Raw genomic sequence first — 57671 nt, 5'->3', positions numbered from 1 at the left:
GCCGTCTTCGCGCGTGACTTCCACCGCCAGAAGATCACTGATCATGTCGTCTTGGGGCCTGGCCCGGCGCTCTTGGATGAGCTCGTAGTACATGGTCATCATGTCGGCCTGCGCCCGGATGCCTGCCTCGGACATATCGATTTGGCCCGGCTCACGATGCAGCGAGATATCGATCCACTCGCGTACCTGCTGCCGGTATTCGACCGGCACGCCGAGCATCGCGGTGATTACCTCGACGGGAAACAGTGCTGAGAAGTCTTGCACCACATCGAAATTAGTTGGGTCGACCGCGTCGAGGAAGTGACGGACTTGCTCGGTCACCAGTGGCTCCAGGCCGGTGATCGCGCGTGGGGTGAAGACACGGTTGACCAAGCTGCGCATCAACCGGTGTTCGGGGGGGTCGATCGAGATGATCAACTTCAACGGGTATTTCTCCCCGGTACGCACGGTGGCGAGTTCAACTCCGTATGCGGAGGAGTAAGTTTCGTAACTCTTGTACGCCGGGGCGACATCGGCGTGTCGGCTCAGCGCATAGAAATCGTGCTCGGCGTTGTAAAAGACCGGAGCTTCCTGCCGCAATGCCGGATAGAACGAGTGCGGGTCGGTGTAAAACTCTTCGGTGAAGGGATCGAATGCGATGGTCGACGTCATGTCTTCTCCTTGGATCAGGACTTGGTCGAGACGCTGGAGGTGGAGCGTCGGCGAGATTCTGTGCAATTGGCAGTACGTATCGCCGAGATGCCTCGTTCGTCCATGTCCACGGCTTCCTTTGTCTCCTAAACATTTTCACCTGATTGCGCACCAAGCGAAGCTCAAGAGTCCGCTCGCGGCAACGCACTCACGAGGAAGCGCCGGCACGAAAGCGGCTCCGCTGTTGGTGGCCCGGACGTCGAGTGCCGGCCTCGGCGACCACCGTCAGCGCAATGCCGCGTCACTCGACTATCGAGCCAGCATCGAAGTGAAGCACAAGACGCTTCAGTGGCAACACGCCCGAACGGGTGTATCGGCTTGCTTGGCGCTAGCTAAATGGGAAGAAGCTCTCTAGGCGTGCCTGCGTGGAACAGCTGAGAATGGTCGCCTGTTCGTCAGCGCTGAGGTTGCGCCGAGCGTGGGGTCGGCCGGCGTCGAAGAGGATGAAATCGCCCCGCTCGAGTTGGTGGACCTCATTCTCTATGCGGTACTCGACGAACCCTTGGACGAGGAACTCGAACTGCTGGCCGGGCTGCGTCGCAGCCAACTGTGGCGCAGCTTGATTCGCCGGAAGTGTGATCAATGCGCCCACGATGCGGCTACTCAGATTCGGCACAAGCAACTCGACAGTCGCGTCCGTTGCGTCTCTGCGCAGTGTGATGCGATGGCCGTTCGTAGGAACGACACTGTCTTTTGGGGGAATTTCAAAGAATGCCTGGACGTCTACGTCGAGCGCACGGGCGATCGCGCTCAGAGCCGTGAAGGACGGATTGCCCACCCCATTTTCGAGACGACTGAGCAACCCAATGCTCACCGAACTGGCCTCGGCAAGCTGCGTCAGCGTCATCCGATCTCGGCGTAGTTCGCGAATACGCTGACCGATCAGAGCGACCTGGATTGAGCGGGCTGCCTCGATCTCAGGCGGATCGGTGACCGGCCGATCTATGTTGGAGCTGTCGGTCATGTTCAGTCTCTTTCGGGCCGGAAGACGGCCAGATGTTCCGCGGGTGTGTCACCGGCAACGACGATCTGGTGCGGAAAGGAAACAAGCAATGCGTCGCCCGCATGTAGCGGGTAGCGACAGCCGTCCTTCTCGATCTCGATTTCCCCGGTGATCACGAAATAAAGCACATCGCCCGAGACTGGCTGCTGTGCTGCACGGACTTCGCCCGGCATCTCTGTGCAGTAAGTGACACTCAGGTCGTTTCGGATCGTCGGGGTCAGCAATTGCAGAGCGTGTGGGTTCGCCGGCGAGCGGAAGGTGCGTCGTTGCCCAGCCTTCACCACATATGTGCGGGCTGCGGGAGGGGGTTCAACGAGGTCGGTGAGACGCAGGCCTAGCGCATCAGCGATGCGAAGCAGAATCTCGATGGTCGGATTGCTGGAGCCGTTTTCGACTCGGCTCAGCTGACCTGCACTGATCCCGGCTCGTTTCGCCAAATCCTCAAGGCTCAAAACGCCGCGCCGGCTTGCCCGAATGATCTGACCGAGGTCGAGGAGCTGATTGGCGTCCTGCTCGGTCAGTGGTCTCTTGCGCATCGCCTTCCGATCGGTGACAACCCGTGACTCCGAATGCTCGCACACAGCGGTGCCATCCTGGCCAGACTAGCAATCGCAGTCGTTCTTCCGGGACAGGACACCCAGCCGATCCTTCACTGCAACGACAATAATTTCCTTCCGCGATTGACGAAAATTTTCATTCGTGCTCTACTGGCGGTAGCCCAATAGTTACCGGCGTCACATCAAGATGACCGACCGGACGTCCATCTCAGCGGTCGCGCGGGGAGCTCCCGCGCCGCTGAAGCGCGCCCGTTGACGCCAATTTCGGTGAGGAAAGGAGATTCGCAATGCCCCTTCCCGCTGCCGCGATTGTGGGTATCGGCTCAACCGAATTCTCGAAGAACTCGGGTCGCAGCGAAATGCGGCTCGCGGTTGAAGCCTGTCTATCGGCACTGACGGACGCGGGGCTCTCGGCAGGCGATGTTGATGGCCTCGTCACGTTCTCCATCGACAACAACGACGAAGCGATACTCGCGCGCAACCTCGGTGTCGATGCATTGTCTTTCTTCGCCCGAACCTCTTCGGGCGGTGGGGGAGCCCCTGGAACGCTGGCGCTGGCGTCCATGGCCATCGCCACCGGGAAGGCGAGCACCGTTATCTGTTATCGGGCGATGAACGAGCGGTCCGGCCAGCGATTCGGCCAACCGTCGGAATACGTCAGCGGTACCTTCGCCAAGAGCGGCGCCATCGAGCGATCCTTCGCCGGCCCCTTCGGAATGGTCACACCACTGTCGTGGATGGCGCACAGCGCCCAACGCTACATGTTCGAATACGGCGCGACATCAGAGGATTTCGGACGTCAGGCAGTCATTCAACGTGAATTCGCCGTCAACAATCCGGATGCCTTCTTCTACCAGCGCCCGATCACATTAGACGACCACCAGAACTCGCGGTTGGTGGCAGACCCGCTGCGGCTACTCGATTGCTGCCAGGAAAGCGATGGCGCGGTTGCGCTGGTGATCACTTCTGTTGACCGCGCAGCAGATCTGCCTCAGCTCCCCGTGACTCTGCTGGGATCGGCGATGGGATCCGGCTCCCGCCAGACCGGGATGGCCCCGCTGTACCGAGACGACATCACTTGCATGGAAGAGACGAAGATCGTCGGCGCCCAGTTGTGGGCCCAGAGTGGATTGGGGCGCAACGATATTGATTTGGCAATACTGTACGACCACTTCGGTCCGGCCGTACTGATGCAACTCGAGGCGCTGGGTTTCTGCGGTGCCGGTGAGGCTCCAGGATTCATCCGAGACGGGGGCACAAGGCTTGATGGCGCCCTGCCTACCAACACAAACGGTGGACAATTGTCTGAGGCCTATCTCCACGGGTTCAACGGATTGTTGGAAGCGGTTCGCCAACTACGCGGAACCGCCATCAATCAGGTTCCCGGCGCGGCTCACGCGGTTGTGACAGGTGGATCGCACGTGCCGACCAGTGGGGTACTGCTCGGGAGAGCAGCATGACGCAGACCTCTCCCTCGCCAGTCGTGGCAGACGTGTCGGCCAAAGGCAGGCTTCAACCTGCGATCAACCAGGAGACGAGCTTCTTCTGGGACGCCGCACAACGAGGGCGGTTGGCAGTTCAGAAGTGCGGTGAATGCGGTGCATTGCGCCATCCGCCCAGCTCAGCATGCCCGCACTGTCACTCGTTGGCGTGGCGGCCGATCGAATTGAGTGGACACGGAAAGCTACACAGCTACACGGTCGTTCGTAATCCGCCGGCACCTGGATTCGACGGCCCGGCGATCGTGGTGCTCGTCGACCTCGACGAGGGTGTCCGAATTGTTTCGAACATGGGCGGGATCGATCCGGCGACTTTGGCCATCGGAGAGCCTCTAGAGGCCTACTTCGTCGATCAGGCAGAGGGTTGGACCGCCCCGCAATTCAGACGACCTCAATCGAAACATCGTAATACCCAGTGAGACAAAGGAGTTCACGAAAATGACGACTATCGACCAGGATTACGACCCGCTGGTTCCGCTGGCTCGTGACCATCCCCTGCTAGAGCCGATCGCGGGCCTTCCCGTCATCGATGTCGACACCCACCTCACCGAGCCGGGTGACCTTTGGACCTCGCGGGCCCCGGAGAAGTACAAGCATCTCATGCCACGGGTGGAGTACGTGTCGAACGAGCGGATCCAGAAGGAACTTGGCTGGAAGCCAGACGGTTCCACCGAATCCACGCCGGTGTGGGTGGTCGGCGACAACACCCTGATGACCTTCGCAGGTGGTGCCAGCGTCATCAACAAGTCGAATCAGAAGGTCAAGGGTTCGGAGTTCATCCACTGGCCGCTGACCGACGTATCGCCGGCGGTCAGCCTGGTCGAGCCGCGGCTCGCCTTGATGGACGATTGCGGGATTCTTGGGCAGATCATGTATCCCAACGCCGTCGGCTTTGGTGGACAGGCGCTCGCCGCGGTCACCGATCCGGAAGTGCGGTTGGCGATCTTCAAGATCTGGAACGACGCGATGCACGAGATGCAAGTCGAATCCGGTGGCCGGATCATGGGTATGGGACTCATCCCCTGGTGGGACACCAAGGCTGCGGTCGCCGAGATCGAGCGGGTCGCCGGACTTGGTCTGCACGGTCTCAATACCAATGCCGATCCGCAGAACCAGGGCCTGCCAGACCTGTCGGACCCGGTCTACACCGAGATGTGGGAAGCGTGCGAGCATTTCGATCTACCGGTCAACTTCCACATCGGTGCAAGCGTGTCGCAGTCCAGCTACATGGGCACCGCGCCGTGGCCCTCACTGGACAATGACACCAAGCTGGCGCTCGGCTCGGCGATGCTCTATATCGGCAACTCGCGGGTGATTGCCAACTTCATCTACTCGGGCCTGCTCGATCGCCACCCGAAGCTCAAGCTGGTGTCGGTGGAAAGCGGTATCGGATGGATTCCGTTCATCCTCGAAGCGTTGGATTACCAGGCAGACGAGAACAACGTCCACCATCTGGAGCTCAAGGCATCCGAGTACTTCAGCCGGCAGATGTATGCCTGCTTCTGGTTCGAATCCGGCCAGGACTTTATGCATTACGCCGACCGGCTCGGGGTTGACAACGTGATGTTCGAGACCGACTTCCCGCACCCGACCTGCCTGTATCCGCAGCCGCTGCTCGGCATCTCGGAGGTGTTCGAGAAGCAGAGTGTCGCCCCCGACACCCGGGCGAAGATCATCGGCGGGAACGCGGCCAAGGTCTACAACATCGACATCGCAAAGCTTGAGGGCAAGAAGTGACGCTCGACGCTGACGCACAGGCGATCGCTGATCTAGCAGCGTCGATCCCGGCTTTCAATACGGTTGGTATCGAGGGCGCGCGGGAGATCGCTGCGATGGCTTCGGCGATACCGCCGACCACCGAGATCGCAGAGGTTGTCGACCGCACGATCGCAACGGACTCGGGGCCAGTGTCCGTCCGCATCTACCACCCCGATCCCCGCCATGTTCTGCCCGTCCTGATGTACATGCATGGCGGCGGATGGAGCACCGGTGACCTGGGGACCGCAGACGAGGCCTGTCGCGTGTTGGCGGCAAAAGCCCAGTGTGTGGTGGTTTCGGTCGACTATCGATTGGCTCCGGAGCACCCATTTCCGGCAGCGTTCGAAGATGTCTACGGCGTAGCTACCTGGCTCGCCGGCAATGGCGCCGAGATCGGGGCTGACGGTGGACGCATCGCCATAGGTGGTGACAGTGCGGGTGGCAACCTGGCCGCGGCCGCATGCCTTTATGCCCGCGATCATGGTGGCCCGGAGTTTGCCCTCCAATTGCTGGTTTATCCCTCAACTGAGTATGGCGTGGAGCGTCCTTCCATGGTGGAGCACGCCAACGCGCCGATGCTGTGTGCCGAGGACGTCCGGTGGTTCTGGAATCACTACGTGCCGACCGAAGTCGATCGAAGCGATTTCCGTGCAGTCCCGTCGAGAGCCGAGTCGCTGGCACAGCTCCCGCCGGCGTTCGTGATCACCGCCGAATACGACCCCATCCGCGATGACGGGGAAGCGTACGGGCGGGCTCTGGAAGAGGCCGGGGTTGACGTCAAGTCCACCCGCTACCCAGGGGTATTCCATGGCTTCTTCACCATGCCGATGCTCTCCCGGGCACAAGAGGCACTCGGTGACGCCGCCGAAGAGCTCACCTCCGTCTTCGCCCGCACCACCGTCAAACGCTAGTCCGCCACAGCATCAGGGCATCCAACGGCAGCAGGGAGAGTCGAATGCCATTCGCCATTGACATCATTGATGGCCCCCGGACTGCGCACCAGCCGGCGGTAGATCCATGCTGACCGCGACTCTGGACCGTGCCACGATGCGGTTGGTGGTCATCGATCATCAACCGCTGGTCCGGGACCGGGTCATTTCACGACTGCGCACCGAATCGGGCATCGCCGTCATCGCTGCCGGCGGAACCGCACACGATGCAATTGAGCTGTGCGAGAAGGAAAAGCCTGACGTCCTGCTGCTCGATCCGCTGCTGCCGGATGCCCTGCCTTCGGATCTGGTTGCGCTGATCCGGATAACCTCACCCGACACCCGGATCATTGTGCTGACCGATACCCCGGAGCACAGTGCGATCCCGGCTGCGCTCGCTGCGGGGGCGGCTGGCCTCTTGATGAAGCAACCGTCGGATCTCCAGGCTCCCGACACCGACTCCGATCCTTCCGGCCGAGGATATTGCACGACCGGTGTACTGGCGGCAGTCGTCGGCTCGGTCACACCCCGCGAAAGACAAGTCACCCGCTTGGTGGCTGCCGGCCATACCAATACCGAAATCGGCTCGCAATTAGGGCTTTCAAACAACACGGTGAAGTCCTACCTCCGCAATGTCATGCAGAAGCTGCAGGCACGCAACCGGGCGCAGCTGGTTACCAACGCCCGCCGACACGGATTGATCTGAGGGCCAGGATGATCCGCTTCTGCGGCAGGGAAGCGTCGTCACGCCCATTCGGGCGTGACGACCGACACACCGACCGTGATTCACTCCACTTCAATCCACAACTTTCAATCCATAGCGGTTACAAGGAGTTCCCATGATCAAGGTGAAGGATGCTCTCACTCCCGAGGTTCTGGGGTTCGACCCGGACGCGCTGCACCAGCGTTACCAGATGGAACGCGACAAGCGTCACCGTAAGGACGGAGAGCAACAGTTCTCCGCCGTCACCACGTCGAACGAGTTCTCCGAGTATCTGACCCATGACCCCTACGCGTCCGAACCGGAACCGCGTGAACCGCTGACCGACCACGTGCAGGTCGCGATCGTCGGTGGGGGCTGGGTGGGCTTGCTGCTGGCCGCGCGTTTGGCGCAGCAGGGGGTTGACGATGTCCGGATCATCGACTGTGCGGCCGACTTCGGTGGCACTTGGTACTGGAATCGGTACCCGGGTGCGCAATGCGATATCGAGTCTTACAGCTACCTGCCGCTGCTGGACGAGACCGGCTACGTCCCCAAGGAACGGTTCTCCTACGCGCCCGAGATTTTCGAACATGCCCAGCGGATCGGCAAGCACTTCGATCTGTATCGCAAGGCGGTGTTCCAGACGTGGGTCAACGAAGCGCGCTGGGATGAGGCGGCCAAGTTGTGGCACATCACGACCAACCGTGGCGACGATATGACTGCGCGTTACCTGACGCTGGCAACCGGCCCGGCCAGCCGCCCGCGGCTGCCCGGTATCCCCGGCATCGATGACTTTGCCGGTGCGTCCTTCCACACCTGCCGCTGGGACTACGAATACACCGGTGGCGGGCCGGATTCGAAGCTGGCCAATCTGGCCGACAAGAAGGTCGCAGTGATCGGCACCGGATCCACTGGTATCCAGTGCATTCCGCGGCTCGCGGAGTCTGCAGACCACCTTTACGTCATCCAGCGCACCCCGTCGTCGGTCGACCTGCGCAACAACGAGCCTACTGACCCGCAGTGGGCTTCGACCTTGAAGCCTGGATGGCAGAAGCGTCGCATGGGCGCCTTCAATGCAGCGGTATTGGGCCAGGGACCGATCATCAGTGACGACGGCGACTTCAGCGACGACGGATGGACTCGCCCTGTTCGTACTGCCACCGAGTTGGGCGCCAAGATCGACGTCGAGGCGCTGGCAGATCCGACCGAGTTGGAGCTGTTCATCGACTATTCGGACTACACGACTATGGAGCTCATCCGGGCCCGGGTGGATGAGGTGGTGACCGACCCGGCTAAGGCCGAGAAGCTCAAGGCCTGGTACAAGCAATTCTGCAAGCGTCCGACGTTCAGCGATCAGTACCTGCAGACGTTCAACCGTGACAACGTCACCCTGGTCGACGTCAGCGAGCGTAAGGGTGTCGACCGCATCACCGAGAAGGGCTTGGTTGCCAACGGCGTCGAGATCGAGGTCGACTGCATCGTCTATGCCAGCGGCTTCGAGATCACCAGTGACTTCGAACGCCGGATGGGCATTCCGGTGTTCGGCCGCGACGGCCGCTTGCTGTACGACCACTGGCGCACCGGGATGCGGGCGCTGCACTCGCATTCGTCGCACGGCTTCCCGAACATGTTCCTTGTCGGTGGCCTGTTTCCGTTCGGTTTCGGTGCGAACTACTGCTCGCCGGTGGATGACCTGGCACATCATGTCGCCTACATCATCGGCAAGCTCACCAAGGACGGCGTCGAGCGCGTCGAGGTGAGCCAGGAAGCCGAAGAAGCCTGGGTCAATGCCCAGATCAGTTCCGATGGCGGGATCGCGAAGAACCTTGGTGGGCAGGATCTTTCGTGCACTCCCGGGTACTACAACCAGGAAGGCGCCGAACACAAGTCGCGCAACTGGAAGCAGGAGCAGTACTGGGGTTCGGTGATGGAGTTCGGGGACCTGCTCAGGGCTTGGCGTGAGAAGGACGCCCTCGACGGTATGCAGGTCGGCTGAACCGGCCGCAGCCCAGACGACGACAACAAGAGGAAATCATGACAGGACGAGTTGAGGGCAAAGTCGCTCTCATCACCGGAGCCGCTCGTGGCCAGGGGCGTTCGCACGCGCTTCGCCTCGCCGAAGAGGGCGCCGATATCATCGCAGTCGATGTGTGTAAGGCCGTCGAGACGGTGTCGTACGAGGCGGCGACTCCGTCCGATCTGGCGCAGACAGTCGACCTAGTCGAGAAGGCAGGCGGACGTATCCTGCCGATCGAGGCTGACGTTCGAGATTTCGACGCGCTATCGAAGGCCGTGGACAGCGGTGTCGAGGCGTTCGGTCGCGTCGATATCGCGGTTGCCAACGCCGGAATTCTGACCATGGGCGCCTCGCACGAGCAGAGCGAAGAGCAGTGGCAGACCATCCTCGACGTCAACTTGACGGGATCGTGGCACACCGCCAAAGCGGTAATCCCACACCTTATCTCGCAGGGTGAGGGTGGGTCGATCATCTTCATCAGCTCGACGATGGGGCTGAAGGGTGGCCAGTACGCCTCCGGCTATTCCGCCACGAAGTACGGAGTGGTTGGATTGGCGAAGTCGTTGGCAGCTGAACTCTCGCCGCACCGTATCCGGGTCAACACCCTGCACCCCACGAATGTGCTGACCACAATGCTAGACAACGAGATGCTTCGGGGCATGTTCCGTCCCGATCTCGAGAACCCCACCCTCGAGGACGCCACACCGGTGCTTTCCTTCCTCAACATGTGGAACGAGCCGTGGGTTGAGCCGGCGGACGTTTCGAACGGAGTGTTGTACCTGGCCTCCGAGGAGGGGCGCTACGTCACCGGTGTAAGCCTGCCCATCGACCTCGGCGCCGCCGCCAAGTAGCGGGAGCAGCCATGACGATCTCCGAGGCGCGGGTCGACCTGCTGCCGAACCCAATGCCGCTGATCGGCAAGGGACAGCTGAAATCCGTTACTGGAAACAAGTTTCCGCACATCTACGCGGCAACCGGACGAAAAACCGTCACTGTTCCACTGGCTAGTGAGGTGGAAGTCGATCAGGCTGTGATCACGGCCAAAGCCGCGTGCCCCGAGTGGGCGCAGGTGGATCCACCGCAACGACGAAAGCTGTTGGCTGATCTTGCGGCGGCAATCGAGCGCAATGCCGAAGAGCTCACTGCGATGCAGGTGATCGAGAACGGCATGCCGTCGCTGATCGCAGGTCTACATCTGCAAGCTGTCTCGGAGATGCTGCGGTATAACGCCGGCTGGGCGGACAAGGTCACCGGCGACATTAACCCCGCCTGGCCCGGGCCCGCCCTCGACTACTCGGTCTATGAACCTTACGGCGTCGTAGGGATCATCGTCCCCTGGAACAGTCCGTTGTTCTGCCTGGGCTCGGTGCTAGGAGCGGCACTAGCTGCCGGCAACTGTGTGGTGATCAAGCCGCCTGAGCTGACTCCATTCAGCACCTTGCGTTTGGCCGAACTGGCCCTGGCGGTGGGCTTTCCGCCCGGTGTGATCAACGTGGTCCCCGGTGACGGGATCGTCGGGGCAGCCCTGGTCGCCCACCGTGGGGTGGACAAGATCCATTTCACCGGAAGCGGACCCACTGCCAGCCGCATACTGCAGTCAGCAGCAGTAAACCTCACCCCGGTGGCGACCGAACTCGGTGGAAAGTCGCCGAACATCATCTTCGCCGACGCAAACCTGGATGCGGCGGCGGCGCAAGCTGTGGCCTTCTGTATGCAGGTTTCCGGGCAGGGCTGCATCAACGGGACCCGGATCCTGGTTCAGGACACCGTGCACGATGACGTGATTGACCGGATCAAGGCCGCGGTGGGTTTGTTCGCACCCGGCGATCCGGCGCTCCCTACGACAATGTTCGGTCCGGTCATCAACGAGGCCGCGGTGCAACGAATCACCGGCTTCATCGAGCGAGCCAAGCAACAGGACGTCGGGACTCTCGTGACGGGCGGATCCAGGGTAGGCGGCGAGTTCGCCAACGGCTACTTCATCGAGCCGACCGTGTTCGCCGATGTCGATCCTGCGGCTGAGATCGCCCGCGCCGAGATCTTCGGGCCAGTGATGTCGGTAGTGAAGTTCAGCGACGAAGCCGACGTCGTTGCCAAGGCCAACGACACCGAGTTCGGGCTGGCTTCCTATATCCAGACAAATGATCTCGGCCGTGCACACCGAATGGCAGCTGCGTTGGACGCCGGCATGGTATGGATCAACGGCCTCGGATTCCCGCCATCGATCCCATTCGGCGGCGTTAAGCAGAGCGGAACAGGTCGAATCGGTGGATCGGCCGGTATCCAAGAGTTCAGCCGCACGAAAAACGTATGGATTTCGTTGTGACGGTTGAACGATGAGGAGCATCCAGGCTGCTGCGCGCCCCGACTGGCATCAAGCGCTAACCGCACCGGTTGATGGCCGCACCTTGTCCGACTCGTGCCGCCTTGTCGTGTTGGCGCCATCGGTCGCCGAACTGGTTGTCCAGATTGGTGGCTGGCTCGTCGATCGAGTGATGGAAGGTTGGGCTGTCACAGCGCTGCTACCGACCACCGAGCAGGACACCCCGCTGCGCATCCTCGGTGTAAGCAGCGAAGACATCGACCACGGACTGAACTCGCTCGCAGGCGCTCAGTCTGCGCTGGCGGTGGCTGCGACAAGCTATTGCGAGGACATCCGAATCCGCCGCCTGGTCGGTGATGCACTACGCGGCCGGAGTAGAAGTGTCACCCTTTGGGGCGACGCTGGACTCAGCGCCGCCGGCAGCTGCGTCCAATACCAGCCCAGCACTGCCGCGGAAGCATTCAAAGCCCATGCGATCGTCAGCACCGGGGGTGTCCGGAATGCGGTTGAAGCCGCGGAGACCATTGTTTGGGGAGTTTCCGAAATCATGCAAGAACTCGGGTAGGAGGAGACGTGAAGGCGCTAGTTGCTCGTGGCGGACTGCTCGGGGTTGAAGAAGTCGCATCTCCGACTCCGGGGCCTGGCCAAGTCTTGATCAAGCCCTTGGCGACCGGGGTGTGCGGCTCCGATGTGCATCTCCTGCACACTCAAGCGTCGATGGCCGATGTATTTCCGCCCATCGTGCTGGGGCACGAATTTGTTGGTGAGATCGTCGAGTACGGCGCGGAGACCGAACGACGACTCAAGCCCGGGACTCTGGTCACGACAGTTCCCTACCTTGATCATGCGTCCGGTCCCCAACACATTGGCGTGTCACCACTTGCCCCCGGGGCGCTGGCCGAGCGCATGCTGGCGCAGGAGTCCAGGCTCGTTGCGGTACCCGCCGGGTTGCCGGTCAACCATGCAGCACTAGCGGAACCGCTGGCGGTGGGCACCCACGCGGTACGCATCGCGCACATGCAGCCGGGCGACGTGCCACTCGTGGTCGGCTGCGGCCCGGTCGGTTTGGCGGTGATCGCGGCCCTCAGGGCTGCCGGTCATCGTCCGATCGTGGCCACCGACTTCTCTGAACCGCGCCGAAAGCTAGCCGAAGCGCTGGGAGCGGACAATGTGGTTAATCCCGCGGCGGCAAGTCCGTACGTCACCTGGGCCGCTCTGGCAGGCTCGGAACTACCGAACTCGTGCCTCCTTGTAGAGGACCCGGAACCAACCACCGTCGTTTTCGAATGTGTCGGTCTTCCAGGGGTGCTGGACACAATCGTCAACTCAGTGCCCGGCCACACCCGAGTCGTAGTCGTGGGGGCTTGCCAGCAGCCGGATGAATTCACCCCGGCGATTGCGATCATGAAAGAGCTGACCCTGACGTTCTCGTACGGCTATCGGCCGCATGAGTTTGAGCAGTCGCTGCAAGCAGTTGCAGACGGGTGCTTCGACGCCGAGCGGCTCATCACAGCGACGCGCTCGTTGGATCAGGCATCGAGCGCGTTCGAAGAGCTGAGCGGGCCCTCGCAGCACTGCAAGATCGTGATCAATCCCAACAGCTGAAAACCAATATCAATCAACAAATTTCGCTCAACACAACTGCGGTGACAGCGCAGTACATTGATTCGGTTTCTTGCGGACGGCACAACAGGAGGAGCGCGGCCGGTGGGTGACTCATGCACGGACCATCGGCGTCCGCAGTGACGGGGCCGGTGATCGTCGAACTCGCGCTCAATGGTTCGACCCCGAGATCCCGGAATCGGTATGTACCCCGTAGCCCTGCCGAGATCTCCGACGTGGCGCTGGAGTGCATTGAACTGGGTGCGTCGATCATCCACAACCACAACGACGATCCGATGTTTACCGAGACGGGCGTTCATCCCGTCGAACCCTATGTTGCTGCCTGGCGACCGATTCTTGCCCGTTATCCGAACGCATTGCTCTACCCCACGATGGCGGCCGGCGCACGCGGCATCCCTGTCGAGTCGAGGTGGGCCCACGTCGAGGAACTGGCCCGCCGGGGTATGGGTGGGATGACGCTCGTAGACCCAGGCTCGGTCAACATCGGCTTGACGCGTGGCGGTTCCGTGCCGCCAAGTGGAAATCAGGGTTGTTACCAGAACACTTTCGACGATGTCGCTCATATGTTTAGCCGCACCGCTGAGTTGCGGGCTGCACCGAGTATCTCGATATTTGAACCCGGGTTTCTGCGAGTCGTCGCTATGTGGAAGAACGCGGGACTGTTACCGCCGGGAGCCATCATCAAGTTGTACTTCGGAGGCGAAGTCCAGTTCGGGCTGCCACCCACGCCGACCGCGTTAGACGCCTATCTGGAGTTGGTTGACCCACTCGAGTTGCCTTGGTCAGTAGCGGTTCTCGGAGGTGATGTGGTCGAATGCGGACTGGCAGAGACCGCGATTCGCCGCGGCGGGCATGTTCGCGTCGGGCTGGAGGACTACGCGGGTAACTGCGAGCCGAGCAACTCTGCATTGGTGCGTTCGGTCGTACAGCTGATTGAAAAGCTTGGTCGCAGACCGGCGACGATCGCAGAAACGCGACGGATACTGGCGATGCCTGGAGTGATTGCGTAGCAGCAGTTGTCCGGCCGTCTACTGGTCGTTCTTCCAGTTGCCCAACACAACAAGGGTTTTTGTGCCTGTAACACGTCCATTTGTGCGCAGCACGTTGACCACGCGTTGCAGTTCATGGATGTTGTTGGCGCGCACCCGCACCAGTGCATCGGGATCGCCGGCCAGTGTAAGGACCTCTCGGACTTCAGGCAGGTGTGAGGAGAACGACAGTATCGTGTCGAGCTCCATGTCGCCGGCGACTCGTAGCTCAACGATCGCCTCAAGGCCGCTATGAACGCGAGAGGCGTTGACCCGCACGGTGTAACCGTCGATCACTCCGGTTGCCTCAAGCCGATCGATTCGGCGCTTCACCGGTGCGACCGTCAATCCGACCTGCTTGGCGATATCCCGCACAGTGCGCCGTGCGTCTTTCCTCAACAACTCGAGAATCTGCAAGTCGATGTCGTCTAGTGCCACCGGTGTTGCATCGACAGAACTGGAAGGGTCCATGCTGCAACAGCATAACGAGTCGGACATGCACTAGATTGCGTAGTAGTCATCATTATTGCGCCTTAGTTGCTGCGCTGGTTGGTGTGGAGCAAGATTCTTATAGAAGGTCGGAGCCCCGTTAAGGGTCGCGTCCCGCCCGTTCCGAGCAGTCCTGAAGCGCAACCCGGTTGCCAAATTTGCCAGCGATGAAGGAGGCACCTTATGTCGATCGCACCCCTGCCCACTGAGACGAAGTTCGTTGCGGTGCGTCATCCATCGGCAGATACGCTGATTCAGTTCGTCACACCGCAGGGCCAATTGACCCTGCACGGCGACTCTCACGGCCTCGACCTGCAGCTTGCGCAAGACCTGTACCGGGATATGTTGTTGGCGCGACGCTTCGATGCCGAAGCCCTCGCTTTACAACGGCAAGGCGAACTGAACCTCTGGTTGATGAGCTGGGGTCAAGAGGCCGCGCAGGTTGGATCGATTCGAGCCCTTCGTGACTCCGACATGGTCTTTCCGAGCTACCGTGAGCACGCCGCCGGACTGTGCCGAGGTCTTTCCCCCGCCGAACTGATGACGCAATGGCGCGGTTGCGCCCACGCGGGTTGGGACCCTGCACACCACCGTTTCCACATTTACTCCCTGGTGCTAGGGACCCAGACGCTGCACGCAACCGGATACGCGGCCGGTGCAGCCATGGAAGGGACCGACGAGGTTGTCGCGGTCTACTTCGGTGATGGCGCCAGCAGTCAGGGGGACGTCAACGAGGCGTTCAACTGGGCAGCCGCTAGCTCGTTGCCCGTGCTGTTCTTCTGCCAGAACAACCAATGGGCGATCTCGACTCCTACCGCGACCCAGATGGGAGCACCGCTACATCGCCGTGCTGCAGGGTTCGGGCTGAAGACCTACCACGTGGACGGCAACGACGTACTTGCCGTTCACGAGGTGACCAAGCAAGCGTGTGAGTACATCCGCTCGGGTGGTGGCCCGGTCCTGATCGAAGCTCAGACCTATCGGCGCGGCGGTCACAGTAGTTCCGATGACCCCGGTCGGTATCGCGACGCGGTGGAACTCAAGCTGTACGAGTCGCGAGACCCCCTGCTGCGGATGCGAGTGCTGTTGGAGGATCGCTTGACCGATCGACAATTCTTCGATGACGTCGAGAGGGAAGCCGAGGCGTTCGCCGAGCAGGTCAGGTCCGAATGCCGGGCGCTTGCAGAGCCCCGGTTGGAGGACACCTTCCGCAATGTCTACGCCGAAATGCATCCGGTTGTCGAGGTCGAACTTGCCGCATACGGCGCGTCGCACACCAGCGGACAGAGGTGAGCATGTCCACCATGAGCCTGGGCGCGGCGCTCAACGCAGGTCTGTGCGCCGCGATGGAGGCAGACGACAAGGTCGTGCTGATGGGCGAAGACATCGGCACGCTGGGTGGAGTCTTTCGGGTGACCGACGGCCTGCAGCGCAGGTTCGGCGCCCATCGTGTCGTGGACACTCCGCTCGCTGAATCTGGAATCGTCGGCACGGCAATCGGTTTGGCTATGCGGGGCTACCGACCGGTCTGCGAAATCCAATTCGACGGCTTCGTCTATCCCGGTTTCGATCAGATTGTCAGTCAGCTGGCAAAGATGCGGGCGCGATCGAATGGGCGGATCTCGCTGCCAGTGGTCATCCGCATTCCGTTCGGTGGCGGAATCGGTGCGGTTGAGCACCACAGCGAATCGAATGAGACCTACTTTGCCCACACAGCTGGCCTGCGGGTCGTTGCGTGCGCTGAGGCCAACGATGCATATCACATGATCCAGCAGGCGATCCGCAGCGACGACCCGGTCATCTTCTACGAACCTAAACGGCACTACTGGCGTAAGTCGGATGTGGACGAAAGTGATCAGCTTCCGTTGGACCGCGCCGTGGTCAGGCGCCAGGGCGTCGACTGCACGCTGGTCGCCTACGGACCTACCGTTGCCACGGCGATGGCAACCGCCCAGGCCGCCGAGGAGGACGGCTATTCGGTCGGAGTAGTGGATCTACGCTCGCTGTCGCCGCTGGACCTTCCGGTCCTGGTCGAGCAAGTCCGCCGCACCGGCCGCATGGTGGTAGTACACGAAGCGTCGACATTCCTGGGCATGGGAGCAGAGATTGCGGCTGCAATCTCTGAAGCCTGCTTCCGGGATCTGCATGCGCCGGTCCTCCGGGTTGGTGCCTACAACACGCCGTATCCGCCCGCGCGGGTGGAAGAGCACTTTCTCCCCGATATCGACCGAGTTCTCGAGGCGGTCGACCGCACCCTCTTTTTCCAGGAGTGACTTCTATGGCTACTGTTGCTCGCTTCAAACTTCCCGATGTCGGAGAGGGGCTCACCGAGGCAGAGATGCTGCACTGGGCGGTAGCGGTCGGTGACGCGGTCGAGGTCAATCAGATCCTGTGCGAGATCGAGACCGCGAAATCGGCGGTGGAGTTACCCTCTCCGGTTGCCGGTGTAGTCGAGACCCTGCACGTTGCTGAGGGCGACACCGTCGCTGTCGGCACGGTGATCATTTCGTTCCGGGTAGGTGGTCCGTCGTCCGCTGACGCAGAACCTGCGCCGCCGCAAACGGATAACCCGATCGCTGACGATTTGGCCCCGGCGGCGCCGCCGGTCTCCGCGGCGGCCGAGCCGGAATCGACGCCCGAGCCGCCCCCTGACATCGAGGCCGATATCAAGATCCTGGTGGGCACGGGGCCAAGCGAGTTGGCCCCGCGCCGACGACATCTGCGCCCGCGCAGCGAACTACCCGAAACACGCAACAGTCGCCCCGCATCAACCACCCGGGTGCCGATCAAAGGTGTGCGGAAGGCTGTCGCCACCGCCATGACAACGTCGGCCTTTACCGCCCCGCATGTCACCGAATGGCTCTCCGTCGACGTTACAGAAACGATGGCGCTGGTGCGTTCCCTTCGAACCGATCCACAATGGGCCGGGGTGAGGGTCAACCCGATGCTATTCGTGGCAAGGGCCTTGCTGATCGCTGTCGAGCGACATCCTGCCGTGAACGCCCACTGGGACGAAGACAATCAGGAGATCGTCTACCACGGCCAGACCAACTTGGGTATTGCCGCAGCCACACCTCGAGGCCTGATCGTCCCGAACATCAAGAACGCCGGCAGCCTTGGATTGCCCGACCTCGCAGCAGCGATCGAGGAGCTGGTTGAGACAGCACGTTCGGGCAGGGCAACACCTGCTGACATGTCGGGCGGCACCATCACCATCACCAACATCGGTGCGCTCGGAGTGGATGCAGGTACCCCGATCCTCAATCCAGGCGAAGCGGCGATCTTGGCATTTGGCGCAGTACGGCCGACTCCCTGGGTTGTCGATGGTCAGATCACGATCCGTGACATCACCCAACTCGCATTGTCATTCGACCACCGTCTCGTCGACGGAGAGCTGGGCTCACAGGTACTGACCACGGTTGCCGGTGTCCTGAACAAACCTGTCGAGGCACTGCTGTACACGGCGACCGGACCGGGGTGAGGCACATGTCCCGCACGTAGTACAGCCGTTTGGGTGTACCCGGGCGGTGCATTGGCTGCGTTTACTGCACGCACTACGAATCACCCGGTGACTGTCAGCCGCGGCGACTCGAATAGTGCGGACTGACAAGGAGGATCATGGCGACAATTGAAGAGCTGGACGCGCTCGGCGTACTGGCCGCCACACTGGGGGCCGATGCGCGGGTGTTCCATGTCGGCTTCGTTGTGCCAGATCTTGACAGCGCCATCAAGGATGTCGGCCAGACTTTGGGCTTGACCTTCACCGAACCGGTGGAAGTCGCGGGCCTGACTCTGCACACCTCGGCGGGTGAACGCGACGACGTGGTGCTCCGCTTCACTTATTCGACGCGGCCGACGCACGTTGAACTCATCGAACACACCGCAGCACCTGAAACCTTGTGGGATTTCGGCAGCCGCACCCGCGGTCATCACATCGGCGTTTTCTCCGAGGACGTCGCAATCGAAGCCGAACGTTTGGATGCCTGTGGCTGGAACCGATCCTGGTGGGCGACTGCACCGGACGGAACGATGGTGTTTTCGATGCATGACACGCCGTACGGCTTTGCGGTCGAGCTGGTGAGCAGTGCCGGAAAACAGTACTTCGCCGGTCAGTTCATCGAGGCAGACGAGAGTTTGAAGGAGAAGTAGGCGCACGACGGAGAACCAGTGAGGTAGTGGCAATGCGTGCAGTAGTGGCCCGTGGTGGAGCCGTCGGAGTCGAACAGGTCCCTGATCCGCAACCAGGCGAAGGGCAGGTTCTCGTTGAGCCTTTGGCCTGTGGGATATGTGGCTCGGATATCCACTTCGTCGAGAACCAGGCAACGATGCCCGACGTGATACCAGCTATATCACTTGGTCACGAATTCGTCGGAAGGGTCATTGATTACGGCCCCGGCACGTCCCGGCACCAACCGGTCGGCTCCGCAGTCACCTCGGTTCCCTACCTCGATACAGCAGACGGACCACTTTTGGTCGGGCTGTCCCCGGGAATCGGCGGTGGGCTGGCCGAGCAGATGATCCTGCAAGAGAAGCGCCTGATTCCGGTGCCCGAGGGTATGGACCCAGTTTTGGCGGCGTTGACCGAACCGCTGGCGGTGGGTGGTCACGCTGTCGCCGCCGCGAACATGGCGCCCGGTGATGTCGCGTTGGTTGTTGGATGCGGTCCAGTTGGGATGGCTGTCATCGCGACTCTGAAAGCGTCCGGGCACAGGCCTATCGTGGCGGCAGACTTTTCAGCAGGTCGGCGACGGTTGGCCGAAAAGATTGGCGCGGACGTTATCGTCGATCCCGCCCAGACCAGCCCCTACAACAGCTGGGCGGAACTCGCCGGCGCGCCGCCATTATCGTCGCCACTACAGGAGACTGCCCAGCATCCCAACACAGTTGTCTTCGAATGCGTGGGCGCCCCAGGTGTACTGCAAGCGGTCTTTGATGCTGTTCCGCTCTACACGCGCGTGGTGGTGGTGGGCGTCTGCAATGGGCAGGACACGATCACCCCGATGGTCGCGACCGTGAAAGAACTCTCAATCCGCTTCGTATTCGCCTACCGTCCTGAAGAATTCAGCCAGGCGTTGCGTTGGATCGGCGATGGCACTATCAACGCCCAGGACTTCGTGACAGCGACCCGCACACTCGACGATGTCGGAGAGGCGTTCAACGACCTCCGCAAACCTGACGAACACTGCAAGATCTTGCTGCTGCCAGGCAGCTAGTCAGAAGGCTTGCGCTGCAGAACCTTCTCGAATGGTCTCCGCGCTGCGTCGCACACCCTTTCGGGTGTGTTGTGCGACTGTGCCGGCGTGTTTCACTCTCGTTCCACCTGTGCGTCGTGGCGGCGATGGCCGTGCGGTCGTGCAAGCGCATTCGGATTGGAAGGTTTGCAGATGTCAGGACCAGGGATTCTCACCGGTGTGCGCGTCGTGGAACTCGCGTCGTGGACCTTTGTGCCGTCGGCCGGCGTCGCGCTCTCCGATTGGGGTGCCGACGTCGTCAAGGTCGAGTCGCTGGCTGGGGGTGATCCGGCGCGTGCACTAGTTGTCGGTGGACTTGCTCGCGCCAACGCCAAAGCCGATGCAGATTTCATGCTGGAGCTCGGTAACCGCGGCAAGCGCAGCATCGGCCTCGACATCAAGTCGCCGGCAGGACGTAAGGCATTCGATCAGCTCCTCGCCGAGGCCGACGTTTTCCTGACGAACTGGCGACCCGGCGCCCTGGAACGCGCGAGACTCACCGTGGAAGACGTCCGCAAGATCAACCCGACCATCATCATTGCCCGCGGGTCAGGTAGCGGTGTGCGCGGACCGGACGGCGAAAAGGGCGGATTCGATGCTGCCACCTACACCGCCCGCGGAGGCGTAGCGAGCACTTTTGCGATCCCCGGTTACGAGCACCTGCCCCAGCAGGGCCCGGCCTTCGGCGATCTCCAGTCGGGTATCACCCTCGCCGGAGGCGTCTGCGGCGCGCTGTTCCATCGTGAACGCACTGGTGAGCCCTCGATTGTGGATTGTTCACTGCTGGCGCAGGCGATGTGGGCGATCGCGCCTTCGATCGGCGCGGCAGAGATGTTCGGAGTTGAGCAACTGCCAGCATGGTCGACGCCAGACACCGTGATCAACCCGCTGTCCTACCGCTACAAGACCAGAGATCAGCGCTGGATTCAGCTTGTATTCCTACAGCCCGACCGATTCTGGCCCGGATTCTGCGACCGTATGGGGCTGAGCGAACTGGCTCACGATGAACGTTTCGATTCCACAATGAAACTCATTACCAATGCCAAAGAGGCGGCGGCGATCTTGGCGAAGGCGTTCGCCGAGCACGATCTGGCGCACTGGCAGAAGGCGCTCGAAGACGAACCAGGTGTGTGGGAGATTGTCGCCAACCCACTCGAAGTGCTCAATGACCGCCAGGTCGAACCCAACGGGCTCATGGTCACCAATACCGACGACCAAGGCCGAGAGTATCGAGTCGTCGCCGCGCCTGTGCAGTTCAACGAGACCACACCGGCGCCGTCCCGCGCACCTGAGCATGGGCAGCACACGGAGGAGATCTTGCTGGAACTCGGTTGGGAGTGGGACGACCTCGCAGACGCCAAAGACGCTGGCGCGGTTCTATAGTCACGCCGATCGAAGGACCGGGACGAAGGAGTATCGTTGAACAGTCCGCGGGGCATCTTGCCAGCGTCGGCGGCGCAGTTCGGGTCCAAGATTGCACTCATCACCGATACCGTCAGCCTCAGTTATGACCAGCTGGATGATCTGACGAATCGGGTCGCGATGGCGTTGGTCAGCCGCGGGCTGCGACCAGGACAAGTCGTCTCACTGTATTCGGAGAACCGGTGGGAATGGATCGTGGCTTACCACGGTGCGTTGAAGGCGGGCGCGATCGTCAACCCGATCAATGTGATGCTGACCGGCGCCGAACTGACCTATGTGTTGGAAAACTGTCGCGCAACAACCCTATTCATCTCCGGCGATAAGACGGCAACACTTGCCGCACTCGGCGAAATCGAATCACTGCAGACCACCGTATGTTTCGATGCGTACAGCGCACAGCCTTCCACCGATCTGCTGGACTTTGGCGAGCTCCTTGCCGTGGCACCAATGGAGTCCGCGTGCCCGGCTGTGAAGGGGGATGAACCCGCTGTCATCGGATACACCTCGGGAACGACTGGCCATCCGAAAGGAGCTGTTCAAAGCCATCAGTCGGTATTCCTCAACTGCGCTCATACGGCGACAATGCATGGTCGGACAGGCAGCGACGTCGTAGTGACGGCACTGCCCGCCGCCCACGTGTACGGCAACGTCTCCATCAACTCAACGTTCTTGGTCGGCGGGACCGTCGTACTGCTGGAGCGTTTTAGCGCCATGTCGGTGCTCACCCAAATTGAGCGGCATGGCGCGACGATGTTCGAAGGCGTACCGGCGATGTATGCGATGTTGCTTGCGGACCCCGCTCTGGCAGGCGCCAACCTTTCGACGCTGACCCGTTGCACCGTCGGTGGGCAAACCATGCCTCTGTCGACCATCGAACGATGGCAGGACCGGAGCGGCTGCCGCCTGATCGAGTTGTGGGGGATGACTGAGATCGCGGGTCTTGGAGCTACGCACTCCCTCCACACGCCGCCAATGCCGGGGACGATCGGCATCTCGCTGCCCGGAGTCGAACTTCGCGTAGCCGATGTCGACGACTCGGCTCGGACGTTACCCGCCAATCAACCTGGCGAGCTCATGATTCGAGGACCGCTGGTAATGCTGGGCTATCACGAGAACGAGGCTGCCACAGACCAAACCATCGAGCCGGACGGATGGCTACACACGGGTGACGTCGCGGTCATGGACAACGTCGGCTACGTCCGTATTGTCGACCGAATCAAGGACATGATCATCACTGGGGGATACAACATATATCCCGCAGAGATCGAGCGGGTGCTCTCCGAGCATCCCAAGGTGGCATTGGTGGCCGTCGGCCCGGTGCCAGATCCTGTCAAGGGCGAATTAGCTTGCGCCTATATCGTTCCCGTGGCCGGCGCGCAATTGGGTGCGGATGAGATCATCGCGTTCGCTGCGGATCGGCTGGCGGCCTACAAGCGTCCGCGACTGGTTCGATTGATCGAGGAGCTTCCGCTGACCTCGACAGGAAAAGTCATGCGCCGCCGCCTGATCGATCTGTTCACCGAGGCTCCCTCACCCTCGCTGTAGCGCTACACCCGAACAGATGTGCCGCCGCCACCTCAGGACGCGATCAAATAGGGCCCATCCGCATCTCGAAGGTGCTACTGAGCAGAGAGGGACCGGCGTGACAACAGGCAGCGCTTCGGTGCAAGAAACAGGGAAGGGTGTGCCCAGCCCCCAACCGTACCGGTTTGAATCCGACGAGCAACTGCTTGCCGCGCAACCCGATCGGATAATCTCGGAGCGGCTCGCCGCGCCATCGATGCGGCTGCGGCAGGCAGTCACGACGGTCCTGGACGGATATGCCGACCGTCCGGCGGTGGCTTACCGTTCGTACGAACTATCGGCCGATGACAGGCGGACCGTGCGACGGCCACTGCCCCAGTTCGAGTCCATCACCTACCGGGAGCTTGGTCGGCGAGTAGCTGCAGTCGCCCGAGTCTGGCATCGCGGAGTCAACGACAGTTCGGTAGCACCGGGAGACTTTGTCGGGATTCTCGGGTTCGTCAGCGTCGACTACACCGTAGTCGACCTGGCCTGCCTTCAGATGGGTGCAGTCGTTGTTCCGCTCCCGAACGTAGGCCAAGAGGTGATCGCCGACATTCTCGGCGAGGTGGCTCCAAAGGTGCTGTGCACCAGCGTTGACAATCTCGATCTGGCGGTCGACGCCGTGCTGTGTTCCGAATCGCGACCGGGACGAGTCGTGGTGCTCGACTACGTCACCGCGGATGACGATCACCGCCACGCGCTCGACGCGGCCCGTGCGCGGCTGGAAACACACTCTCGTGCGATCTCACTCCAGCCGTTGTCAGAGTTGATCAGTGAGGGTGAGACGCTCCCACCGGTCAACTTCGACGCGCACGACGACAATTACGAGGACGACGCGGACCCCTTGGTGTGCCTGCTGTACACCTCGGGCAGTACCGGCGCTCCCAAAGGCGCGATGTACACCGAGCACATGTTGATCGCTCCCTGGCAACAGGCGTTGCCGGGCCCAGTCATTTCGTTCAATTACCTTCCGATGAGCCATATGTATGGCCGTGCGTACCTCTATACCACCCTGGCCAACGGCGGTACGGCTTACTTCGCGGCGAAGCCCGATCTATCGACCTTCTTCGAAGACCTCGCGATGGTGCGACCGACGTCACTGAACCTGATCCCACGGGTCTGCGAGATGATCATTCACCGGTACCACGGTCAATTAAGCCGTTGCTCCGACGAGAATTCCAAACGAGCGGACGTCGAACAGACAGTCGCAGAGGATATTCGGCGCAACGTGCTCGGTGGGCGATATATGTGGGCAAACTGCAGCACTGCTCCGCTCTCGGCGCAGCACACCCAGATCCTGCGTCAGCTGTTGGATGTGCCGCTGCTGATTTCGTATGGCTCCACCGAAACCGGCGGCATAGTGATGGACGGCAAAGTGCTCCGTCCGCCTGTGCTCGATTACAAGCTCATCGATGTCCCCGAGCTCGGCTACTACGGCTCCGACAAACCGTTCCCGCGAGGAGAGTTACTGGTGAAGTCGCAGCACATGATGGCCGGCTACTTTCAGCGCCCCGAGATCACCGCGGGAATGTTCGACGGCGATGGCTTCTACCGCACCGGTGACATCATGGCCGAAACCGGAGAAGACCAGCTGGTTTACGTTGATCGGCGCAATAATGTACTGAAACTGTCTCAGGGCGAATTCGTCACCGTGTCTCATCTTGAGGCGGTGTATGCCTCCAGCTCCCTGATACGCCAGATCTACGTCTACGGCAGCAGCGAACAGTCCTACGTACTCGCGGTGATCGTGCCGGACCCGCAAGAAGTCTCCGGGGACCCATCAGCCGTTAGGGGCGCGTTATCCACTGAACTGCAGCAAGTTGCGCGTGATGCTGGTTTGCAGCCTTACGAGGTACCACGCGACTTCATTGTCGAAATCGAGCCGTTTACCGTCGAGAATGGGTTGATCACTACGGTGGGCAAGCTCGTCCGGCCAGCGCTGCGTGCGCGCTACGAGAGCGTTCTGCAAGACGTCTACCATCAAATCGCAGAAGCCCAGGAGCGCGATCTCGCCGAACTCCGGGCCGGAGCGGGACAACGTCCAATTCTGGAGACCGTGTATCTCGCTGTTGGAGCCACCTTGGGGCTGCCTGCAACCGCAATCACTCCGGAAGCCAGGTTCAGCGATCTCGGTGGAGATTCTCTGGCGGCCCTGTCGCTCGCGACGCTGCTGGAAGAATCGCTACACGTCGATGTACCGGTCGGAACGGTCATCAGCCCGACGGCCAGCCTGCAGGCGCTGGCCAAAGAAATAGAGCGCCAGCAGCATTCAAATACTCCGACGTTCGCCGCTGTCCACGGCTCAGGCTCTGCAGAGATACGAGCGACGGACCTCAAACTCGAGAAGTTCATCGACACCGACACGCTAGACGCGTCACGACTGCTTTCGCCGCCGACCGATACGCCCCGAACCGTCCTGATCACCGGCGCCAACGGCTATCTCGGTCGGTTCCTGTGCCTCGAATGGTTACAGCGAGTTGCTCCGGTGGGGGGCAAGGTCATCTGTATTGTCCGGGGCAATTCGACCGACCAAGCAATCGCGCGCATGACCAAGCCATTCAACAGCGACCCCGAACTCCTGAGTCGGTTCACTAAACTCGCACAGGACCACCTCGAAGTGGTCGTTGGCGACATTAGCGAGCCCAAACTAGGTGTGGGGGAGAAGATCTGGGAACGACTTATCCGTGAGGTCGACTGCATTGTTCATTCCGGTGCGCTCGTCAACCATGTCCTGCCGTACCGGCAACTGTTCGGGCCCAATGTCACAGGAACATCCGAACTGATCAGGTTGGCGATCACGGCCCGGCTCAAGTCCCTTGCATTTGTGTCATCAGTGGCGGCTGCATTCGCAGCAGACGGGAACCCGATCCCTGAGGACGCAGACATTCGGGTCGCCATCTCCGCGCGCACCGTCGGCGACGGATATGCCAACGGTTACGCGGCCAGCAAATGGGCCGGCGAAGTCCTCGCGAGGGAAGCCCATGACCTATGCGGGATCCCCGTGGCGGTTTTCCGTTCCGACATGATCCTTGCACACAGCCAATATCGAGGCCAGCTCAATGTGCCAGACCTGTTCACACGTCTCATCTTCAGCCTGATCGTCACCGGAATAGCCCCTCGCTCGTTCTACCAATCAAATGGCGAAATCCCGCGAGCCCACTATGACGGGCTCCCAGTGGATTTCGTCGCACAGGCAATTGTTGAATTGGGAGCGCGAGCAACCAGCGGGTTCCAGACGTACCACGTGGTGAACCCTCACGATGACAACGTCTCCATGGATACCTTTGTTGACTGGCTGGCAGCGGTCGGCTACCCGGTCCAACGTATCGACGATCATGGTGACTGGTTCGAACGGTTTCAATCTGCGTTGCGCTCGCTGCCGGAGAACCAGCGCCAGCATTCGGTGCTGCACCTCCTCGACGCATTTCGGTACGCAGGCCCCCCCACGGCCGGTTCGCGTACCGACGCGACGCGGTTCCGTGCGGGAGTGGCGGCGGTGAGTTCCATTGCTGGCGGCGAAATACCCCATCTTTCAGAGAAATTCATTGTCAAGTACGCGACCGACCTGACTGCCCTTGGCCTGTTGACGCCTCGATTCGTGAATGGAGATCACCAATGAAATCTCGCGCTGCAGTCCTCCACGGGGTGGGAATGGACTGGGAAGTTGCGGACATCGAACTCGACCCACCCCGCGCGGGCGAAGTGCTTGTCAAGATGGAGGTGGCGGGAATATGTCACTCAGATGACCATTTCGCCACTGGCGATTGTGTCCCGAGTGAGGCCTTGACACAGATGATGGCAGCGGCCGGATTGCCAGTTGCCGAATGGTTTCCGCTCCTTGGCGGCCATGAGGGAGCGGGGATCGTCGAGCAGGTCGGTCCCGAGGTGCGCAACCTCAAGGTGGGCGACCACGTCGCGATGTCTTTCATTCCGGCATGCGGCGATTGTCGCTGGTGCGTCTCTGGCTCCAGCTACCTTTGCGATGTCGGGTCGCAGCTCTACAGCACGGGTATGACGACCGATGGAACATCGCGCAGGCATCTAGGCGGTGAAGACCTGACCGCCATGATGCAGGTCGGCACCTTCTCCGAGTATGTGGTGGCCTCCGAACGGTCCCTGGTGAAGGTCCACGACTGGATCCCCTTTCACGCTGCTGCTTTAGTATCATGCGGTGTCACAACAGGATTCGGCTCCGCATCGGTGAGCGCTCAGACCAAACCGGGGGACACTGTTGTCGTCATCGGCGCCGGCGGGGTCGGGATGGGCGCCGTGCAGGGCGCGAGAGCGGCCGGAGCAAAGTACGTCGTAGCCGTCGATCCGATCACGTTCAAACACAACGCCGCGACATTACTGGGAGCAACTCACGCGGTCGGACAAGTGCACGAGGCCTTCGACATGGTCAAGGAGCTGACGTGGGGCGTCATGGCAGACAGGGTCATCATCACCGCCGGTGTCGTCCACACTGATCTCGTAGCGAGCGGGATGATGCTCATTCGCAAAGGCGGTGTCTGTGTATTGACCGGGATCACCCCACTCGAGGAGATGACCGTGCCGCTGGTCCTGGCCGACATGGTGAATTCGAGTAAGACCCTCAAAGGTGCCCTCTATGGAGAGATGAACCCGAGAGTGGCCATCCCATCATTGTTGTCAATGTACGAGGCGGGCGACCTCCAGCTGGACGAGCTGGTGAGCAGGCGTTACCGTCTCGATGAAATCAACCAGGCCATCAAGGACCTCCGCGACGGAGTCAATCTACGGGGCGTGATCGATTTCAGCCTCGGGTAGACGTTTGTCCAATTGCTGGTTGCTGAACCGGATCCGATCACCGCGAGCACGGCCGAATCTTCCTTGGCCGGGAAACGCGTTTGACCGGATCCGGTGCGCTGCATATCCAGTTGCGACTGTTGGCTAGGAGCCGTCGATGGGCGTGAGCTTGAACGGCATCACGATCGTGAGGCCCTTGTTGATACCGCAGCCGCCACTCGGTGCAGTTGTCTTGTCGAATCCGGCGAAGGTTGACGAGTGTATGTCCAAGGTGCCCTCGTCATTTACAGCGTAGAAGCGGATATGTTGAAGTCCGTCTACTGCAGCGCCGCTTTGGCATGACTCCCAGCCCGGGACAGTCCTTTTGACGTTCCACGTACCTGACGACTGATAGACCGGCGCCGACCAACCCTGATTGCTGTGCACCTCTCCAGAGCACGCGGTGGGGGCGCTACACGATGACGAGATCGTCCAAGTGGCTACGACCACCTGTTCGTCGTGGAACCGGTCGTTGGTCTTCGCCCACTGACCGTTCGACTCGGCACGAAAAGTACCGTTGAGCGCCCATCTGTCCGTGCCGTTGGCGATGCCCGGGGCGCCCGTTCCAGCTCCGACAATGATCATTGACAGTCCTGCCAGGACTCCGCGGCGAGCTCTCCTTCGTGCACTCATGGGTATCTTGGCGTGTCGCATCGTGCACCCATGACCACAGAACCTCCGTACGCGCGTGTTTGGTCAGGAAGTGCACCAGATGGAGCGGTCTTTCGTCACACCCAAAAGGATGTACCGCGCCGCACGGAAAGTGCGGTCAGATATGCCGTCGAGCTGCGTGCACCGCCCTGTGGTGAATCTCGGAGTCGGCGTCGAGGTGTGGAGGCGAAATAAGTTGAACGACTCGGGTCCTGCGCGGGCGCGCAGACCAGACGCGCGCATCCTTGCGGGTTCAGTCACGGTTGCGGTGATCGTGGCCGTCGTCGCCTCGGTCGTCGTGATGTTCCGCGGGGGCCTCGCGACGACAGTCCCATTGACGGTGATCTCGGCGCGGGCCGGACTGGTGATGAACCCCGACGCCAAGGTGAAACTCCTTGGGGTCGAGATCGGCCACGTCGAGTCGATCGAGAATCAGCCCGGCGGAAATGCATTGCTGCGGCTGGCAATTGATAGTCGGCAGTTCGCTCAGATACCGGCCAACGCCAAGGTCGAGATCTCTTCGGCAACCGTGTTCGGTGCCAAGTCGGTGGAACTGATTCCGCCCGCCGACCCGTCCCCGGAGAAAATGCAGGCCGGCCAGGTTCTCGACAGCGATCGCGTCACAGTGGAGTTCAACACGGTGTTCGAGAACCTCACCGCCGTGCTGAGAAAAGTCGATCCTGCCAAGATGAACGAGACACTGCGCGCCATCGCCGAGGCGATCAACGGCCGCGGTGCCCGCTTCGGCACTGCGATGCGCGACCTCGACGCGATGTTGGCCGGCATGGAACCCAGCCTGCCTACCCTGAGCCACGAGATGGAGACCGCGCCGACCGTCCTCAACGCCTACGCCGACGCGGCCCCAGACCTGCTGAATATCGCTGACAACGCCGCTTCGATGAGTCAAACGGTGGTCGATCAACAGCGCGACCTTGATGCATTCCTGGTCAGCACAATCGGATTGGCTGACGTCGGCCAGGACGTGGTGAGCACCAACCGGCAGTCGACGACCGATCTCGTGCACATTTTGGTCCCGACCACGTCGCTGACCGACAGATACAACCAAGCATTGACGTGCGGCCTGGCCGGGATGGTCCACATGTCCCAAGGACCGCCGTTCCCGGAGCCCGGGCTCGTACTTTCCATCGGATTCCTGCTGGGCAGGGAGCGATACCGTTTCCCCAGCAACCTGCCGAAAGTGGCCGCGACCGGCGGACCCCAATGCCACGATCTGCCGAATCTGCCCTTCGGTACGCGGGCGCCCTTCGTCGTGGCCGATGTGGGTGCCAATCCGTGGCAGTACGGCAATCAGGGCATCCTGCTCAATTCCGACGGCCTCAAGCAGGTGCTGTTCGGCCCCATCGATGGCCCACCCCGCAACACCGCACAGATAGGGCAGCCCGGATGAGCAGAACACTGGGAACGATGCTGAAATTCGGTGCCTTTGCCGGTGTCATGGTCGTGCTGACCGGGTTCCTGTTCATGATCTTCGGTCAGTACCGCACCGGTGCCGCCGAAGATTTCACCGCGACGTTCGCCAACGTCTCCGAACTCAAGACCGGAGACTCAGTACGGGCCGCCGGCTTGCGGGTCGGCACCGTGACCGATGTGAGAATGCAGTCTGATCGAACCGTGCGGGTGGGCTTCACCGCTGATCGCGGGGTTGTGCTCACCACGGGCACCCGCGCAGTGGTGCGGTACCTCAATCTTGTTGGCGACAGATTTCTCGAGCTGGTTGACGGGCCCGGCTCGACCAGGATCCTGCCGGCCGGATCGAACATCCCAACCGAACGCACCGCACCGGCGTTGGATCTGGACCAATTAGTCGGCGGTCTCAAACCAGTCATCCAGGGTCTCAACCCGCAGGATGTCAATGCACTCACAGCATCACTGTTGCAGGTGTTCCAAGGGCAGGGCGGGACGTTGAAGTCGCTGCTAACCGAATCAGCGTCCTTCACAGACGGATTGGCCCAGAACAGCCAGACCATCCAGCGCTTGATCGACAACCTGAATCTCGTGGTCGAAACGCTGTCGGCCGATGGCGACAACTTCTCCGGAGCGATCGACAAGCTGACCCAGCTGGTCAGCCAGCTCTCGACCGAACGTGACCCGATCGCCGAGGCCATCGACGCACTGGACAAGGGCACGGCATCGATTGCCGATCTGCTCACCGATGCCCGCCCGCCGCTCGCTGGCACCGTAGATCAGCTCGCACGTCTGGCGCCGCTTGTTGACGACGACAAGGAGCGCCTCGACAACGCGCTGCAGAGGGCGCCCGGCAACTACCGAAAACTGGTGCGCCTGGGCGCCTACGGCAGCTGGATCAATTACTACATCTGCGGCTTCACTATCCGGGTCACCGACCTGCAAGGCCGGACCGCAGCATTTCCATGGTTCAAACAAGAAGGCGGGAGGTGCGCGGAGCCCTGATGCTTAAATACCGTGGACCAAGACTGATCCGAGCCGGCGTGATCGGCACGGTGCTGATACTCCTGATCATCGCCGTCGGGTTACAGCCGGAACGGCTGATGGCATGGGCGGCAGGTGCCCGCTATCACGCGACCTTTGTTGACGCGGCCGGATTGACAGTCGGCAACAAGGTACTGATGTCGGGTATGAAGGTCGGCTCAGTATCGGGAATCGAGCTCCGTAACGGCAAGGCGTTGGTGACCTTTTCGATCACCGGCGCCACACCGATGGGTTCGGAAACCACCGCGCACATCCGTACAGGCACGCTATTGGGCCAACGCGTCATGACCCTGGAATACGCTGGAAGCCACATCATGCACCCCGGCGACACCATTCCGGTGTCTCGTACGTCGTCCCCGTACTCACTGACCGAGGCGGTCAGCGATTTCACCACCAACACCGCCGCGACCAACACCGACGACCTCAGTCGGTCATTAGACACCTTGTCTGACACCCTCGATCAGATCGGCCCTCAACTGGGGCCCACCTTCGATGGATTGTCGCAACTCTCTCGCGCGTTGAACGATCGCAATGACACCCTGCGCCAACTGCTCGGCAGCGCCGGACGCGTCACCGGCATTCTGGCCGACCGCAGCCAGCAACTCAACGAGCTCATACTCAATGCCAACGACCTGATCGCAGTCCTCAACGAACGTCGACAGGCCATCGTCGACCTCCTTGCCAGCGTGTCGGTGGTCGCCAAGCAGCTATCTGCGCTGGTCGAAGACAACGAGCACGAGTTGGCGCCCGCTCTGCAAAAACTCAACTCGGTCGCGGCGATGTTGGAGAACAACCGCGACAACATCTCCAAGGCCCTACCCGGATTGGTGAAATACCAAATCACCCAAGGCGAAGCTGTTGCATCGGGCCACAACTACATGGCCTACGTGCCCAACCTGTCGCCAGCGCAGATCCTTCAGCCCTTCCTCGACTACGCTTTCGGCTTCCGGCGCGGAACCGACGCGGGGCAGCCGCCGGACAATGCCGGGCCCCGCGCCGAAATACCGTTGCCTTACAACGGTATTCCAGGAGGATCGCGGTGACTGGTCGCGGTAGAGTAGTGCGTGTCGTCGCAATTGCACTCGTAAGTCTGCTATTGGCCGGCCTCGTGACGGTGTTGCGCGCCAACTACTTCGGCCCGACCCGGATCACCGCGCTGTTCACCAGCGTTACCGGTATCTACCCCGGTGACGAAGTGCGGGTTGCCGGTGTCCGTGTCGGCACGATCGCTTCCATCAAACCGGCCGGCGCTCAGGTGAAGGTGGCACTGCAGGTCGACCACGGGGTATCGATCCCTGCTGAGGCCAAAGCAGTGATCGTCGCCCAGAGTCTCGTTGCGGCACGCTATGTCCAACTCGCGCCCGCCTATGAAGGCAACGGGCCGACGATGTCGGCTAGTGCAGTGATTCCCGTCGATCGCACCGCAATTCCTGTCGAATGGGACGAGGTCAAGACACAATTGACCCGTCTAGCCGCCGAATTGGGCCCCCACGCGACGGCGCCGAGCGGGTCCGCATCACGCTTCATCGAGAGCGCGGCCAACGCGATGGACGGCAACGGCGACAAGCTGCGCCAGGCCATCCATCAACTCTCAGGAGTCGGGCGCATCCTGGCTGACGGCAGCGGCAACCTCGTCGACGTCCTGACAAATCTGCAGACGTTCGTGACCACCTTGCGCGACAGCAACACCCAAATCGTGCAATTCCAGAACCGATTTGCGACTCTGACCAGCGTCGTCAACGACGGCCGGTCCAACCTCGATGGTGCGCTGACCAATTTGTCGTCGGCGGTGGGCGATGTGCAGCGGTTCATTGCCGGCACCCGAGACCAAACGGCCGAGCAGATGCAGCGCCTGGCGAACGTGACCCAAACGCTGGCTGACCACAAGACCGACCTGGAGAACCTGCTACACGCCGCGCCCAACGCCATGGCGAACAGCTACAACATCTACAACCCCGACACCGGCACCAACGTTGGTGGCTTCGTGTTGAACAACTTGTCCAGCCCAATTGGGTTCATCTGCGGTGCGATCGGAGCCGTCGAGAACATCACCGCACCCGAAACGGCCAAACTGTGCGCCCAGTACCTCGGCCCGGCGTTGCAACGGCTCAACTTCAACTACCTTCCATTCCCGGTCAACCCATATCTGATGAAGTCGGCTAGCCCCGGCAACCTGATTTACACCGATCCAGCGCTGGCTCCGGGCGGTAGTGGAGCAACACCAGTGCCGCCAGATACGCCTCCGGCGGTGTCCGCCTACACCGGAGCCTTCGATGCTGCGGCTCCGCCAGCGCCCGGTCAGCCCCCCGCAGTAGTGCCCGGTCCTACCGCGCCGGACCATCTGCCTGCGGAGCCCTCGCCGGCGTTGTATCCCGGAGCCCCCATCCCTACGCCTTCTAGGACCGTCAACGACATGCTGCTGCCAGCCGAACAGCCCGCGCCGTGATCGCCCGCAGCCTCCCTCGCGTGGTTGCGGTGGCCGCATGCCTTCTACTGAGTACCTCCGGGTGCGCTTACCATGGCCTGAATTCGGTGCCGCTGCCAGGAGCTGTTGGACGTGGCAGCGGAGCCAGTTCCTACCACGTTCAGTTGGTGAATGTTGGTACGTTGGAGTCGAATTCGCCGGTTCTCGTTGACGACGTAGTCGTTGGCAGTGTTGGACCGATGTCGTTCAAGGACTGGCATGCTGAGGTCGAAGTCTCCGTGCGCGAGGATGTGGTCGTACCCGCCAACGCGGTCGCTGCCGTCGGTCAGACCAGCCTGCTCGGTTCGATGCATCTCTCTCTGGATCCGCCGATTGGGGTTGCACCGGAAGGCAGATTGAAACCAGGGGCGACCTTGCTACTGGATCGATCGTTGACCTATCCGTCGACCGAGCAGACACTGTTGGCGTTGTCAGCCGTTGTGAACGGTGGAGGGCTCGGGCAAATCGGCGACATTCTGCACAATCTGAGCGCCGCGATGACAGGAAACCAGGAACAGATCAGATCGTTGCTGACTCGCCTCGACACCTTCATCGGAACCTTGAACAGCCAGCGCGACAACATTATTGCCTCGATCCAGGCGCTGGATCGGCTTGCCGACAAGTTCGCTGGACAACGGGAAGTCGTCGCGCAGGCGCTGCGGAAGATTCCGCCGGCATTGGACGTGATGGTCAGGGAAAGTTCGCGATTTACCACAGCGCTGGACAAGCTCCGCACATTCAGCGACACCACCACTCAGCTGGTCAATGACACGCACGCCGACCTCGTAACCAATTTGCGCAACCTCGAACCAACTCTGCGCGCGCTGGCAGATGTCGGCCCGGGCCTCGACGAGGCATTGTCGTACTTCAGCGTCTTCCCGTACGGGCAGGACGTCATAGACCGTGGGTTGCGCGGCGATTACATGAACCTGTTCGGAATTCTTGATCTGACCGTTCCTCGCCTCAAGCGTGGACTGTTCCTCGGGACCCGGTGGGGTCAAGAGGGTGCGGCACTGGTTCCCGCACCGGGCGAGCCCGGTCAGATCGCGCACACATACGATCCGCTCATGGCTCCATTGGAGTCAGAGGCGCTACCGCCTGGGCTTCCAGCGCCGGACGCCCCCCGCCTCCTATAACGGGACCGATCCTGCCGGTGGTCCCACCCCCGACCGTAGCCGGCGAGTCGGCAATCACCGCCGGCTCACAAATCTTCGCCGGCCCGTACGGGACGCACCCTGTCACGGATACACCGAAAGCGGGGGGCTGATGCTCACACGGTTCGTCCGTACGCAGCTGATCATCTTTACGATCGCTGGAGTCGTCGGAGCCGTCGTCATGATCTTCGGGTACATGAGGGTTCCGACGCTGCTGGGATGGGGACGCGTGACAGTGACCCTGGAGTTGCCCGCTTCCGGCGGCCTGTACCGCTTCAGCAATGTGACCTATCGCGGAGCCCACATCGGCGAGGTCACTGACATTGACGTCCACGATGCAAGCGTGGTGCGCGCGACGCTGTCGCTGGATCGCTCGGCGAAAGTTCCTTCGGACCTCGTGGCGCAGGTTCGCAGCATGTCAGCAGTGGGGGAGCAATACGTCGATCTGCAGCCACGGTCGGAGGCACCGCCGTATCTGCACGACGGGTCGGTAATTCCCATGGCCCACACCACCATCCCGCAACGCGTCGGCCCCATGATCGACCAGCTCAGCTCTCTGGTCGACAGCCTCCCCAAAGATCGGCTCAACTCGCTGCTTGATGAGTCCAACCGGGCATTCAATGGCGCTGGTTACGACCTGGGGTCGATGCTCGACTCAACGAGCACTCTTACCCACGATCTCGCTGCCGTGTCCGATCGCACGCGTGCCCTGATCGATGACAGCGGCCCATTACTGGACGGGCAAGCTCAAACTACGGACGACCTACGTACATGGGCACGCAGCCTCGCCGGCATCACCGACCAGCTTCATCAAAACGACCCGCAGGTGCGCACGCTGCTGCAGCGCGGGCCCGGATTCGCCGACGAAGTGTCGCGGCTGCTCAACCAAATCAAGCCGACATTGCCTGTGCTGCTGGCGAATCTGACTACGATCGGCCAAGTCGCGGTTACCTATAACGCGGCACTGGAGCAGATATTGGTGCTCATCCCTCCGCAAGTGGCCGCCGACCTCTCCGGAGGCGGCACCAACAACCCCACCGGACACTCCCTGGTCGACTTCGCGATGGCTCTCGGTGATCCTCCCGCGTGCACGGTGGGCTTCTTGCCTCCGTCGCAATGGCGCTCGCCCGCCGACACCACAGAGGTCGACACACCCGACGGCCTGTACTGCAAGCTGCCGCAGGACTCACCCCTAGCTGTACGCGGGGCGCGGAACTTCCCGTGCGTCGACGTGCCCGGAAAGCGCGCAGCCTTCGTTCAGGACTGCCACAGCGACAAACCTTTCCAACCCTTGGCAATGCGCCAGCACGCTCTGGGCCCGGCCCCGCTCGACCCCAACCTCATTGCCCAGGGAGTACCGCCCGACGATCGCGTCCTACCCGATAGCAACATCTTCGGTCCCCTCGATGGGACGCCGATACCGCCGCCTCCGGTGAACAACACCGCCCCGCCGCCCGACTCCCCTGGGGTCGGCGGGGAGCCAGGAGTGCCCTCACTCCCCGGTCCGGACACGCCTGCTGGGCAAGCAGACTCCACCGTCCAGCCGAGCGGCGCTGCGGACCAATCGAATACCGCTGGCCCCTCGGTAGCTGTCGCGAAGTACAACCCCAGCAGTGGGGCATATATGGCATCCGATGGGCACATGTACCACCAAACCAACCTGGTCGGCACGGCCAAGACGTGGCAGGACTTAGTGCTGGTGAGCTAGCCGCTTCCTGCGCTGATTTGTCCAAATGAAACCAGCTCCGCCGGCAAGTGCGAGGAATCGCGGGGTCGTCTTGAGGCATGAGACACATGACTCCACGCCCATTCGGGTGTACCGCTGTTTGTTCGCTGGCACATATTGTTCGATGCCAGCTGCTAGCGATTGAGCGTCGTCCTTTGGCCGGCGCTGCTAGATCGCCACTAGATGCACGCGACGGATAGGGAAGAGGCAAGGGATGTTTGGGCTCGTGGCACGAGGCAAAGGTGTTCAGTACGAAGAGCTGGCGGATGCCACGATTGAGCAACCGCGCGATGCGGTTGTCCAAATGCTGGCTACCTCGATATGCGGCAGTGACCTGCACCTTCTGGATTACGACCTGCCGACCTCTTATCCGATCGGTCACGAAGCTATAGGTGTTGTCGTCGAACGCGGTTCCGGAGTCACCGGTCTGTCGGTAGGCGACCGCGTACTTCTTGCTGGCGACACCGGTTGTGGTTTGTGTCGCCCCTGCATGGCAGGTGAGATCAAGCGCTGCAAGAATAATGGCTTCGGCATCTACGGTACGCCGGGGGGTCTCGGTGGGTGTCAGGCTGAACTGATCAGAGTCCCTAACGCCGATTTCAATACGATGAAAATCCCGGACAACGTGAGCGACGTTCAGGCATTGGCGCTTACCGATTGTCTGCCCACTGCATACAATGCCGTTGTGCAAGCGGACATTCCGCGAGGCGGCATCGTTGTAGTGATTGGACTCGGGCCGATTGGGTTGATTGCCACGGAGTTAGCGTTCCTCTTTGGTGCTGCCTGTGTCTTCGCTGTCGATCTACTGCCCGACAGGCTCGAGCGCGCCAAGGCGCTGGGAGCTGTGGCCCTCGGGCCCGACGAAGTCGAAGACGCGGTGCGAGCCGCAACTTCGGGCGACATGGCTGATTCCGTGATCGAAGCGGTTGGCTCAAAACCATCAGTGGATCTCGCGCTGAAGCTGACTGGCGCGAATCGGACCCTGAGCATTCTGGGGGCCGTTCACGGCGTCGATGTTGCGGTACCGTTCGAATCAGCTTTGCGGGGTGTAACCCTGCGGACGGATCAGACGACCGAGATCCCCAAATACTGGTCGGAGTTGGTCCCGTTGGTCAAATGGGGCCGCGTCCATCCGGAGGCAGTCTTCACCGACACTTTTGAGCTCAAGGACGGCGTTCAGGCCTACCAGAAGGCGCGGTCACGTGATGCCGGAACCATCAAGATTCTGTTGAAACCGTAGACCGGTTGAGTGTCAGGCTGGGGTGAGCGGGCGCGTGAAGCGCCCTCTTGTCTACCAGTCGCCGGTGCCAACGGAACTGTGGCAAGCCGGCCTCAGGCTCGGGAAATAGAGTTTCTGCTGAAGGACGAGTTGCAGAACTCGAGTACCTCGGGTAAGACATCCGACCCACGTTCCGTGCGCAGACAGTCCGACTACCGATGACGGTCCTGTCCGTTCAATAGTGAATCGAGAACGTTGCGTGAGGCGACCTTCGTCGCGGCGGAACGTGCGAAGCCAATTTCAGGAAGGACTAGCGATGACAATCGCCCAAGGTAGAGACGACCGGGTGTTGTTCGAGGTCGATGCGGACCACCGCATCGCCACCATCACGCTGAACAATCCCAAGCAGCGCAACTCCTATGATGCCGCGATGCGCGACGAGATCGCGCGCTACCTCGACATCGTGGCCGACGACGACGATCTGACCGTGGTGTTGCTGCGCGGGGCCGAGGGTGTCTTCAGTACTGGCGCCGACATGAACAACGCGTACGGCTGGTACGGCGATGAGCGCTCGCGCGAAGAGCAGAGTGCTGGAGCCAAGGAGGCTTCTCGGAAGTCACGGCCGAGCCAGCGACGCCGACTCACGGTGGACCGCAAGTCTTTTGGCTTCTACCACAACTTCATGGGCTTCCCGAAGGTCACCGTGGGCGAGATCGGCGGCTACGCACTGGGCGGTGGATTCGAGATGGCGTTGATGACCGACATCTCGGTGATCGCCCGCGATACCAGGATCGGGATGCCGGCCACCCGGTTCCTCGGTCCGGCGCTGGGCAGCCTGCACATGTTCTTCCACCGCCTCGGCCCGGTGCTGGCCCGGCGGATGCTGCTCACCGGGGACATCGTCGAGGCCGGTTCCATCGAGCACCTCGGCATCTTCACCGACACGTGCGATGCCGATCAGCTGACGGCACGGGCACAGTACTGGGCGGCCAAGGCCGCCAAGATGCCGGCCGACGGTGTGGTGATCGCCAAGGAGGCGTTCCGGCTCGTCGAGCAGAGTCAGGCCTACCAGGGCGAGGAGGTGGCCAGCTACATCTTCCACGCCTACGGCACCAACCTGCAGTTCTCGCCGGGTGAGTTCAACTTCGTCAAGACCCGCGCGCAGCATGGCACGAAGGAAGCGTTCCGGCTGCGCGACGAACATTTCCACGTCCCCGAACCCATTTCGAGTCTCGACATTTGATTCGACGACGGGGCGCCAACTGTGCGATCTACGGGCTCAGGCGATAGCGGTGCATCGTAGCGTTAAGGGCAACACGATTTGATTCTCGAAATCATGTTGCTCCAGAAGGGCTTTGGCGTTGCACTTGGCCTGTCGATCAGCAGGGCGATCGAAAGTTTGGAAATCGTCCGGTAATCAACGGATGTCGATAACAGCGAAGCGCTGGGTCCATCGCGAGGTTCTCACAGCCGATCATGCGGCACTGCCGCTGTAGCATCGGGGCCCCACCACGTCGAGGAGTATCCAGCCGTAGGTCACCCGACAGTGGTTGCGGTGTGCAATCATCAGTCGCGTTGCCCATTCGGATTGGTGCCGCACAGCTAGTGGCGATTGCCTCGCAGGAATTGCGCTAGCGATAGACGCGACGGAGCTCCGACGTTAGAAAGCGCGAGCCGACTTGTGGTACCTGAAATTGCCGGCAGCGTGGTCGCTTTCGATGTACGCGGGTATCGGAGTGCAGATGTGGCTGCCACCGTACATGGCGGGTCGGTGTAGCTATGCTGGGCTGTGCGCGCCGCTCCGTTCAAAGGACACGCTGGTCCGTACATCTGAGTCACCTGGCGGGATTTGGCATCGCATTGTGCTCACGGCGTGCACTCCGGCCGGCGCTCGGCGAATTGGGCCGCATAGGTCGGCTGACGTTGCCGGTCTTCGGGGATCATGAAATCGCTTGAATCGGGCTCCAGCGGTCAACGCAAGCCGTCAGCAAGTGGAGGCGTCACTGATTCGGCGCTCGGCGTCATCGAGGAGGCAATTGAGACCGAACTCGAAGAGCCGATCGTCTGGTATTCCTCGCCTGCGCGGCACTGAATCGAGTGTGTCAGCCTTCGATGCCGGGACTTCGGGATGAGCGGGGAAACCTATGGTGTCAGATCGAAACTGCTTGTCGTACAGTCGTCGTAGAAGCATCGATCCTCTAATGTGGATCGTCACGGCGTTCACCGTATCCCAGGCGTCTGCTTTCGGCAGCCCGGCATCGACCAGATCGGCAACTGCTTTCGTGACATCCTCTGCGCCGTACTGCGCCACTGCCGAAGTTGTTGGTGCCCGGGACAGGACCAGGTCGCACATTACGGGGTTGGCGCCAAGCGTCTTCCATGCATTTGTCGCGTAGGCCGACAGTGCCGATCGCCAGTCGTCTCCTTCGCCGTATGCGGTGCTGCGGGCGAACTCGGCGACACTTCGGTCTCTCATCGCCTCCAAGAGGGCGCCTTTCCGACCAAAGTGCCAGTAGATGTTTGTGATACCTACGTCGAGGCGCTTGGCCAGACTGGGCATGCTGAAGTTGTCGATACCTACCTCTTCTGCCAGGGCGAATGCGCCGTCGAGCAGTTGCTTGGGCGTGATCGAGCCGCGGTCACGGCGCGCTTTCTTGCGCTCGCGATCTGCTCGCTTGGTCATCGTGTTTTCGCCCTATCGATGTTTCCTGACAACAGAAAAGGAGGCAACGCGACGCCTGCTGGCCCTCACACGGTGCGAGGGTTCGTCGCGATCGTCGCTATCTGTGAAGTCATACTGTTGGTAATACAGTTGACATGATAATAGGTACGTGAAGTCCGTGCCTCGCTCAAGCTGGGGCTCATGCGGTGCGTGATTGACGCTGCATTTCATGCAAAACGTAGTACGTGACACACGATCGGTGCGGTTCAGACGGACGGCCTGCTATCGAATGATCGTGGCAGATTGGGCTACTGGCCAGTTCGGCGTGCTCCGATGCGCTGCTGGGCGCTGTCGAGGATGCACAGCAGCCCGAACTCGAACAGGTGCTCGTCGGGCACGTTGCGTCGAAGGCTTGCCGTCTCGGAGCCCTCGGCCGCCGATCGGTCTTCGGCACGCTCGGCAGGTACTTCGGTTGTGCGGAACTGCCGGTCGTATATGCGGCGAATGAGCAACGAGCCTCTGATGTGGATCGTGATGGCGTTGTACGTATCCCATGCGTCCTGGGGTGTTAGTCCGGCGTGCACGAGATCGGCGACCGCCCGTTCAGCATCGGCGGCGCCGTGTCTCGCGACGGTTTCACTCGAGCGTTCACGGGATAGGATCAGGTCACACATCACCGGGTTGCTGCACAGTGCCCTCCACGAGACCTTTGCGTATGCGTACAACGATGCGCGCCAATCATTTCGACCTACATACCAAGTCGTGCTGGCGAATTGCGCAATCGCCCGGTCCTGCATCGCGTCGAGGAGGTCGTCTTTTCGGCGGAAGTGCCAGTAGATGCTGGTGATGCCTATGTCGAGATACTTGGCGAGGGTCGGCATACTCAGATTGTCGAGACCAACTTCTTCTGCAAGTGTGTAGGCGCCGCCGATCAGATACTCCGGAGTGATGGACCCGCGATCGCGTCGGCCCAGTTGGCGCTCCCGACCAGATTTCTGGGCGGTCAAGACATCTCCCCATCGTCGGGTCGTGGTGCCGAGAGTTTCTTCGGTAATCCCGAGACTCTGGACAGACACGCCGGCGCCACGGCATTTGCAGTACGGGTTAATGCGCTACCTCGTTGCTCTGACGCAGACACGAAACCCATACCGATAGGTATACAGTAAATCACGTGGATCGGTGCGAGTAGCTCGGATCGTCCCCTCTGGTGCGGCGAACGCAACAAGCCAGCGTCGCTATCGTGGGTGGGTGTACCCCGGAGGATTGGCAGAGTCGACCCACATGTCTATCCGGAGTTCGTTGCCCTGCGCGTAGTCATAGCGGGACAGATCGGTCACACCCGACTCGACCAGGACGTCCTCGCACAGCAAGCTTTGTCCGGTGTACTCACGCGCTGGCTTATTGAAAATCTCGTACGCAGCGTCAGAACATACCTCGGGTTTACGTGACTGCCTCATCGGTCCCTCGCCCCGAAGGTTCTGGATCGCCGCAGTCGCCACCGAGGTACGCGGCCACAGAGTATTCGACGCGATGCCGTCTGCGCGCAGTTCCTCTGCCAACCCGAGCGCACACAGCGACATTCCGAACTTAGCCATCATGTAGGCAGTCGGGCTGAGCCATTCCGGCTCAAGCCTGATAGGTGGTGACATCGTGAGAATATGCGGATTGTCTCGACCCTTCATGCGGGGTATACATGCCCGCGACACCGCATACGTGCCGCGTACCTGAATTCCGTTCATGAGGTCGAATTTCTTCATCGGGACCTCCAGTACGGAAGCCGTATTCAACGCCGATGCGTTGTTCACGCAGATGTCGATGCCGCCGAACTCATGCGCGGTTCGTTCCACCGCAGCTTCGACCGTGTCACTGTCCCTGATGTCTCCGACCAGCGGTAGCGCGTGGCCACCTGCTGCCTCGATCTCGGCAGCTGCGGTGTAGATCGTTCCGGGCAGACGGGGATGGGGCTCGGCAGTTTTTGCGATCAGAGCGACGTTGGCGCCTTCGGAGGCCACCCGTTTGGCGATGGCCAAACCGATACCTCGGCTAGCGCCGGAGATGAACAGTGTTTTTCCAACGAAGCGGCCAGCAACCATGTTTCCTCAATTTCTCGATACTGGACGATCAGCGCACCGTGTCCGTGCTACGGCTGCTCGCGTCGCCGTGGTCGTCAGTTCGCCTTCTGTGCAGGCTTTCCGTAGGCGGGCTTACCTAATCCCAAGGAGTATTGGGCGATCATGTTTCGGAAGACCTCCAGGGTCCCTCCATAGATCCCGACCAAGGGTGCGAACCGGTAGACGTACTCGGTCTGTCCTTGGTCTGCGGCGCTGTCGGCACCGTACGGCAGCGCGGACGATGAGCCCAGAAGATCCATGAGATGCGGCGCGACATCGCGCATGGCCTGAGCTTGCGCAACCCTGCCGAAGATGTTGGGACTGCTTAGTCCTGCTTCGACGCGCGCTACCGCGTGGCCCAATCGGTAGGCGACCGAATCGTCGTCGATGGCCGGCGATCCGCTCTCATCGCGCCGCGAGACCAGCGCAGCGGTGCTGTCCAAAGCGGCGGACAGGAACCCGGCTTGGTGATTGAGTATCGAAACATCCTGCAGGCCATCGGTATTGGCAGACACTGCGCCGTGTTCGTCGTCCAGCGGCCCGCGCAGCACCATCCAACCACCGTTGACGTCGCCCAAGCGGTATCGATCATCGACGGCAACGTCGCTGAAGTACACGATGTTGGTCCGATCGCCGTCGATGGTCCGCAGACCCTGAATCTCAACACCAGGAGCGTCCAGCGGCACGAGGAACATTGTCAGGCTCGCGTGTTTGGGCGCGTCCGGATCGGTGTTGGTGATGAGAAAGACGTATTGACAATTGTGTGCACCTGTCGTGAACATCTTCGAGCCGTTGATGATCCACTGCTCACCGTCGCGGACTGCGCGGGTCTTACAGGTCGCGATGTCTGAGCCCCCTTCGGGTTCGGTATAGCCAAGGCAAAGACGAACGTGGCCTGAGTACACCCGTGGCAACACTTCTTCCTGTACGTCTGGGCGCGCAACCCGCTCCACCGTACGCGCAACCAACTTCGTTGTGCCCCAAGTCACCCACGGCACGTGGTAGCGCCGTAACTCCAGCTCCCAGATCCGCCGACGGACACGGTCGAACCCGCCGTCGGACTCCGGCCGCGACTCGCGCTCGAGGTAGCCCGCCGCCCCCATGGCGAGGTGCACACCTTCGTCGAAGTTGTCGCCTGTTGCCCGTTCGCGCTCGTGCACTTCATCGGTGATGTGCTCATCGAGGAAACTGCGTACCTCACCGAGGAACTCGGCCTGGTCGTCGGTCAGCTGGACCCGTGAGAAGTCCATATTCAGGCCTCCACCTTCTGCCGTGGTTCTGCCACGCCGGCGTCACCTTCGATCGATTCTCTGGCGGCCACGAGTCGGCCAATGTACTTGGCGGTGTCGGCGGGATCGCCTGCCGCCAGTGCCCATCCGCGGGCACGCACCAGGTAGGCGGTGCTGGCCGCCTCGGTGCTCACGCCCAAGCCTCCTTGAGCGTGGACGGCAATCGTGGCCGCGCGGGGGGCCTCGTCGGCCAGGTAGACGAATGCCGCACCAGCCAGTTCCGGTCGGGTATCCGGCTCGTGCTCTAAGTACCATGCTGCGCGCCGGGCCAGGTTTCGACCGCTTTCAACGACGATGGCGTTGTTGGCCAACGGATGTGAGATGCCCTGCAAGGCGCCGATCGAGACGCCCATGGTAAAACGTGACTTCGCAAACTCTGCTGCAACGCGGGTGGTTTCATCAACGACGCCGGTCAACGCGGCTGCGGTCAGCAGTCGCCACTCGTCGAGTGCGCGTCGATGTGCGACCGTGGCGTCGAGACCCGAGGCCAGCACGACTTTGTTCTGGTGGCGTTCCGGATCCACCCAGGCCATCGGGAGCCGCGCCAAGTTCGGCACGTTCGGCAGGGGTTCGTCCAAGGTCAACCGGATCAGGTGTTCCCCCTGAGGGACGATCACATGCTGAGCCGCCCCGGCAGTAGGAACGAGTCGTCGACCGGCCCGGGTGCCGAGACGAGGGTCGAATGCGAGGATTTGCGTTCCGGCAACGACGCCCTCCGCGAACTCGCCGCCGTTGCGCAGAATTCCGAGCCGCGATAGTAGGCGCGCCGCCACGATGTGGTCGATCCATGGCACCGGCGCCAGTGAGCGTCCGACCTCTTCGGCCAGCACTACCAGATCGATCAAGGTGGCGCCGTCGCCGCCGTCGCTTTCCGGCAGTGCCATGGTCGTGGCACCCATGGCACACAGTCGCTCCCATAGCGCGGCGTCGTGCCCGCTCGCCTCCGCGGCCCACACGGCCTCGATAGAGCACGACTTCTTGAAGAAGTCCTGGTACGCCGCTTGCAGCTCACGCTGCTCGTCTGGAAGGCCGTAGTCTTCGCGTCGTAGTTCGAACCGATCCAGCACGCTCATATGGTGTTGCACCCTTCCTTCGTCGATCTTGATGTCGTGCCCGCAGACCCGAGCTGGTGCGGCGGTCCGCTCTTACGTTGCCGGCCGCTACGTGTCGGTACGTGGTTCGGTGTCGTTGCCCCGCCCGTACTGGTGACAGCGACCGTGGGGCAATGTGTCAGGAGGGCAACCCAATAGTCTTGCCGTGCAGGTACTCCAGGAATCCGGAATCGCCGTTGCGGTAGCCGAGACCGCTTTGCCTCATGCCCCCGAATCGGCTAGTGATGCCGAAGTGGCTGGCACCGTTGACGGTGACGTTTCCTGTTCGCATCCGCAGCGCGACGGACTTCGCCCTGTCGAGGTCGCTGCCCGTCACCTCACCAGACAGACCGTAGATCGAATCGTTGGCGATGGCCACGGCTTCGTCGTCGGTGTCATACGGCGTGACTGTCAGTACTGGGCCGAAGATCTCTTCCTGTGCGATCTGTGAGGCGGGTTCGACGTCGGCCAGCAATGTCGGCTGCACGAAGTACCCGACTGGAAGATCGGCTGGGACTGCACCGCCGGTGACTAAGCGGGCGCCCGCGCTGATTGAGGACTGGACGAGACCGAGTACCTTGGCCCGCTGCATGGCGCTGATCTGCGGACCCTGAATGATGCTGTGGTTCCAGGGATCTCCAACTGGAGTGGACTCCATGGCGGCCCTAAGGATCGCGATGCCCTCATCATATCGTCTGCGAGGCAACAAGATCCGACTTGATAGAGTGCACACCTGGCCAGACATCACGCAGGCCATCGTGGCGGTCATCGGCAGCGTACGAGCGAAGTCCGCGTCGTCGAGGTAGATGTGTGCTGACTTCCCGCCGAGTTCGAGCAGGGTCTTCTTCACGGTGGACGCCCCCGCCGCGAGGATGGCACGGCCGGTGGCGGTGGAGCCGGTGAACGTGATCATGTCGACACGCGGGTCGGCGCTGAGTGCGGCGCCGACCTCGTTGGCATTCGAGGTCACCACATTGAAGACCCCGGGCGGGATCTCGGTCTCCTCGGCGACGATCCGGCCGAGCTCGGTGCCCTCCCAAGGGGTCAGCTGAGCGGGCTTGAGCACGACGGTATTACCTGCCATCAACGCCGGAATCGACTCGGCGAGATTGAGGTATAGCGGTACGTTCCATGGCGTGATCGCTCCGACGACACCGAGTGGAACGTGATGCGTGAGCCGCCGTGCAGTGCCCATCGGCGCCGGATGGATTCCGGTGTCCTGAACATATCTGAACGTCCGGCCGTGCTGTGCCCAATGCTTCACCTCGGCGATGGCGCCGGCGACCTGCACCTGGGCGGTCGAGATCGGACAGCCGACTTCGGTGACGAGCAGCCGTACCAGCCGATCTGTGTTGCGTTGCAGTGCGTCATGCAGCTGGGTCAGGCAGTGATAGCGCAGCTCGACGTCGCGTGCCCAATTCGTCTGTTCGAACGCCCGGGCCGCGGCCGTGACGGCGCGATCTACGTCGCCGACGGATCCGTCGGCGACGGTGCCGACGACCTCTTCGTTCGCCGGGTGTACGACGCCAAAGAGCGCGCCACCTGATGCGGGCACAAGCTCACCGTCAATGAGCATGCGTTGCTCACCAGCGAGGATGCCGGTGGTCTCCTGGCTTGCGGTCATCTTTGCTCCCGCTAGGTGGCGAGGATCGTTGCTGCCGCGGTGCCCGGCGCGCCGTACAACTGAGCGAAACCAACCTTGGGGTCGCCGGGCACCTGCCGGTCGCCGGCCTCGCCGCGCAACTGCCGAACGATCTCGTGGACCTGTCGCAATCCAGAGGCTCCGATGGGCTCACCGTTGGCGAGCAGGCCGCCGTCGGTGTTCACCGGCATCGCCCCTCCGATCTCGGTTGCGCCATCGGCGATCAGTTTCTCCTGATCACCGTGCGCGCAGAAGCCGGCCTCGGCCATGTGAATGATCTCGGCTCCGGCGTCGGTGTCTTGCAGCTGAATGACATCGACCTCTTCGGGCGAGATACCGGACTTCTCGAAGGCCGCCCGTGCTGCGTACACGGTGGGTGACTCGGTCTCGTCGATCGGGGCGAAGGTCGTGTTCACCTCGTAGGCGCCGTACTGGCGGGTGCGGATCTCGGTGGCGAGCAGGTATACCGGTTTGGCGGTGTAGCGGTGAGCGATGTCGGCGCGGCACATCACTACGGCGGCTGCACCCTCGTCCGGCGAGCAAAACATGAACTGCGTCAGCGGGTAGTTCAGCATCGGCGCATTGAGTATGACGTCCTCATCGATTCTCTTGCGACGGAATGCATTTGGATTCAGTTCACCATTGCGGAGGTTCTTGTTGACAACTTTGGCCAAGGTGCGTTGTGAGATTCCATGGGTGTGGAGATACCTGTTGGCCTTCATGCCAAAGAACTGAGTCGTCAGGTATTGGCCGTTCTCGGCGTACCACGCAGGCATTCCGACCAACGCCGGATCTTCGGTGAACGCGCCACGGGGATGCTTGTCGAGCCCGACCGCAACACCAATGTCGTAGTCGCCCAACCGAATACCATCAGCGCAGGTCTTGATGGCGCTAGCTGCGGTGGCGCACGCATTGAACACGTTGGTGAAAGGAATACCTGACAGGCCTATCATTCCCACGATGGCATCTGGGTTCGCAACGGTCCAGCTGCCGCCTGCTGCGAACTGGACGTCGTTCCACTCAATGCCGGCGTCCCGAACCGCTGCTGAGATGGCGTCGACGCCCATCTCCATCGCTGTCTTGCCCTCGAAGCGGCCGAAGGGGTGCAAGCCAACGCCGATGATTGCCACTTCGTTCGTTGAATGGCGCATGACTTACTCCTGACTCGGTTGGAAGGCGAACGTGATGATCTCGTTGCCGGTGTCATCGGTTGCGAACGGCACCATCGTTAGTTCAACCTGTTGGCCGAACTTGAGCTTGTCGGGGTCACTCTCGGTGAGCCGGCCCTCAACGCGAATGGCGTCCCCGAGTTGGACGAGGCCGACGCCGAACGGAACGAAATCCTTGCCAGAAGGCCCCTTGTACGGAGGCCCAGGTGCGAACTGTTGTGTCGTCCAGGCCACCAGGGTTCCGCGGCGGGGGAGCAGGATGTCGGCCATCTGCTCTCTACTACAGCGGGGACAACAATGTTGGCGGGGAAATGTCACAGCGGCACAATGCGTGCACTTACTGCCGAACAGTTGAGCGGGCTCCTCCGGCCATGTTGAGATCTCTTGTGACAGTGGTATTTGCATGAAGCGGTGAATCCAATCGGTCGCGACGTTCGAATCTCTTAGAACCCCCGTAATGGGAATCGGGTGCTGCGGTTAGTCGCTGATGTTTGACCGCGCTGCGACGCGGATCGCATCCATGGTCGGCTCCAGGTACTCGTGCTCATGTTTCGACAATGACTGGATGGAGACGTCGTGCCCCTCTGCCTGCTTACGCAGCGCACCGACGGTCGCCTGCTCCTTGGGGACGTGGGCGAACGGATCGAAGTGGTACAGCCGCATGGCGTTCTCGTGGGTGATCTTGTTGATCTCGTCGTCGGGAACTTCGTAGGTTTCGAACACCGCGCTCAACTCCTCGGGGGCTCCGGGCCACATCGAGTCACTGTGCGGGTAGTCCATCTCCCAGCAGATGTTGTCCACCCCGATCTCGTGGCGGTTCTTCACGCCGACGGGGTCTGAGATGAAGCAGGTCATGAAGTGCTCCCGGAACACCTCCGAGGGCAACTTGTCGCCGAAGTCCTGGTGTGTCCACGTCGAGTGCATGTCGTAGGTGCGGTCCACCCGGTCCAGGAAGTACGGGATCCACCCGGTGCCGCCTTCGGACAGCGCGATCTTGAGGCCGGGGTATGCCTTGATCGGTGCGGACCACAGCAGGTCGGCCGCGGCCTGCACGATGTTCATCGGCTGCAGGGTGATCATCACGTCCATCGGGGCATCCGGGGCGGTGATCGCCAGCTTTCCCGACGAGCCGATGTGCACGTTCATCACGGTGTCGGTGTCGACCAGGGCCTCCCACAACGGCTTCCAGTACTCCAGGTCGTGGAAGGACGGGTAGCCCAGGGTCGACGGGTTCTCGGTGAAGGTCAGCGAGTGCACGCCCTTCTTCGATACCCGGCGCACCTCGTCGGCGCACAGCTGCGGATCCCAGATCGCCGGAATGGCCATCGGAATGAACCGTCCGGGGTTGGATCCGCACCACTCGTCGATGTGCCAGTCGTTGTAGGCCTGCACCAGTGCCAGCGAGAACTCCGCGTCCTCGGTGGCGAACAACCGCGCTGCGAAACCCGGGAACGAGGGGAAGTTCATGGTGGCCAGCACGCCGCCGGCGTTCATGTCCTTGACCCGTTCGTTGGGGTCGTAGCAGCCCTTGCGGATCTCATCGAGCCCCTGGGGCTCCAGTCCGTACTCCTCCTTCGGCCGGCCCGCCACCGCGTTGAGCGCCACATTCGGGATCACCGTGTCGCGGAACTGCCAGGTGTCGCTGCCGTCGGGGTTGTGCACCAACCGGGGCGCCTCGTCGCGGTACTTCTCCGGAAGATGGTTCTTGAACATGTTCGGCGGTTCGATGATGTGGTCGTCGACGCTGATCAAGATCATGTCGTCTTTGTTCACTGTTGCCCCTTCCCGATAGGCAAGACGGTGGTGGCGTGCAGGATCTGCCGCCCTGAGCGGATGGTTGCGGGTCGAGTTGTTCTACGCGGACGCGTGGCCCTTGGCACTCACACCTGAGCTAGCTGGGGTGGCTGGGTCGCGGTGGGATCTGGGTTGGCGATCGGCAGGCCCATGAAGCGGCGGGCGTTGTCACCCATGAAGTCATAGGTGCGGCGTACGTCCATTCCCTCGGCGTACTTCCAGAAGCCCTTGGGTTCGGGCAGGCCTTCGGGGTGTGGGTAGTCCGAGCCGAACAGCACTTTGTCCCAGCCGACGGTGTTGACGACGTCGGAGACGCATCCCTCCCAGAACGGACTGACCCAGATGTTGCGGCGGAACACGTCGTGTGGATGCTCGGGGAAGTTCTGAGGCATCTTCTTCTGCAGATCTTCAAAGTCGTTGAACAACGGGAAGATCCAGCTACTGCCGTTCTCCACACTGGCTACCCGAAGCTTGGGGAACCGGGTCAGCGTCCCGTGGCAGATGAGGGCAGTAATCATGTCCGCGATCTCGCGGTGCCCCAGGACCATCCAGCGGAATGCGCTCTGCGTCATAAAGTTCTGCGTGTAGGGCGGTTCCCATTTGCCGACATAGTCGTCCAGCGGCGGGTAGCTGGCGTGCAACACGATGGGCAGCCCGGCGGCTTCGACGTCCCGCCAGAACGGATCGAACTCGGGAAGCGCCGGTGAGCGCCAGCCGTGCAGGCCGTTTACCGGGCCAGGCTTGATCAAGGCAGCCTTGGCGCCGCGCTCTAGAAGCCAGGCCAGTTCACGTTGGGCGGCATCGACGTCGGAGAGGTTGATGATCGGTGTGGTAAACACCCGGTTCTCGTAGTTGAAGCCCCAATGCTCGTGGATCCATTCATTGAGTGCATGGACTATCGCCAGCGTCAACGCCGGATCATCCGCGCTGGAATGCTCCACCAAGCTGCCCAAGGTGGGATAGTTCAGCGCCTCGGCCACACCCTGGCGGTCCAGTTCCTTGACCCGGTCCTGCGGAGTGCGAGTGGCCGAGGGTGCCTCAATCGCCCTGCCCTGCATCTCACGCAGCGTTTGCCCCTCGACGTTCTCGCCAGCGAAGAACTTTTCGTGGGCACCGGGGGCGGCCACCCGTTCGAAGGTGGGGTTGGGGATGAAGTCGGTGACTCGATTGTTGATGACCACCCGGGTCTGATGCCCGAACTGAGCGTACTGAACCGCCGTTTGGTACTGGGGGGGAAGAAATTTCGTCAGCGCGTCGCCGGTCTCGTACATGTGCTGATCGGCGTCAAAAATGGGCGCACCAGTGAACTGAGCCACGATCACCTTCTTCTCGATAGTCTCACTACACTTTGACTATAACTGTCGTAACGACACTGTCAAACTTTTTCCGAAAGTGTTACCCAAAACGCAACTTGAACAGGTGTTATCTGATGTGACACCTATGTCTCACTATGATGGGGAAGATGTTCAGTTTGAATGGCGGGACCGACGGCATCGCGGGGACGCGTGGCCAACGAACGCGGCACGCGATCGTTGCGGCTAGTCGAGAGCTGTTCCTGGAACGTGGTTACGGGGCTACCACGGTCAACGCGATCGCCGAGGCGTCAGGGATCTCGCGTGCTGGTTTTTACCGGCACTTCAGCGACAAGCGTGAGATCTTCGGTCTCCTCGGCGATAGCGCATACAGGGAACTGCGCGCTGTGTTGGCGATGTGGAAGTCTTTCGATGTTCCCTACCGCTACGAGGACGTTCGGCAGTTTGTCGAGAACTACTTCACGTACATGGACGGTTTCGGAGCTTTCGCCCTGTCGGCTGCGGTTTCAGCGCCCACAGACGATGAGTTCCGTCGTGGCAACATGCGGATGCAGACACGGGTCGCTTGGTCGCTCGGCCAGGCTGTAGCACCAGAGGGGGCGCATTCTCCCGAGGTTGTTGGCTCGGCCCTGCAAGGTTTGCTCGACCGCGGGTGGCACACGGTGCAAGCTCAGTTCGTGGCCGTCGATCGCGCTGAGATGATTGACGCGCTCGCTGACACTGTCCTGGAGCTGTCGCGCATTTGGAGCGCTCGACCGCAGTAAGGACCTGTCGGGCGCCGCGGTGGCTATGATCGCGGACGTACTGGAGGTTTCGACACCACTTGACGTGGAGAAGGTCGCCGTCGATTTATGCCAACGTCGCGTGAAACGCAGCGAGCCCCGGCGTGGGGCGCGGATCTGCCGTTGGATGAAGCGCAAGCCCGGGAACGGATTCTCGACGCGGCCGAAAAGTGCTACGTCGAAATGGGTCCTGCGCGGTCAAAGATGACACATATCGCCACTCGGGCCGGCATCCACCGCACCACCGTCTACAGCTACTTTCCGAACCGCGAAGCGGTGCTTGCGGCCTGCTACCTGCGCGCCACCAATGCGGTGTTGGAGGCCGCGGAACGTTGTTGGCAGACAGATAAACCGTTCATTGACCAACTGATCGATGCGTGCGTTATGAGCCTTCGGCTTTCCCGGGAGTCGCCGGTGATGAGTGCACTGATATCTCCCGACGAGTTCGCTCGCACTGTCTTGGCCACGAAGTCTTCCGAAGGTTGGCAGGCGTTGTTGGACAACGTTCTTGCGCGCCGGTTGGCTGATGCCGTACATGACGGCGAGGTTCGTAGCGACGTGCCGACTCGGACTCTGGTGGATTGGGTGACGCGCATCTGCATGAGCCTTGCGGCTGTTCCAAGCCTTGAACGGGACGGGGGCGACGAGGGCGTCCTACGGGCCTTCCTGCCGAGAAGCTTGGCGCCCTAGAAATCGCCGACACCGCGCAGCGGTAGCCAGGCGAATTCGACGACGGTGATCGCAGGATCGCCTGTGGTGTGTTCACACCGCCGTTGCCGGCATCCTTATCGAACGGCTTCCGCCGGGTAGCAGCGAGCGCGTCTACGCCACGGTGCCCGCTTCGGTCAGGCGGGCGATCTCGCCTGGCCCGAGTCCCAGCGAATCGGCTAGCACCTGCGCGGTGTGGTCACCAAGTGTGGGCGAGGGCACGGCGGGTGGGTAGACGCCGTCGATGGCCACTGGGAGACCGGGCGCCAGATAGCTGCCGATGCGGGGCTGATCCAACTTGGTGAACAGCGGGTTGGCGGTCACCTTCGGGTGGGTGGCCGCCTCGGCGAAACTGCGGTAACGCTCCCACAAGATCGACGTGCCCGACAGCGCGGCGCAGATCTCCTCAGCGGTGTGCGTAGTGAACCACGGCGTGAACAGGCCCGTCAGCGCGTCCCGATGGTGATAGCGCTGGCCCTCGTCGGTGAAGTCAGCGCCGAGTGTTTCAGCTAGTGCCGCAACCGCTTTGGTGTTGTCGCTGACTTCAGCCAGATCCTCAAAGTGCCGCCTGGTGAGCGCGACGATCATGAACGCCGCGCCGTCAGCGCTGGTGAACTGTTGTCCGTACTGGCCGTAGATCGAGTTGCCGATGCGCGGCCGATCCGAGCCGTTGATCATCACCTCGGTCAGAAAGCTGAGGTTTCCTGCGGTGGCCAGCGCGACGTTCTCCAGAGGAATCGAGATCTGCTGACCCTGGCCGGTGGCGTCGCGGTGCCGCAGTGCGGTGGTGACTGCCAGCGCGGTATAGAGTCCGCACGCGACGTCCCAAGCCGGCAGCACATGATTAACCGGAACATCGAGCCCGGGCGGCCCTGTAACCACAGGAAACCCCAGGCCCGCGTTGACCGTGTAATCGACGCCGGTGCTACCGTCGGCGCGGCCGGAGATCTCCACGTGGATCAGGTCTGGCCGTGAGGCCACCAATGCTTCATATGAATGCCACTGCCGCCCAGAGACATTGGTGATCAGTATGCCTGCCTCGGCGATCAGCCGGGCCACCAGGTCCTGCCCCTTTTCCGAACGCATGTCCACCGCGACGGATCGCTTGCCCTTGTTCAGGCCGGCCCAGTAGATGCTGTCTCCGTCGTCGGTCACCGGCCAGCGCAGGTAGTCGGCGGCGCCGCCGACCGGGTCCACCCGGATCACCTCCGCTCCCAGCTGGGTCAGCGTCATTCCTGCCAGGGGTACCGCGACGAAACTGGAGATTTCGATGATGCGGACACCGGCCAGCGGCCGGATAGCTGCGGGCGCCCCTGTCGGCCGCTGAAGAAAATATTCGCGGACGGCGCCGAGATCGGCCTTGCCGGACGGAGTGCGCGGGATCGCGTCGACGACGGCGATGTCGGTGGGGATTTCATAACGGGCCAGCCTGGCGGTCAGGAACTCGGACAGCTGGGCCGTCGTCGCTTGTCCGTGTAACTCGACCATCGCGACCGGTGTCTCGCCGAGGCGGTCGTCGGCGCGGCCGATCACGGCGGCACCGCGGACCGCGGGGTGAGCTTCCAATGCGGTGCGCACATCGTCGGGCATCACCTTGAAACCGCCGCGGATGATCGCCTGATCGGCCCGTCCGAGGATCCAGACGAACCCGTCGGCGTCGATGCGCGCGAGGTCGGTAGTGCGTAACCACTCAGCCGTGTCCATCTGGGCCGGAATGACTTCCAGCAGACCTTGCTCGTCAGGGCCTAGTGGCCGCCCAGTGCCATCGACCACGCGAAGCCGAGCACCGGGATTGGCCCGGCCCACGCTGCCGCGTTTGGTCGTCCAGTACTGGTCATGATCAGCCAGGGTCCAACCCGCCACGCCGCCACCGAACTCGGTGGCGGCGTAGGACGTCAGTACCGGAATGCCGAACTTCGCGGTAAAGGCATCCGCGTCGTCGGCTGACAGCGGCGCTGTCCCCGAAGTGACAGCTCGGATGCCGGCGAGATCATCGCGTGTGAGGTCGGAGTGCAGGACCATGCGAAGGGCTGCTGGCACCAAGGACACCGCGCGTGGCTGGTGTTCGCGGACGGCGTCGGCCCAGCGCTGTAGGTCGAACTTCGGAAGCAGCGCGAACGGTCTCGCCTCGGTGACGCACAGCAGGATCCGGAAGACACCGCCGACGTGGACCAGAGGCGAGTTCACGATCGCGACCCCCTTGCGCAGTCGCGTTGGGGTGGGCGAGTTCTCGTCTTCGCGGCCCATCACGCTGCGGGCCAGCATGGTGTAGGTCAGGTCGACACGCTTGGGTGGTCCGGTGGTGCCGCTGGTCAGCATCCACACCGCGACACCGGGGCGGCCTGCGTCAGTGGCCGGCGCTCCCGTGGCGAGTGGTTCGCTGTCGAGGTCTGCGATGGTGATCAGCCTGGTGCCCGCAGAGGGGGCGGCGAGGTTGGCGAGATCGTCGGCGAGACCGACGATCGCCGGCAGGGCGAGTGTGGAGATGTCAGCGCGGGTTCGTGCGTCTCCGCGTGAGGGGTTGATGACCACCACGGTGCCACCGGCTTCGAGCACTCCCAGCAGCGCGGCGACGTGAACGGGAGTGTTGCGCAACATGATCCCGACCCGTCCGCTCCCGGCCAGGGTAGCGATGCGCCGTGCGGCTGTGCCGATCTGCCCCCAGGTGGACCATTGGCCGTCGTACTGGACCGCATTGGCTGAGGGATCGAGATCCAGAATCTCGCTGATCCGTCGGGAAAGGGGATGGGACATCAGCGGATCCGCAGCGTGTCGAGTGGCTCCCAGCTGGTCTTCACGGCGTGAGCGAGCAGTTGGGTCTCACCCTCGCCCGCGATGGTACTTCTTCTGGACCGGCCTCGATCGTCGTACATACTGTTGAATATACGGTAAGTGATGCTACTGAAGCCGAATCGCGTAGCCGGGGTGCGACCGGCGCAGCCGTAGCTGGCCGTTGAGGCCCCGTTTGAATTCAGCGGGCCGTCACTGAACTGGGCTGTTGATGCTGATTGCTGCCAAGGATGCGGCGGCACGGTCTCGAATCCGGGCGACCGACGATTGGTCCACTTTCAGTACGGACGCTGCCGGTACACCTGAAAGGGTGTACCGGCACTCCGGGTATCGCCGCCAGAATGGCACCGCCGCAAATGCAGCGTCGATATCCCGAGGAGGAGGTCGAACTGCAGTTAGCGACATGAGAGCTGGCAGAGAACAAGTGAAGGCGAACGGCGCTGAGTATCGCGGCGGCCGGCAGATAATCGAGGTTTCCGTGGCCGATGATGTGATGAGTGTTCGTGTGGATGTGGGACTCTGCGAAGCCAACGGAGTCTGTTCCGGCCTCGCACCCGAGGTTTTCGATCTGGACGATCAGGACCAATTGACGGTGCTACAGCCCGTCGTCGAGCCTCCTATCCAGCACCGCGTGCTCGACGCGGCGCGGCAATGCCCGCGACAAGCTATCGATGTCGCCTCCGCATGAAGCCCAACCCGTCAAGCAATGAGACGGGCGACAACGCTTTACGACCACACCCGTGGCCCCTTTGACTGCGGTTTGCAGCGGACACGGAGCCATCCGGTACGCCCAAACGGGCGTACCGCTCGGCGTTTCCCCGTGGTTCACTGCGTCAACATCTGTTCGGGACGCTCAAGGTGGAAAGTCCGCGGGACCTGCTCGCTATGGCTGCGGCGCAGTTCGGCTCCAAACCCCTTGATCTGATCTGGAACCCAGACCCACGGCAACCCTCGCAACACTGTCGTGCGCCGCCGAGTACCCGTTCGATTTCAGCCGGATACACGCCAACGTGCTTGTGCCTACGTCGCCTCCGCCGGCGCCACTCCGCCGACGGAGGATGAACCGTTTGCGCATGCGAGTAAGCGCCTCGTGGCCTACAAACGGCCCCGGCTCATCCGCTTCGTCGCAGCGCTGCCGACAACTTCGACCGGCAAAGTGATGCGGCGGCACCTCATCGAGCTGTTTGCACCGTGAGGAACCCTTTGGGTCAATGAACCGACCAGGTGGCAGCCCGGACGGGGTCGCGGTTGGCGGCGCCCCACATCAGTGTGGCGCGTACTACACTATCTGTAATTCATGACTGATGTGCTGGTCGTTGTCGGTGTAGGTGGCATGGGGGAGGCGATCGCCCGCCGCCTCGGTAGCGGCAAACGAGTAGTCATCGCCGACTACAACAAAGAGACTCTGGATCGCGTCGGGGCAGCGCTGTGCGCTGATGGCTACGACGTGACAGAAGTCGTGGTCGACGTCTCCGACCGCGAGTCGCTGTCCGAGTTGGCGAGATCGTCGGCCGCGCTCGGCCCGATCAAACAGGTCGCCCATACCGCCGGAGTATCCGGGGCGCAGGCGCCATGCGAGGCCATCTGGCGGGTGGACCTGGTCGGCGTTGCACATAGCCTCGATGTATTCGGTGAGGTGATCGCCGCCGGCGGATCAGGCGTCTACATCGCCAGCATGGCCGGTGCCATCGCCGCACCCACCATCGCTCCCGAAATCGCCGCCGCGCTGGCAGACACACCTTCCTCGGAGCTGCTCGACCTACCGGTCGTTACGTCGTCGGACGCCGCCGCCGCGTACGCGATTGCCAAGCGGGCCAACCAATTGCGGGTCCAGCGGGCTAGCGTGGCCTGGGGCAAGAAGGGCGCCCGGGTCAACTCGGTCAGCCCCGGAGTCATCTCGACGCCCATGGGCCAACAGGAACTCGCCGCTGAGTCCGGCCAGTTGATGCGGACGATGATTTCATCGTCGGGAACTGGGCGCATCGGAACCCCGGCCGACATCGCTGCTGCGGTCGAATTCCTCCTCGGTCCCGACTCCACCTTCATTACCGGCACCGATTTGCTTGTCGACGGCGGCGTGGTCGCGGCTCTGCAATCAGGCGCGCTCGCATTGTGATCCTCGACTATGCCGGAGATTCGACCGGTGAAGACCGGCAGAATCGGGAGCTATCGGCAAGACGAAAGCCCGTCTCGCGACGGCGTGGGCTTCCGGTGATTGATGCAGACTCGCCGCGGGTGAAACGCTGAGGTAGTCGATGTGCCGTCGTGCCCGCTTGATGTCGAGGTGCACGTGGTGCTGCAGTCTGTAGGACTCAGTGACCCGCCTGTTTGCCGAGGCGCTGCTCGACGCCACCAGCCCGCTCGCGTCCTGCGATTTGATCCGGCGGATGGCGGTGAGGTCCTCCACGGCGAGCACTAGGGCGGGTCGCCGTTGAAGGGGATCGGTTCGATACTGAACGCCAGTGATGCAAACGCCCGGTAGCTGTCGCCCTCGTCATCTATTGTCTGCCGCAAGCGTCAAAACCAGGGGGCAAACATGGCATTTTCTGACGGTCTCGCCGCGATCGCCAAGAAGATCCTCGATATGCGGGCATCGGTACTGACCGAGGAAGCGACCAAGAACGCGTTCATCATGCCGTTCATTTCGAACGTGCTCGGTTACGACGTGTTCGACCCGTCCGAGGTAGTGCCTGAGTTCGTCGCCGACGTGGGGGTCAAGAAGGGGGAGAAGGTCGACTACGCGATCTTCAAGGACGGGCAGGTCCAGATCTTGATCGAGTGCAAGAAGATCGGTGACCCGTTGGACCTCCGCTACGCATCCCAGTTGTTCCGCTACTTTGCGGTCACGTCGGCGCGCATCGCAATCCTGACCAACGGTCAGCAGTACCATGTGTACACCGACGGCGACATGCCAAATCGCATGGACGAGAAGCCTTTTCTCATTTTCGATCTTCTTGATATCGACCGCACGCTGGTTCCTGAGATTCAGAAGTTTT

The 57671-nt window shown here is 61.8% G+C and carries 49 protein-coding genes and 2 pseudogenes (2 of these 51 only partly in view); 34 read left to right on the top strand and 17 right to left on the bottom strand.

The window, feature by feature from the left end; genetic code table 11:
* The 3 genes from ACNQR1_RS35450 to ACNQR1_RS35440 form a co-directional block, all read right to left on the bottom strand.
* Positions 1–651 carry the 5' portion of a cytochrome P450 gene (locus tag ACNQR1_RS35450; protein WP_418050154.1) on the bottom strand. The gene continues 552 nt to the left of window position 1, outside the view, so only the first 651 of its 1203 coding nucleotides appear in the window; the start codon lies at positions 649–651; its stop codon lies beyond the left edge, outside the window.
* A 367-nt stretch (positions 652–1018) separates the two neighbouring features.
* On the bottom strand, positions 1019–1654 hold the full coding sequence (locus tag ACNQR1_RS35445; protein ID WP_418050153.1) for a helix-turn-helix domain-containing protein: 636 nt from the start codon (positions 1652–1654) through the stop codon (positions 1019–1021).
* Positions 1655–1656: 2 nt separating this feature from the next.
* A complete protein-coding gene (locus ACNQR1_RS35440) occupies positions 1657–2229 on the bottom strand; it encodes a helix-turn-helix domain-containing protein (RefSeq protein ID WP_418050152.1) in 573 nt (190 codons plus the stop codon).
* 308 nt (positions 2230–2537) lie between these two features.
* On the opposite strand from ACNQR1_RS35440, the gene ACNQR1_RS35435 reads away from it, so the two are divergent.
* The 11 genes from ACNQR1_RS35435 (at position 2538) to ACNQR1_RS35385 (ending at position 14112) form a co-directional block, all read left to right on the top strand.
* On the top strand, positions 2538–3710 hold the full coding sequence (locus ACNQR1_RS35435; protein ID WP_418050151.1) for a lipid-transfer protein: 1173 nt from the start codon (positions 2538–2540) through the stop codon (positions 3708–3710).
* On the top strand, positions 3707–4168 hold the full coding sequence (locus ACNQR1_RS35430) for a Zn-ribbon domain-containing OB-fold protein (RefSeq protein WP_418050150.1): 462 nt from the start codon (positions 3707–3709) through the stop codon (positions 4166–4168). Before ACNQR1_RS35435 ends, ACNQR1_RS35430 begins: the two co-directional genes overlap by 4 nt.
* Positions 4169–4187: 19 nt before the next feature.
* Positions 4188–5486, top strand: a complete 1299-nt coding sequence (locus tag ACNQR1_RS35425) for an amidohydrolase family protein (protein WP_418050149.1) — start codon at positions 4188–4190, stop codon at positions 5484–5486.
* A complete protein-coding gene (locus tag ACNQR1_RS35420) occupies positions 5483–6418 on the top strand; it encodes an alpha/beta hydrolase (RefSeq protein ID WP_418050148.1) in 936 nt (311 codons plus the stop codon). The genes ACNQR1_RS35425 and ACNQR1_RS35420 overlap by 4 nt, the downstream gene beginning before the upstream one ends.
* Before the next feature lie 106 nt (positions 6419–6524).
* Entirely contained in the window at positions 6525–7142 is a 618-nt protein-coding gene (locus ACNQR1_RS35415; protein ID WP_418050147.1) for a response regulator transcription factor, read from the top strand.
* 133 nt (positions 7143–7275) lie between these two features.
* On the top strand, positions 7276–9135 hold the full coding sequence (locus ACNQR1_RS35410; RefSeq protein WP_418050146.1) for a flavin-containing monooxygenase: 1860 nt from the start codon (positions 7276–7278) through the stop codon (positions 9133–9135).
* A 38-nt stretch (positions 9136–9173) separates the two neighbouring features.
* Positions 9174–10007: a mycofactocin-coupled SDR family oxidoreductase gene (locus ACNQR1_RS35405; protein WP_418050145.1), complete on the top strand. Its 834-nt coding sequence runs from the start codon at positions 9174–9176 to the stop codon at positions 10005–10007.
* Between the two features lie 11 nt (positions 10008–10018).
* Complete coding sequence (locus ACNQR1_RS35400) at positions 10019–11482, top strand: aldehyde dehydrogenase family protein (protein WP_418050144.1); 1464 nt, start codon at positions 10019–10021, stop codon at positions 11480–11482.
* Between the two features lie 10 nt (positions 11483–11492).
* Positions 11493–12044: a hypothetical protein gene (locus tag ACNQR1_RS35395; RefSeq protein WP_418050143.1), complete on the top strand. Its 552-nt coding sequence runs from the start codon at positions 11493–11495 to the stop codon at positions 12042–12044.
* Positions 12045–12052: 8 nt separating this feature from the next.
* Entirely contained in the window at positions 12053–13084 is a 1032-nt protein-coding gene (locus ACNQR1_RS35390; protein WP_418050142.1) for a zinc-binding dehydrogenase, read from the top strand.
* 149 nt (positions 13085–13233) lie between these two features.
* A complete protein-coding gene (locus tag ACNQR1_RS35385; protein ID WP_418050141.1) occupies positions 13234–14112 on the top strand; it encodes a 3-keto-5-aminohexanoate cleavage protein in 879 nt (292 codons plus the stop codon).
* Between the two features lie 18 nt (positions 14113–14130).
* On the opposite strand, the gene ACNQR1_RS35380 is transcribed toward ACNQR1_RS35385, so the two are convergent.
* On the bottom strand, positions 14131–14601 hold the full coding sequence (locus tag ACNQR1_RS35380; protein ID WP_418050140.1) for an Lrp/AsnC family transcriptional regulator: 471 nt from the start codon (positions 14599–14601) through the stop codon (positions 14131–14133).
* 201 nt (positions 14602–14802) lie between these two features.
* Here ACNQR1_RS35380 and ACNQR1_RS35375 point away from each other — a divergent pair, with 201 nt between their 5' ends.
* From ACNQR1_RS35375 to ACNQR1_RS35335, 9 genes are all read left to right on the top strand, one after another.
* Positions 14803–15912 carry a thiamine pyrophosphate-dependent enzyme gene (locus ACNQR1_RS35375; RefSeq protein ID WP_418050139.1) on the top strand — a complete coding sequence of 370 codons (1110 nt, stop codon included), beginning with the start codon at positions 14803–14805 and terminating at the stop codon, positions 15910–15912.
* Between the two features lie 2 nt (positions 15913–15914).
* On the top strand, positions 15915–16892 hold the full coding sequence (locus tag ACNQR1_RS35370; protein WP_418050138.1) for an alpha-ketoacid dehydrogenase subunit beta: 978 nt from the start codon (positions 15915–15917) through the stop codon (positions 16890–16892).
* A 5-nt stretch (positions 16893–16897) separates the two neighbouring features.
* Positions 16898–18100, top strand: a complete 1203-nt coding sequence (locus ACNQR1_RS35365; RefSeq protein ID WP_418050137.1) for a dihydrolipoamide acetyltransferase family protein — start codon at positions 16898–16900, stop codon at positions 18098–18100.
* 137 nt (positions 18101–18237) lie between these two features.
* Positions 18238–18768: a VOC family protein gene (locus tag ACNQR1_RS35360; RefSeq protein WP_418050136.1), complete on the top strand. Its 531-nt coding sequence runs from the start codon at positions 18238–18240 to the stop codon at positions 18766–18768.
* 32 nt (positions 18769–18800) lie between these two features.
* The gene (locus ACNQR1_RS35355) at positions 18801–19832 is read left to right on the top strand and encodes a zinc-binding dehydrogenase (protein WP_418050135.1); all 1032 of its coding nucleotides are present in this window, start codon (positions 18801–18803) and stop codon (positions 19830–19832) included.
* A 171-nt stretch (positions 19833–20003) separates the two neighbouring features.
* On the top strand, positions 20004–21233 hold the full coding sequence (locus tag ACNQR1_RS35350) for a CaiB/BaiF CoA transferase family protein (RefSeq protein WP_418050134.1): 1230 nt from the start codon (positions 20004–20006) through the stop codon (positions 21231–21233).
* Between the two features lie 36 nt (positions 21234–21269).
* Positions 21270–22817 (top strand): class I adenylate-forming enzyme family protein, encoded by a 1548-nt coding sequence (locus tag ACNQR1_RS35345; RefSeq protein ID WP_418050133.1) that lies wholly within the window; start codon positions 21270–21272, stop codon positions 22815–22817.
* Positions 22818–22914: 97 nt separating this feature from the next.
* Entirely contained in the window at positions 22915–26457 is a 3543-nt protein-coding gene (car, locus tag ACNQR1_RS35340) for a carboxylic acid reductase (protein ID WP_418050132.1), read from the top strand.
* Positions 26454–27623 (top strand): NDMA-dependent alcohol dehydrogenase, encoded by a 1170-nt coding sequence (locus ACNQR1_RS35335; RefSeq protein WP_418050131.1) that lies wholly within the window; start codon positions 26454–26456, stop codon positions 27621–27623. Before car ends, ACNQR1_RS35335 begins: the two co-directional genes overlap by 4 nt.
* A gap of 123 nt (positions 27624–27746) precedes the next feature.
* Here ACNQR1_RS35335 and ACNQR1_RS35330 read toward each other — a convergent pair whose 3' ends face one another.
* Positions 27747–28226 carry a hypothetical protein gene (locus ACNQR1_RS35330; protein WP_418050130.1) on the bottom strand — a complete coding sequence of 160 codons (480 nt, stop codon included), beginning with the start codon at positions 28224–28226 and terminating at the stop codon, positions 27747–27749.
* A 262-nt stretch (positions 28227–28488) separates the two neighbouring features.
* Here ACNQR1_RS35330 and ACNQR1_RS35325 point away from each other — a divergent pair, with 262 nt between their 5' ends.
* The 8 genes and pseudogenes from ACNQR1_RS35325 (at position 28489) to ACNQR1_RS35290 (ending at position 38567) form a co-directional block, all read left to right on the top strand.
* The gene (locus ACNQR1_RS35325; RefSeq protein WP_418050129.1) at positions 28489–29700 is read left to right on the top strand and encodes an MCE family protein; all 1212 of its coding nucleotides are present in this window, start codon (positions 28489–28491) and stop codon (positions 29698–29700) included.
* Entirely contained in the window at positions 29697–30722 is a 1026-nt protein-coding gene (locus tag ACNQR1_RS35320; RefSeq protein WP_418050128.1) for an MCE family protein, read from the top strand. The genes ACNQR1_RS35325 and ACNQR1_RS35320 overlap by 4 nt, the downstream gene beginning before the upstream one ends.
* Positions 30722–31804: an MCE family protein gene (locus tag ACNQR1_RS35315; protein ID WP_418050626.1), complete on the top strand. Its 1083-nt coding sequence runs from the start codon at positions 30722–30724 to the stop codon at positions 31802–31804. Before ACNQR1_RS35320 ends, ACNQR1_RS35315 begins: the two co-directional genes overlap by 1 nt.
* Before the next feature lie 17 nt (positions 31805–31821).
* The gene (locus tag ACNQR1_RS35310; protein WP_418050127.1) at positions 31822–33207 is read left to right on the top strand and encodes an MCE family protein; all 1386 of its coding nucleotides are present in this window, start codon (positions 31822–31824) and stop codon (positions 33205–33207) included.
* Positions 33204–34492: pseudogene (locus tag ACNQR1_RS35305) on the top strand (MCE family protein). The gene ACNQR1_RS35310 and the pseudogene ACNQR1_RS35305 overlap by 4 nt, the downstream one beginning before the upstream one ends.
* Positions 34492–36087, top strand: a complete 1596-nt coding sequence (locus ACNQR1_RS35300; protein WP_418050126.1) for an MCE family protein — start codon at positions 34492–34494, stop codon at positions 36085–36087. The pseudogene ACNQR1_RS35305 and the gene ACNQR1_RS35300 overlap by 1 nt, the downstream one beginning before the upstream one ends.
* A gap of 244 nt (positions 36088–36331) precedes the next feature.
* Entirely contained in the window at positions 36332–37345 is a 1014-nt protein-coding gene (locus ACNQR1_RS35295) for an alcohol dehydrogenase catalytic domain-containing protein (protein ID WP_418050125.1), read from the top strand.
* Between the two features lie 295 nt (positions 37346–37640).
* Positions 37641–38567 (top strand): enoyl-CoA hydratase/isomerase family protein, encoded by a 927-nt coding sequence (locus ACNQR1_RS35290; RefSeq protein ID WP_418050124.1) that lies wholly within the window; start codon positions 37641–37643, stop codon positions 38565–38567.
* Positions 38568–39308: 741 nt separating this feature from the next.
* On the opposite strand, the gene ACNQR1_RS35285 is transcribed toward ACNQR1_RS35290, so the two are convergent.
* The 10 genes from ACNQR1_RS35285 to ACNQR1_RS35240 all read right to left on the bottom strand — a co-directional run bounded on the left by ACNQR1_RS35285 (position 39309) and on the right by ACNQR1_RS35240 (position 50353).
* A complete protein-coding gene (locus tag ACNQR1_RS35285) occupies positions 39309–40007 on the bottom strand; it encodes a TetR/AcrR family transcriptional regulator (protein WP_418050123.1) in 699 nt (232 codons plus the stop codon).
* Positions 40008–40294: 287 nt separating this feature from the next.
* Positions 40295–40993, bottom strand: a complete 699-nt coding sequence (locus ACNQR1_RS35280) for a TetR/AcrR family transcriptional regulator (RefSeq protein ID WP_418050122.1) — start codon at positions 40991–40993, stop codon at positions 40295–40297.
* 228 nt (positions 40994–41221) lie between these two features.
* Complete coding sequence (locus ACNQR1_RS35275) at positions 41222–42079, bottom strand: SDR family oxidoreductase (RefSeq protein WP_418050121.1); 858 nt, start codon at positions 42077–42079, stop codon at positions 41222–41224.
* A gap of 74 nt (positions 42080–42153) precedes the next feature.
* Positions 42154–43347, bottom strand: a complete 1194-nt coding sequence (locus tag ACNQR1_RS35270; RefSeq protein WP_418050120.1) for an acyl-CoA dehydrogenase family protein — start codon at positions 43345–43347, stop codon at positions 42154–42156.
* A 2-nt stretch (positions 43348–43349) separates the two neighbouring features.
* Positions 43350–44450, bottom strand: a complete 1101-nt coding sequence (locus ACNQR1_RS35265) for an acyl-CoA dehydrogenase family protein (protein ID WP_418050625.1) — start codon at positions 44448–44450, stop codon at positions 43350–43352.
* A gap of 166 nt (positions 44451–44616) precedes the next feature.
* Positions 44617–46101 carry an aldehyde dehydrogenase family protein gene (locus ACNQR1_RS35260; RefSeq protein ID WP_418050119.1) on the bottom strand — a complete coding sequence of 495 codons (1485 nt, stop codon included), beginning with the start codon at positions 46099–46101 and terminating at the stop codon, positions 44617–44619.
* A gap of 11 nt (positions 46102–46112) precedes the next feature.
* Complete coding sequence (locus tag ACNQR1_RS35255; RefSeq protein ID WP_418050118.1) at positions 46113–47270, bottom strand: thiolase family protein; 1158 nt, start codon at positions 47268–47270, stop codon at positions 46113–46115.
* Positions 47271–47273: 3 nt separating this feature from the next.
* Positions 47274–47693, bottom strand: coding sequence for a Zn-ribbon domain-containing OB-fold protein (locus ACNQR1_RS35250; RefSeq protein WP_418050117.1), 420 nt, complete (start codon positions 47691–47693; stop codon positions 47274–47276).
* A gap of 72 nt (positions 47694–47765) precedes the next feature.
* A complete protein-coding gene (locus ACNQR1_RS35245) occupies positions 47766–49061 on the bottom strand; it encodes an amidohydrolase family protein (protein WP_418050116.1) in 1296 nt (431 codons plus the stop codon).
* Between the two features lie 107 nt (positions 49062–49168).
* The gene (locus ACNQR1_RS35240) at positions 49169–50353 is read right to left on the bottom strand and encodes an amidohydrolase family protein (protein ID WP_418050624.1); all 1185 of its coding nucleotides are present in this window, start codon (positions 50351–50353) and stop codon (positions 49169–49171) included.
* 191 nt (positions 50354–50544) lie between these two features.
* Here ACNQR1_RS35240 and ACNQR1_RS35235 point away from each other — a divergent pair, with 191 nt between their 5' ends.
* Positions 50545–51159: a TetR/AcrR family transcriptional regulator gene (locus tag ACNQR1_RS35235; RefSeq protein WP_418050115.1), complete on the top strand. Its 615-nt coding sequence runs from the start codon at positions 50545–50547 to the stop codon at positions 51157–51159.
* 87 nt (positions 51160–51246) lie between these two features.
* Positions 51247–51867, top strand: a complete 621-nt coding sequence (locus tag ACNQR1_RS35230) for a TetR/AcrR family transcriptional regulator (RefSeq protein WP_418050114.1) — start codon at positions 51247–51249, stop codon at positions 51865–51867.
* A gap of 132 nt (positions 51868–51999) precedes the next feature.
* On the opposite strand, the gene ACNQR1_RS35225 is transcribed toward ACNQR1_RS35230, so the two are convergent.
* A complete protein-coding gene (locus tag ACNQR1_RS35225; RefSeq protein WP_418050623.1) occupies positions 52000–53184 on the bottom strand; it encodes a CoA transferase in 1185 nt (394 codons plus the stop codon).
* A 30-nt stretch (positions 53185–53214) separates the two neighbouring features.
* Positions 53215–54639, bottom strand: a pseudogene (locus ACNQR1_RS35220) (class I adenylate-forming enzyme family protein); the annotation flags it as partial.
* Positions 54640–55099: 460 nt separating this feature from the next.
* Here ACNQR1_RS35220 and ACNQR1_RS35215 point away from each other — a divergent pair.
* The 4 genes from ACNQR1_RS35215 to ACNQR1_RS35200 form a co-directional block, all read left to right on the top strand.
* The gene (locus tag ACNQR1_RS35215; protein WP_418050113.1) at positions 55100–55363 is read left to right on the top strand and encodes a ferredoxin; all 264 of its coding nucleotides are present in this window, start codon (positions 55100–55102) and stop codon (positions 55361–55363) included.
* A gap of 276 nt (positions 55364–55639) precedes the next feature.
* Positions 55640–55870: an AMP-binding enzyme gene (locus ACNQR1_RS35210; protein ID WP_418050112.1), complete on the top strand. Its 231-nt coding sequence runs from the start codon at positions 55640–55642 to the stop codon at positions 55868–55870.
* 102 nt (positions 55871–55972) lie between these two features.
* Positions 55973–56791, top strand: a complete 819-nt coding sequence (locus tag ACNQR1_RS35205; protein WP_418050111.1) for an SDR family oxidoreductase — start codon at positions 55973–55975, stop codon at positions 56789–56791.
* Between the two features lie 420 nt (positions 56792–57211).
* Positions 57212–57671, top strand: the start of a protein-coding gene (locus ACNQR1_RS35200; RefSeq protein ID WP_418050110.1) for a type I restriction endonuclease. The gene runs 746 nt beyond the window's last position; only the first 460 of its 1206 coding nucleotides appear in the window; it begins with the start codon at positions 57212–57214; the stop codon falls past the right edge of the window.

Origin of the sequence: Mycobacterium sp. 48b, assembly GCF_048282725.1 — a bacterium.
In the GTDB taxonomy this organism is placed as follows: domain Bacteria; phylum Actinomycetota; class Actinomycetes; order Mycobacteriales; family Mycobacteriaceae; genus Mycobacterium.
Note: the sequence above shows the minus strand (reverse complement) of the source record. Positions and strands in the feature narration are given on the sequence as shown.

Coding starts and splice junctions, on each gene's coding strand:
- ACNQR1_RS35445 (WP_418050153.1), bottom strand. CDS start 1,654: ATGACCGACAGCTCCAACATAGATCGGCCGGTCACCGATCCGCCTGAG.
- ACNQR1_RS35440 (WP_418050152.1), bottom strand. CDS start 2,229: ATGCGCAAGAGACCACTGACCGAGCAGGACGCCAATCAGCTCCTCGAC.
- ACNQR1_RS35435 (WP_418050151.1), top strand. CDS start 2,538: ATGCCCCTTCCCGCTGCCGCGATTGTGGGTATCGGCTCAACCGAATTC.
- ACNQR1_RS35430 (WP_418050150.1), top strand. CDS start 3,707: ATGACGCAGACCTCTCCCTCGCCAGTCGTGGCAGACGTGTCGGCCAAA.
- ACNQR1_RS35425 (WP_418050149.1), top strand. CDS start 4,188: ATGACGACTATCGACCAGGATTACGACCCGCTGGTTCCGCTGGCTCGT.
- ACNQR1_RS35415 (WP_418050147.1), top strand. CDS start 6,525: ATGCTGACCGCGACTCTGGACCGTGCCACGATGCGGTTGGTGGTCATC.
- ACNQR1_RS35410 (WP_418050146.1), top strand. CDS start 7,276: ATGATCAAGGTGAAGGATGCTCTCACTCCCGAGGTTCTGGGGTTCGAC.
- ACNQR1_RS35405 (WP_418050145.1), top strand. CDS start 9,174: ATGACAGGACGAGTTGAGGGCAAAGTCGCTCTCATCACCGGAGCCGCT.
- ACNQR1_RS35400 (WP_418050144.1), top strand. CDS start 10,019: ATGACGATCTCCGAGGCGCGGGTCGACCTGCTGCCGAACCCAATGCCG.
- ACNQR1_RS35395 (WP_418050143.1), top strand. CDS start 11,493: ATGAGGAGCATCCAGGCTGCTGCGCGCCCCGACTGGCATCAAGCGCTA.
- ACNQR1_RS35380 (WP_418050140.1), bottom strand. CDS start 14,601: ATGGACCCTTCCAGTTCTGTCGATGCAACACCGGTGGCACTAGACGAC.
- ACNQR1_RS35375 (WP_418050139.1), top strand. CDS start 14,803: ATGTCGATCGCACCCCTGCCCACTGAGACGAAGTTCGTTGCGGTGCGT.
- ACNQR1_RS35370 (WP_418050138.1), top strand. CDS start 15,915: ATGTCCACCATGAGCCTGGGCGCGGCGCTCAACGCAGGTCTGTGCGCC.
- ACNQR1_RS35365 (WP_418050137.1), top strand. CDS start 16,898: ATGGCTACTGTTGCTCGCTTCAAACTTCCCGATGTCGGAGAGGGGCTC.
- ACNQR1_RS35360 (WP_418050136.1), top strand. CDS start 18,238: ATGGCGACAATTGAAGAGCTGGACGCGCTCGGCGTACTGGCCGCCACA.
- ACNQR1_RS35355 (WP_418050135.1), top strand. CDS start 18,801: ATGCGTGCAGTAGTGGCCCGTGGTGGAGCCGTCGGAGTCGAACAGGTC.
- ACNQR1_RS35350 (WP_418050134.1), top strand. CDS start 20,004: ATGTCAGGACCAGGGATTCTCACCGGTGTGCGCGTCGTGGAACTCGCG.
- ACNQR1_RS35335 (WP_418050131.1), top strand. CDS start 26,454: ATGAAATCTCGCGCTGCAGTCCTCCACGGGGTGGGAATGGACTGGGAA.
- ACNQR1_RS35330 (WP_418050130.1), bottom strand. CDS start 28,226: ATGATCATTGTCGGAGCTGGAACGGGCGCCCCGGGCATCGCCAACGGC.
- ACNQR1_RS35320 (WP_418050128.1), top strand. CDS start 29,697: ATGAGCAGAACACTGGGAACGATGCTGAAATTCGGTGCCTTTGCCGGT.
- ACNQR1_RS35315 (WP_418050626.1), top strand. CDS start 30,722: ATGCTTAAATACCGTGGACCAAGACTGATCCGAGCCGGCGTGATCGGC.
- ACNQR1_RS35300 (WP_418050126.1), top strand. CDS start 34,492: ATGCTCACACGGTTCGTCCGTACGCAGCTGATCATCTTTACGATCGCT.
- ACNQR1_RS35290 (WP_418050124.1), top strand. CDS start 37,641: ATGACAATCGCCCAAGGTAGAGACGACCGGGTGTTGTTCGAGGTCGAT.
- ACNQR1_RS35285 (WP_418050123.1), bottom strand. CDS start 40,007: ATGACCAAGCGAGCAGATCGCGAGCGCAAGAAAGCGCGCCGTGACCGC.
- ACNQR1_RS35275 (WP_418050121.1), bottom strand. CDS start 42,079: ATGGTTGCTGGCCGCTTCGTTGGAAAAACACTGTTCATCTCCGGCGCT.
- ACNQR1_RS35270 (WP_418050120.1), bottom strand. CDS start 43,347: ATGGACTTCTCACGGGTCCAGCTGACCGACGACCAGGCCGAGTTCCTC.
- ACNQR1_RS35260 (WP_418050119.1), bottom strand. CDS start 46,101: ATGACCGCAAGCCAGGAGACCACCGGCATCCTCGCTGGTGAGCAACGC.
- ACNQR1_RS35255 (WP_418050118.1), bottom strand. CDS start 47,270: ATGCGCCATTCAACGAACGAAGTGGCAATCATCGGCGTTGGCTTGCAC.
- ACNQR1_RS35250 (WP_418050117.1), bottom strand. CDS start 47,693: ATGCAAATACCACTGTCACAAGAGATCTCAACATGGCCGGAGGAGCCC.
- ACNQR1_RS35240 (WP_418050624.1), bottom strand. CDS start 50,353: ATGTACGAGACCGGCGACGCGCTGACGAAATTTCTTCCCCCCCAGTAC.
- ACNQR1_RS35235 (WP_418050115.1), top strand. CDS start 50,545: ATGTTCAGTTTGAATGGCGGGACCGACGGCATCGCGGGGACGCGTGGC.
- ACNQR1_RS35230 (WP_418050114.1), top strand. CDS start 51,247: ATGCCAACGTCGCGTGAAACGCAGCGAGCCCCGGCGTGGGGCGCGGAT.
- ACNQR1_RS35205 (WP_418050111.1), top strand. CDS start 55,973: ATGACTGATGTGCTGGTCGTTGTCGGTGTAGGTGGCATGGGGGAGGCG.